At 32.7% G+C, this 57671-nt stretch carries 62 protein-coding genes and 1 tRNA gene (1 of these 63 only partly in view); 30 read left to right on the top strand and 33 right to left on the bottom strand.

The window, feature by feature from the left end; all coding sequences use genetic code 11:
* Positions 1-150 precede the first annotated feature (150 nt).
* The 4 genes from HHX25_RS16515 (at position 151) to HHX25_RS16500 (ending at position 2834) form a co-directional block, all read left to right on the top strand.
* Positions 151-894 carry a hypothetical protein gene (locus HHX25_RS16515; protein ID WP_169675783.1) on the top strand — a complete coding sequence of 248 codons (744 nt, stop codon included), beginning with the start codon at positions 151-153 and terminating at the stop codon, positions 892-894.
* Positions 895-1143: 249 nt separating this feature from the next.
* Positions 1144-1332: a sigma factor gene (locus HHX25_RS16510; protein ID WP_240964558.1), complete on the top strand. Its 189-nt coding sequence runs from the start codon at positions 1144-1146 to the stop codon at positions 1330-1332.
* Positions 1333-1423: 91 nt separating this feature from the next.
* Complete coding sequence (locus tag HHX25_RS16505) at positions 1424-2293, top strand: carboxypeptidase-like regulatory domain-containing protein (RefSeq protein WP_169675781.1); 870 nt, start codon at positions 1424-1426, stop codon at positions 2291-2293.
* 49 nt (positions 2294-2342) lie between these two features.
* The gene (locus tag HHX25_RS16500; RefSeq protein ID WP_169675779.1) at positions 2343-2834 is read left to right on the top strand and encodes a hypothetical protein; all 492 of its coding nucleotides are present in this window, start codon (positions 2343-2345) and stop codon (positions 2832-2834) included.
* 475 nt (positions 2835-3309) lie between these two features.
* Here the strand turns inward: HHX25_RS16500 and fbp are convergent, their stop codons facing one another.
* Positions 3310-4314, bottom strand: coding sequence for a class 1 fructose-bisphosphatase (gene fbp / locus HHX25_RS16495; RefSeq protein ID WP_169675777.1), 1005 nt, complete (start codon positions 4312-4314; stop codon positions 3310-3312).
* Between the two features lie 125 nt (positions 4315-4439).
* Here fbp and HHX25_RS16490 point away from each other — a divergent pair, with 125 nt between their 5' ends.
* Genes HHX25_RS16490 through HHX25_RS16480 form a run of 3 tightly spaced genes read left to right on the top strand, consistent with a single transcriptional unit; the run spans position 4440 to position 8026 of the window.
* Entirely contained in the window at positions 4440-4919 is a 480-nt protein-coding gene (locus HHX25_RS16490) for a GNAT family N-acetyltransferase (RefSeq protein ID WP_169675775.1), read from the top strand.
* 1 nt (position 4920) lies between these two features.
* Positions 4921-6171: an aspartate kinase gene (locus tag HHX25_RS16485; RefSeq protein WP_169675773.1), complete on the top strand. Its 1251-nt coding sequence runs from the start codon at positions 4921-4923 to the stop codon at positions 6169-6171.
* A 22-nt stretch (positions 6172-6193) separates the two neighbouring features.
* The gene (locus HHX25_RS16480; RefSeq protein WP_169675771.1) at positions 6194-8026 is read left to right on the top strand and encodes a GNAT family N-acyltransferase; all 1833 of its coding nucleotides are present in this window, start codon (positions 6194-6196) and stop codon (positions 8024-8026) included.
* Here HHX25_RS16480 and HHX25_RS16475 read toward each other — a convergent pair.
* From HHX25_RS16475 to HHX25_RS16460, 4 genes are all read right to left on the bottom strand, one after another.
* Positions 8023-8448, bottom strand: a complete 426-nt coding sequence (locus HHX25_RS16475) for an arsenate reductase ArsC (RefSeq protein ID WP_169675769.1) — start codon at positions 8446-8448, stop codon at positions 8023-8025. The two genes, HHX25_RS16480 and HHX25_RS16475, sit on opposite strands and share 4 nt — an antisense overlap.
* A 42-nt stretch (positions 8449-8490) precedes the next feature.
* Positions 8491-8982, bottom strand: a complete 492-nt coding sequence (locus HHX25_RS16470; RefSeq protein ID WP_169675767.1) for a GNAT family N-acetyltransferase — start codon at positions 8980-8982, stop codon at positions 8491-8493.
* On the bottom strand, positions 8966-9466 hold the full coding sequence (locus HHX25_RS16465; RefSeq protein WP_169675765.1) for a DUF6428 family protein: 501 nt from the start codon (positions 9464-9466) through the stop codon (positions 8966-8968). The genes HHX25_RS16470 and HHX25_RS16465 overlap by 17 nt, the downstream gene beginning before the upstream one ends.
* A gap of 104 nt (positions 9467-9570) precedes the next feature.
* Positions 9571-9894 carry an ArsR/SmtB family transcription factor gene (locus HHX25_RS16460; protein ID WP_169675763.1) on the bottom strand — a complete coding sequence of 108 codons (324 nt, stop codon included), beginning with the start codon at positions 9892-9894 and terminating at the stop codon, positions 9571-9573.
* Between the two features lie 90 nt (positions 9895-9984).
* On the opposite strand from HHX25_RS16460, the gene HHX25_RS16455 reads away from it, so the two are divergent.
* Positions 9985-10347, top strand: coding sequence for a DUF805 domain-containing protein (locus tag HHX25_RS16455; protein WP_169675761.1), 363 nt, complete (start codon positions 9985-9987; stop codon positions 10345-10347).
* A gap of 174 nt (positions 10348-10521) precedes the next feature.
* Here the strand turns inward: HHX25_RS16455 and HHX25_RS16450 are convergent, their stop codons facing one another.
* From HHX25_RS16450 to HHX25_RS16435, 4 genes are all read right to left on the bottom strand, one after another.
* Positions 10522-11511, bottom strand: a complete 990-nt coding sequence (locus tag HHX25_RS16450; protein ID WP_169675759.1) for an aspartate-semialdehyde dehydrogenase — start codon at positions 11509-11511, stop codon at positions 10522-10524.
* Positions 11512-11649: 138 nt separating this feature from the next.
* Positions 11650-12051: a large-conductance mechanosensitive channel protein MscL gene (gene mscL / locus HHX25_RS16445; RefSeq protein ID WP_169675757.1), complete on the bottom strand. Its 402-nt coding sequence runs from the start codon at positions 12049-12051 to the stop codon at positions 11650-11652.
* Positions 12052-12124: 73 nt separating this feature from the next.
* Positions 12125-13231: an alanine racemase gene (gene alr, locus HHX25_RS16440; protein WP_169675755.1), complete on the bottom strand. Its 1107-nt coding sequence runs from the start codon at positions 13229-13231 to the stop codon at positions 12125-12127.
* Positions 13224-13871 (bottom strand): thymidine kinase, encoded by a 648-nt coding sequence (locus tag HHX25_RS16435; protein ID WP_169675754.1) that lies wholly within the window; start codon positions 13869-13871, stop codon positions 13224-13226. Before HHX25_RS16435 ends, alr begins: the two co-directional genes overlap by 8 nt.
* A gap of 107 nt (positions 13872-13978) precedes the next feature.
* Here HHX25_RS16435 and HHX25_RS16430 point away from each other — a divergent pair, with 107 nt between their 5' ends.
* The 5 genes from HHX25_RS16430 to HHX25_RS16410 are packed head-to-tail and all read left to right on the top strand — an operon-like array spanning position 13979 to position 16705.
* A complete protein-coding gene (locus HHX25_RS16430) occupies positions 13979-14719 on the top strand; it encodes a hypothetical protein (RefSeq protein WP_169675752.1) in 741 nt (246 codons plus the stop codon).
* 21 nt (positions 14720-14740) lie between these two features.
* The gene (locus tag HHX25_RS16425; RefSeq protein ID WP_169675750.1) at positions 14741-15097 is read left to right on the top strand and encodes a DoxX family protein; all 357 of its coding nucleotides are present in this window, start codon (positions 14741-14743) and stop codon (positions 15095-15097) included.
* Entirely contained in the window at positions 15097-15774 is a 678-nt protein-coding gene (gene rsmI / locus HHX25_RS16420) for a 16S rRNA (cytidine(1402)-2'-O)-methyltransferase (protein ID WP_169675748.1), read from the top strand. Before HHX25_RS16425 ends, rsmI begins: the two co-directional genes overlap by 1 nt.
* A complete protein-coding gene (locus HHX25_RS16415; protein WP_169675746.1) occupies positions 15774-16118 on the top strand; it encodes a HopJ type III effector protein in 345 nt (114 codons plus the stop codon). The genes rsmI and HHX25_RS16415 overlap by 1 nt, the downstream gene beginning before the upstream one ends.
* A gap of 11 nt (positions 16119-16129) precedes the next feature.
* The gene (locus HHX25_RS16410; RefSeq protein WP_169675744.1) at positions 16130-16705 is read left to right on the top strand and encodes a uracil-DNA glycosylase family protein; all 576 of its coding nucleotides are present in this window, start codon (positions 16130-16132) and stop codon (positions 16703-16705) included.
* A 52-nt stretch (positions 16706-16757) separates the two neighbouring features.
* Here HHX25_RS16410 and HHX25_RS16405 read toward each other — a convergent pair whose 3' ends face one another.
* Positions 16758-17540 carry a toxin-antitoxin system YwqK family antitoxin gene (locus HHX25_RS16405; protein WP_169675743.1) on the bottom strand — a complete coding sequence of 261 codons (783 nt, stop codon included), beginning with the start codon at positions 17538-17540 and terminating at the stop codon, positions 16758-16760.
* Positions 17541-17693: 153 nt separating this feature from the next.
* Positions 17694-18284, bottom strand: coding sequence for a carboxymuconolactone decarboxylase family protein (locus HHX25_RS16400; protein WP_169675741.1), 591 nt, complete (start codon positions 18282-18284; stop codon positions 17694-17696).
* Positions 18285-18342: 58 nt separating this feature from the next.
* On the opposite strand from HHX25_RS16400, the gene HHX25_RS16395 reads away from it, so the two are divergent.
* From HHX25_RS16395 to HHX25_RS16385, 3 genes are all read left to right on the top strand, one after another.
* A complete protein-coding gene (locus HHX25_RS16395) occupies positions 18343-18765 on the top strand; it encodes an OsmC family protein (protein WP_169675739.1) in 423 nt (140 codons plus the stop codon).
* A gap of 51 nt (positions 18766-18816) precedes the next feature.
* Positions 18817-20508 (top strand): single-stranded-DNA-specific exonuclease RecJ, encoded by a 1692-nt coding sequence (recJ, locus tag HHX25_RS16390; RefSeq protein WP_169675737.1) that lies wholly within the window; start codon positions 18817-18819, stop codon positions 20506-20508.
* A 120-nt stretch (positions 20509-20628) separates the two neighbouring features.
* Positions 20629-21897, top strand: coding sequence for an MFS transporter (locus HHX25_RS16385; RefSeq protein WP_169675952.1), 1269 nt, complete (start codon positions 20629-20631; stop codon positions 21895-21897).
* On the opposite strand, the gene HHX25_RS16380 is transcribed toward HHX25_RS16385, so the two are convergent.
* Genes HHX25_RS16380 through HHX25_RS16370 form a run of 3 tightly spaced genes read right to left on the bottom strand, consistent with a single transcriptional unit; the run spans position 21894 to position 24374 of the window.
* Positions 21894-22691 (bottom strand): hypothetical protein, encoded by a 798-nt coding sequence (locus HHX25_RS16380; RefSeq protein ID WP_169675735.1) that lies wholly within the window; start codon positions 22689-22691, stop codon positions 21894-21896. The two genes, HHX25_RS16385 and HHX25_RS16380, sit on opposite strands and share 4 nt — an antisense overlap.
* A 28-nt stretch (positions 22692-22719) precedes the next feature.
* Positions 22720-23583 carry an alpha/beta hydrolase family esterase gene (locus tag HHX25_RS16375; RefSeq protein ID WP_169675733.1) on the bottom strand — a complete coding sequence of 288 codons (864 nt, stop codon included), beginning with the start codon at positions 23581-23583 and terminating at the stop codon, positions 22720-22722.
* Between the two features lie 38 nt (positions 23584-23621).
* On the bottom strand, positions 23622-24374 hold the full coding sequence (locus HHX25_RS16370) for a UDP-2,3-diacylglucosamine diphosphatase (RefSeq protein WP_169675950.1): 753 nt from the start codon (positions 24372-24374) through the stop codon (positions 23622-23624).
* A 156-nt stretch (positions 24375-24530) separates the two neighbouring features.
* Here HHX25_RS16370 and HHX25_RS16365 point away from each other — a divergent pair, with 156 nt between their 5' ends.
* Positions 24531-25469: a cyclase family protein gene (locus HHX25_RS16365; protein WP_169675731.1), complete on the top strand. Its 939-nt coding sequence runs from the start codon at positions 24531-24533 to the stop codon at positions 25467-25469.
* An 18-nt stretch (positions 25470-25487) separates the two neighbouring features.
* Complete coding sequence (locus HHX25_RS16360) at positions 25488-26369, top strand: alpha/beta hydrolase (protein ID WP_169675729.1); 882 nt, start codon at positions 25488-25490, stop codon at positions 26367-26369.
* A gap of 20 nt (positions 26370-26389) precedes the next feature.
* On the opposite strand, the gene HHX25_RS16355 is transcribed toward HHX25_RS16360, so the two are convergent.
* Positions 26390-26842: a 6-pyruvoyl trahydropterin synthase family protein gene (locus HHX25_RS16355; RefSeq protein ID WP_169675727.1), complete on the bottom strand. Its 453-nt coding sequence runs from the start codon at positions 26840-26842 to the stop codon at positions 26390-26392.
* Between the two features lie 304 nt (positions 26843-27146).
* Entirely contained in the window at positions 27147-28481 is a 1335-nt protein-coding gene (locus tag HHX25_RS16350; protein WP_169675725.1) for an MATE family efflux transporter, read from the bottom strand.
* Between the two features lie 174 nt (positions 28482-28655).
* Here HHX25_RS16350 and HHX25_RS16345 point away from each other — a divergent pair, with 174 nt between their 5' ends.
* The gene (locus tag HHX25_RS16345) at positions 28656-29450 is read left to right on the top strand and encodes a universal stress protein (RefSeq protein WP_169675723.1); all 795 of its coding nucleotides are present in this window, start codon (positions 28656-28658) and stop codon (positions 29448-29450) included.
* Between the two features lie 28 nt (positions 29451-29478).
* Here HHX25_RS16345 and HHX25_RS16340 read toward each other — a convergent pair whose 3' ends face one another.
* Both HHX25_RS16340 and HHX25_RS16335 read right to left on the bottom strand, forming a co-directional pair.
* Complete coding sequence (locus tag HHX25_RS16340) at positions 29479-30195, bottom strand: LytR/AlgR family response regulator transcription factor (RefSeq protein WP_169675721.1); 717 nt, start codon at positions 30193-30195, stop codon at positions 29479-29481.
* Complete coding sequence (locus HHX25_RS16335) at positions 30192-31274, bottom strand: sensor histidine kinase (protein ID WP_169675719.1); 1083 nt, start codon at positions 31272-31274, stop codon at positions 30192-30194. The genes HHX25_RS16340 and HHX25_RS16335 overlap by 4 nt, the downstream gene beginning before the upstream one ends.
* Positions 31275-31526: 252 nt before the next feature.
* Here HHX25_RS16335 and HHX25_RS16330 point away from each other — a divergent pair, with 252 nt between their 5' ends.
* Complete coding sequence (locus tag HHX25_RS16330) at positions 31527-32492, top strand: hypothetical protein (RefSeq protein WP_205958060.1); 966 nt, start codon at positions 31527-31529, stop codon at positions 32490-32492.
* 400 nt (positions 32493-32892) lie between these two features.
* Here the strand turns inward: HHX25_RS16330 and HHX25_RS16325 are convergent, their stop codons facing one another.
* Positions 32893-33255, bottom strand: coding sequence for a nuclear transport factor 2 family protein (locus HHX25_RS16325; protein WP_169675717.1), 363 nt, complete (start codon positions 33253-33255; stop codon positions 32893-32895).
* 107 nt (positions 33256-33362) lie between these two features.
* Here HHX25_RS16325 and HHX25_RS16320 point away from each other — a divergent pair, with 107 nt between their 5' ends.
* Complete coding sequence (locus HHX25_RS16320; RefSeq protein ID WP_169675715.1) at positions 33363-33776, top strand: winged helix-turn-helix transcriptional regulator; 414 nt, start codon at positions 33363-33365, stop codon at positions 33774-33776.
* Positions 33777-33873: 97 nt separating this feature from the next.
* Here the strand turns inward: HHX25_RS16320 and HHX25_RS21460 are convergent, their stop codons facing one another.
* The 9 genes from HHX25_RS21460 to rsgA all read right to left on the bottom strand — a co-directional run bounded on the left by HHX25_RS21460 (position 33874) and on the right by rsgA (position 43897).
* Positions 33874-36780: a M61 family metallopeptidase gene (locus HHX25_RS21460; RefSeq protein ID WP_169675713.1), complete on the bottom strand. Its 2907-nt coding sequence runs from the start codon at positions 36778-36780 to the stop codon at positions 33874-33876.
* A 99-nt stretch (positions 36781-36879) separates the two neighbouring features.
* Positions 36880-37992, bottom strand: a complete 1113-nt coding sequence (locus HHX25_RS16310; protein ID WP_169675712.1) for a helix-turn-helix domain-containing protein — start codon at positions 37990-37992, stop codon at positions 36880-36882.
* A gap of 158 nt (positions 37993-38150) precedes the next feature.
* Positions 38151-38984, bottom strand: coding sequence for an alpha/beta hydrolase family protein (locus HHX25_RS16305; protein WP_169675710.1), 834 nt, complete (start codon positions 38982-38984; stop codon positions 38151-38153).
* Between the two features lie 110 nt (positions 38985-39094).
* On the bottom strand, positions 39095-39451 hold the full coding sequence (locus HHX25_RS16300) for a YciI family protein (RefSeq protein WP_169675708.1): 357 nt from the start codon (positions 39449-39451) through the stop codon (positions 39095-39097).
* Between the two features lie 7 nt (positions 39452-39458).
* Positions 39459-39896, bottom strand: coding sequence for a YciI family protein (locus tag HHX25_RS16295; protein ID WP_169675706.1), 438 nt, complete (start codon positions 39894-39896; stop codon positions 39459-39461).
* Positions 39897-39942: 46 nt separating this feature from the next.
* Complete coding sequence (locus HHX25_RS16290) at positions 39943-41202, bottom strand: RNA polymerase sigma factor (protein ID WP_169675703.1); 1260 nt, start codon at positions 41200-41202, stop codon at positions 39943-39945.
* 38 nt (positions 41203-41240) lie between these two features.
* A complete protein-coding gene (locus HHX25_RS16285; RefSeq protein ID WP_169675701.1) occupies positions 41241-41747 on the bottom strand; it encodes an SRPBCC family protein in 507 nt (168 codons plus the stop codon).
* 52 nt (positions 41748-41799) lie between these two features.
* Entirely contained in the window at positions 41800-42627 is an 828-nt protein-coding gene (locus HHX25_RS16280; protein ID WP_169675699.1) for an RNA polymerase sigma factor, read from the bottom strand.
* A 202-nt stretch (positions 42628-42829) separates the two neighbouring features.
* Positions 42830-43897: a ribosome small subunit-dependent GTPase A gene (rsgA, locus tag HHX25_RS16275; RefSeq protein WP_169675697.1), complete on the bottom strand. Its 1068-nt coding sequence runs from the start codon at positions 43895-43897 to the stop codon at positions 42830-42832.
* 474 nt (positions 43898-44371) lie between these two features.
* On the opposite strand from rsgA, the gene HHX25_RS16270 reads away from it, so the two are divergent.
* On the top strand, positions 44372-44887 hold the full coding sequence (locus HHX25_RS16270) for an SRPBCC family protein (protein ID WP_169675695.1): 516 nt from the start codon (positions 44372-44374) through the stop codon (positions 44885-44887).
* A gap of 80 nt (positions 44888-44967) precedes the next feature.
* On the top strand, positions 44968-46053 hold the full coding sequence (locus tag HHX25_RS16265) for a helix-turn-helix domain-containing protein (protein ID WP_169675693.1): 1086 nt from the start codon (positions 44968-44970) through the stop codon (positions 46051-46053).
* Between the two features lie 151 nt (positions 46054-46204).
* Here HHX25_RS16265 and HHX25_RS16260 read toward each other — a convergent pair whose 3' ends face one another.
* A complete protein-coding gene (locus tag HHX25_RS16260) occupies positions 46205-46747 on the bottom strand; it encodes a DinB family protein (RefSeq protein ID WP_169675691.1) in 543 nt (180 codons plus the stop codon).
* Between the two features lie 102 nt (positions 46748-46849).
* The gene (locus HHX25_RS21455; protein ID WP_317169102.1) at positions 46850-47788 is read right to left on the bottom strand and encodes a response regulator transcription factor; all 939 of its coding nucleotides are present in this window, start codon (positions 47786-47788) and stop codon (positions 46850-46852) included.
* A 201-nt stretch (positions 47789-47989) separates the two neighbouring features.
* On the opposite strand from HHX25_RS21455, the gene HHX25_RS16250 reads away from it, so the two are divergent.
* Together HHX25_RS16250 and HHX25_RS16245 are read left to right on the top strand one after the other, a co-directional pair.
* Positions 47990-48063: transfer RNA gene (locus tag HHX25_RS16250), tRNA-Ala, on the top strand.
* A 264-nt stretch (positions 48064-48327) separates the two neighbouring features.
* Positions 48328-48756, top strand: coding sequence for a Fur family transcriptional regulator (locus tag HHX25_RS16245; RefSeq protein ID WP_169675689.1), 429 nt, complete (start codon positions 48328-48330; stop codon positions 48754-48756).
* Between the two features lie 7 nt (positions 48757-48763).
* On the opposite strand, the gene HHX25_RS16240 is transcribed toward HHX25_RS16245, so the two are convergent.
* From HHX25_RS16240 to HHX25_RS16230, 3 genes are all read right to left on the bottom strand, one after another.
* Positions 48764-49204 (bottom strand): hypothetical protein, encoded by a 441-nt coding sequence (locus tag HHX25_RS16240; protein ID WP_169675686.1) that lies wholly within the window; start codon positions 49202-49204, stop codon positions 48764-48766.
* 2 nt (positions 49205-49206) lie between these two features.
* Positions 49207-49704, bottom strand: a complete 498-nt coding sequence (locus HHX25_RS16235; RefSeq protein ID WP_169675684.1) for a hypothetical protein — start codon at positions 49702-49704, stop codon at positions 49207-49209.
* A 65-nt stretch (positions 49705-49769) separates the two neighbouring features.
* Positions 49770-50186 carry a glycine-rich domain-containing protein gene (locus HHX25_RS16230; protein WP_169675682.1) on the bottom strand — a complete coding sequence of 139 codons (417 nt, stop codon included), beginning with the start codon at positions 50184-50186 and terminating at the stop codon, positions 49770-49772.
* Positions 50187-50762: 576 nt separating this feature from the next.
* Here HHX25_RS16230 and HHX25_RS16225 point away from each other — a divergent pair.
* From HHX25_RS16225 to HHX25_RS16205, 5 genes are all read left to right on the top strand, one after another.
* Positions 50763-51248 carry a hypothetical protein gene (locus tag HHX25_RS16225; RefSeq protein ID WP_169675680.1) on the top strand — a complete coding sequence of 162 codons (486 nt, stop codon included), beginning with the start codon at positions 50763-50765 and terminating at the stop codon, positions 51246-51248.
* Positions 51249-51359: 111 nt separating this feature from the next.
* Entirely contained in the window at positions 51360-51971 is a 612-nt protein-coding gene (locus HHX25_RS16220) for an RNA polymerase sigma-70 factor (RefSeq protein ID WP_317169104.1), read from the top strand.
* 46 nt (positions 51972-52017) lie between these two features.
* Complete coding sequence (locus tag HHX25_RS16215) at positions 52018-53166, top strand: FecR family protein (RefSeq protein ID WP_169675678.1); 1149 nt, start codon at positions 52018-52020, stop codon at positions 53164-53166.
* Between the two features lie 232 nt (positions 53167-53398).
* Positions 53399-56764 carry a TonB-dependent receptor gene (locus HHX25_RS16210; protein ID WP_169675676.1) on the top strand — a complete coding sequence of 1122 codons (3366 nt, stop codon included), beginning with the start codon at positions 53399-53401 and terminating at the stop codon, positions 56762-56764.
* 25 nt (positions 56765-56789) lie between these two features.
* Positions 56790-57671, top strand: the 5' end (the start) of a protein-coding gene (locus tag HHX25_RS16205) for a RagB/SusD family nutrient uptake outer membrane protein (protein ID WP_169675674.1). Its footprint extends 966 nt past the window's final position; only the first 882 of its 1848 coding nucleotides appear in the window; its start codon is at positions 56790-56792; its stop codon lies beyond the right edge, outside the window.

Raw genomic sequence — 57671 nt, 5'->3', positions numbered from 1 at the left:
GCTGAGTGTATTTACTGTTATACATATACTTTGTAATTATGGATAGTAAAACGATTGAAAATAAATTGGCCATTTAAAATCGAAAGAGTAGAAAATCAATATTAATCGAGGGAACAAAAAATAAAGAGTTCTCCTTCAAAACCATGAACTATGCTTTTTTATAAAATTATAAAAAAAACTTATTTCTCATTATTCTTAGCAACACTATTACTGTTTACGTCTTGTACCCAATATGCTAATGACATAGATGAAAACATAACTATAACAAGTCAAATAACAGAACACTTAAGCTTAGAGGATTATGTGAATAACCATATTAATTTAACATCAAAACTATTTGATATAATCAATAATGAAAAAAATGTATCTCAAGACATATTACGAGAGTCAAAAAGGTATAGTACATCAAAAGAGAATATTAAAACACTAAAAGAAGCTGGTTTTAAAGAAACTGAAATTATCTCAGATTTATTAATTAAAATATCAAATAATACTTCTAAGTTCATTCAAAATAATCCAACCTTAACAAAATTTAGTGAAAATGAAATCGAAGATACTTTAACTATTGAAATTGACAAACAATTGAAGTTTAATAAATTGGCAAAACTAGCAGAAAGTAAATATTCCAAGTCAGATTGTCAATCTAGATTTGAAACAGCCAAAGGCAGATGTAAAACAAATTTTGCTATAGGCATTGCTGGGTTAGCAATTTCAGGATTTTTTTCTTTTGGATTAGGCACTGTGGTCGGTGCTGGTTTTGTATCTGGATTAGCTGTAAAATGTTCTAATGATGCTCTAGCTGACTACAATGCATGTTATCAACTTTTGCAAGATGAAGCTCCTATACCTATCGACCCTCCAAAAAATGATTCAATTTTAGATATTACCCCATAAAAGAATTACCATGAAAAAATACCTTGGATTTCTTCCACTATTAGTGATTATCACTATACAACTCTTTGATAAAGATGATGATTATTTTTATGTTCAAATAATAGCTTTAATCGTTGGGGTTTTATTTGTTATCATACACTTATATCAAAAATATAAAAGATAGTTATCGATTATATTAAGTGAGTGTATTTTATGCCTTCCGCATAAACGTTTCCGCCTTTTCAACCATATTTTTACTTCCACAAATAAATGGTTCGCGTTGGTTTAGCCCATCAAGAAGATCTTAAGGATTATTATCAGGAAGTCTGTCTGCAGATCTGGAGAAGTAAAGATAAGTTTCGCGGCGATTCCAAGTGGTCAACTTGGGTTTATAGATTATCGTTAAATATCTGTTTAACTCTTAAGAACATCCTTGAAAGCAACAAATTCATCATCTAAATCTTAAGATTTTCCCAATTATTAAATTCTTAACTAAAAGTTGTTTTTTGATTTTTTAGTATTGACAACTAAACAAAAACCAACAACTATAATGAAAAATTTCTTATCAATAATAATCGGACTTATAAGTGTAATAGCTTACTCCCAACAAGAAACATTATCTGGAAAGGTATTGAACTTAGAGAATAGTGAGCCTCTTGCCTATGTTAATATTGGAATTAAAAACAAAACCGTTGGAACCGTTTCTGATAAAAATGGTCTATTCAAACTTATATTAAATGACAAAGTGACCTCAAAGGACACCGTTGTTTTTTCATACGTTGGTTTTAAAACTAAAAAGTATTTAATTTCGGAATTAAATAAATTAATCGACGCGATTGTACTTCAACCTAAAAATATGGAATTAGATGAAGTTGTTTTGAGTACAAAAAAAATAAAACTTAAATCTAAAAAAATCGGAAGAACGTCAAAAGGACTTGGGCTGATGCACTCAAACTTTTACACATACAATGAAAAAGGTGTCGATGATAGATTGAGTAAGGAAAAAGGAATGAAATTCAAAATAAGACGGAATTGCCATATCAAAGATTTGAATTTTAATATAACTTCTAATGACTTCAAATCTTTAAAATTCAGGGTAAACTTTTATAAAATTAAAGATGGGCTTCCTACCGATTTAATAATTCAAGAGAATATTATATTCGAAATAAAAGATAATTTTTTAGGATGGTTTACTGTCAATTTAGAACCCTACGAAATTTATCTTGCAGAAAAAGTTGAAGAAATTGCGGTAACAATACAATGGCTTGAAAGTGTAAAATCAAATGAAAAGAGTAAATATTTTGCAATTTCAACAGCAAGTTCGCCAACACACACAGCCTTTTTTAGAGAAAAAGCAATGGATAGTTGGAATAAAGGTGGACAGAATTTGAGCTTTTATTTAAACGCAATGTGCGAATAACAACTACTTACAATACCGTTTAACCATAACTAAAAAATATTATCCAATTATGAAAAATTTATTTATTGCATTAGTTTTATTTTTTATCTACACAGAATGTTCAAGTCAAACTAAAGCGGAAAAGATGAAAGAGCTGAACGAAAAAATAGATATTTATAAGCTTAATGATGTCGAAAAAAATTATAACTATTTACTTGAGGAAGTTGATATTGAACATAACAAAACCATTAAATTTATACAATTCTGTACCGCTTTCAAGCTTTGTTCTACCGCCTATTATTTGGACGCAAATAAGTATTCAGAAATAGCAGTTAAGGAAAAAAATGAAAGCAAGTACATTGAAATATTTTTCCCTAATAATTCCATTGAAACTAAAAAGATTAATATAAAAACCGAAGAACATTTTAATGGGGAAAACGCATCTAGTATAAAAATTTTTCTAGAAAAGAATACACCACAGTCTGAAGTGAATAAAATAAAAAAAGGGTTTGTTGATCTATTAAAGATGTATGGTATTGAACAAAAAAACACTTTTAACTAAAATCAACGTGTTAATAATACCTATAAAAACTGTTGTTCTGGTGTGTCTCACACTCAGATGAAAAAAAAGAGGAATCAAGGCATACTTACTCGAATGTGTCGCTACGGTTCGCAACACCATGTATAATTAATTGCTACGGAATTTCCACTTTGGAAATTCATGCGAATTTATTGTCTTTCCGCTACGGCGGAAAGCACATCGCACTTTTAACCGCAGAAAATCATACGCACACCTTATAACATAAGGGTAAAACCTTAAAAATTTAACAAATGACATTCCATAAATTAGTAGAAATAGTTCTAAAGACTCCGAAATGCCACTTACCATTTCTGAAATATGGAAGATTGCAGTTGACAAAGGTTTAGATATAAAATTAAATAGTCAAGAAAAAAACCCTACGATTAGAGCAATTATTTGAACATAAAAATAATCATCATCTCTATCAAATAGTCTCAGTTATTTAGGTGATTATATTTTATGCCTTCCGCATAAACGCTTCAGCTTTTTCGACCATGTTCTTGCTACCACATATAAACGGTACACGCTGGTGCAATTCGGCAGGCTCAATGTCCATAATTCTGGTAAACCCATCACTAGCCTTACCATTAGCCTGTTCTGCCAAAAATGCCATGGGATTGCATTCATAGAGCAAACGTAACTTTCCATTTGGGTTTTTTGAACTCTGTGGGTATAGGTAAACACCGCCTTTAATCATATTTCTATGGAAATCGGAAACCAAGGATCCAATATATCTGGAAGTATACGGCCTATCCCCTTCCTCTTCTTGACAATACTTAATATAATTCTTAATGCCTTGAGGGAAATGAATATAGTTTCCTTCGTTCACAGAATAAATAGTACCATCTACAGGAAATTGCATCTCGGGGTGCGATAAATAAAAGGAGCCTATTGCTGGGTTTAATGTAAACCCATTAACACCATCACCTGTTGTATAAACCAACATGGTCGATGTGCCGTAAACGACATAACCAGCCGCAACTTGCTCACTTCCTTTTTGTAAAAAATCTTCTAACTTCACAGGAGTTCCTACTGGCGTAACCCGTCTGTAAATGGAAAAAATAGTCCCTACAGACACGTTCACATCTATATTTGAAGACCCATCTAAAGGATCGATTAAAACCACATATTTGTTTTGATGATTTTCATCTTGGCTATTAATCGAAATAAAATCATCTTCTTCTTCACTGGCAATGCCACAAACAATGTTTCTATTGGTTAAGGTTTGAATAAATTTATCATTCGCATATACATCCAATTTCTGCTGGTCTTCTCCCTGAATATTCATATCGCCAGCAGCCCCAATAATATCAACTAAACCTGCTTTATTAACTTCATGATTCACTACTTTTGCAGCCAGCCTAATGGAGTTTATAAGACTGGATAATTCCCCTGAAGAGTATTTAAAAGAAGATTGATTTTCAATAATAAATTCTCCTAGAGTTTGTTTTTTATGAGACATAAAAGCGTTGGTTTTGTTTGTGCAAATATCAATTATTTTTTAATGAACTACAACGTTTTCGTTAAAGATTAATAGCTTGTTAATAGTGAACTTTAAACTATATTTGAAATAATTATAAGATTCCTATGAATTATTCTATACGAAAAGCGATCAAGAGCGATATGCCTCAGGTACTCGACTTAATAAAAGAATTGGCCAGTTTTGAAAAAGAGCCTCATGCTGTTGAAGTGACTATTGAAGATTTACAAGCCGATGGCTTTGGCCCACACCCTATGTTTCAATGTTTTGTAGCAGAGGTAAACCACGCCATTGAAGGGATTGCACTGGTTTACAATCGGTACTCGACATGGAAGGGGAAATCACTACATTTAGAAGATTTAATTGTGAGTGAATCTATGAGAGGTTCTGGTTTGGGAACAGCACTTTTAGATGAAGTTATTAAATACGGACATGATTTAGGAGTAAAGCGTATTAATTGGGAAGTACTCGACTGGAACGAGCCTGCCATCGCCTTTTATGAAAAAAAGGGCGCGCAGGTAAAACGCGATTGGGATGTTGTACACTTAAGTGAACAAGGTATTAAAGACTATATAGCAAAATTATAGCATGCAAGTATTCAAGTTTGGTGGTGCATCTGTAAAAGACGCAGTAGGTGTAAAAAACATAGCTTCTGTGTTGCAAAAAGTGGGTTACACAAATACCCTCATTATTGTTTCTGCTATGGGAAAAACAACCAATGCCTTGGAAATTGTCATTAAAAGTTATTTCGAAAATAAGCCCCAACTACAAAGTACACTTCAAGATGTAAAAAAATATCACCAAGTCATTTTATTGGATTTATTTGAAAATGAAAATCATCCTGCCTTTAAAAAAGTAGCAGCACTCTTTGATGAGTTAAGCAACTTTTTTACAACAAATAAATCGCCCAATTATAACTTTGTTTACGATCAGGTTATAGGTTTTGGTGAATTAATTTCAACAACAATAATAAGCGAATATTTAAACATCATAAATATTAAAAATAACTGGATTGATGTAAGAACCCAAATAAAAACAGATAATTATTATAGGCGTGCTAATGTTAATTGGGAAGCGACACAAAGCTTGATAACTTCAACCTTTAACAAAGGTGTTTTAAATATTACGCAGGGTTTTTTGGGCAGCGATTCCAATAATTTTACAACAACGCTGGGTAGAGAAGGAAGTGATTATACAGCAGCCATTTATGGATACTGCTTAAATGCAGAAAGTGTTACCATTTGGAAAGACGTCCCTGGCGTTTTAAATGCAGATCCTCGTTATTTTGAAAATGCCCAATTGCTTAATAAAATTTCTTACAGAGAAGCCATAGAATTGGCTTTCTATGGGGCATCGGTTATTCATCCAAAAACATTACAGCCTTTACAAGGGAAAGAAATTCCATTATACGTAAAATCATTTTTAAACCCTGAAGCACCAGGAACCAAAATTGGTAAAAATGTTACTTTAGAACCTATGGTTCCTTGCTTTATAGTAAAGAAAAATCAGGTTTTAATTTCTATATCGTCTTTGGATTTCTCGTACATTGTCGAAGAAAATATTAGCGACATTTTCAATTTGTTGCATCAATATAAAATGAAAGTAGATGTTATTCAAAATTCAGCGATTAGTTTTTCTGTTTGTGTAGATAATATTTTTAATAATCTCGATACACTTTTACATCATTTAAAAGCAAAATTTAAAGTAACTTGTAACGAAAATGTATCACTTTATACCGTTCGACATTATAATAAAAATGCTATTAGTCAGATTGAAAAAGATAAAACCGTGTTACTAAAACAATTAACTCAAGAAACCGTTCAAGTAGTAACTAAATAAACAATTTAGTACATTTACACTCATGACCAAACAACAAAATACGGGATTGGTAACTGCCAAAGAAGTCGCTAAAGCGATACAACTAGATAGATATGGTTTTTTAGGTACTTTTATTGGTTGGGTATTGATGAAAGTACTTAAAATATCTACGCTAAATAAAATATATAAGCGTAACAAGCACCTTAGTGAGTTGGCCTTTCTAGATGGTATTTTAGATGATTTTCAAATTAAATTCGAAATCCCCGAAGAAGATTTGAAGCGTTTACCAAAAGACGGTGCCTATATTACCATTTCTAACCATCCACTTGGTGGTATAGATGGGATTCTGCTTTTAAAACTCATGCTTGAACAGCGAAAGGACTTCAAAATAATAGCTAATTTTTTATTGCACAGAATTGAGCCTTTAAAACCTTACATCATGCCTGTTAATCCTTTTGAAGACAGAAAAGATGTAAAATCCAGTATATCTGGATTTAAAAATTCTATTTTGCATTTAAGGAATGGACATCCGCTAGGTATTTTCCCGGCTGGAGAAGTATCTACGTATCGTGATGGGAAATTAGTGGTCGATAAACCCTGGGAAGAAGCTGCTATGAAACTTGTTAAAAAAGCAGAAGTCCCAGTCGTTCCCATTTATTTCCATGCTAAAAACAGTAAATTATTTTATAAGCTTTCTAAAATTAGCGATACGTTTAGAACGGCTAAATTACCCTCTGAATTATTAACTCAAAAACGGCGTGTCATAAAGGTTAGAATAGGGAAACCAATCTCGGTTGCCGACCAAAAGGAACATACAACCCTTGATAGCTTTTCTGGTTTTTTAAGACGAAAGACCTATATGTTATCGAATGCTTTTGAGGAGAAATCAAAGATTTTAGATAATCTTTCGTCAACATTAAAGACTCCCAAAATCCCTAAACGCATTGTCACTCCCGTTGATAATACGTTGATGACCAAAGAGGTTGAAGCCCTTGTTAAAAACAACTCCAGGTTGTTACAAAGTAAAAATTACGAAGTGTTTTTAGCTGAGCCCAACAGCATTCCTAATATTTTACGTGAAATTGGACGTTTACGTGAAATTACTTTTAGGGAAGTTGGCGAAGGAACCAACGAGGCTATCGATTTAGATACATTTGACACTTATTATCACCATATGTTCCTTTGGGACAATGAAAAGAAACTCATAGCAGGTGCCTACAGAATGGGCTTAGGAGCTAAAATATATGAGCGTTACGGTATTGATGGTTTCTACTTGCAGGACCTCTTTAGGTTTGAACCAGAGCTGCACAAAATGATGAGTCAGTCTATTGAAATGGGACGTGCTTTTATCATTAAAGAATACCAACAAAAACCAATGCCTTTGTTTTTACTCTGGAAAGGTATTGTACATACCACTTTACGTTTTCCAGAACATAAATTTTTAATAGGCGGGGTTAGTATTAGTAATCAGTTTTCCAACTTCTCAAAATCATTAATGATTGAGTTTATGAAATCGCATTACTACGACCCATATATAGCGCAATACGTACATCCTAAAAAGGAATTTAAAGTGATCCTTAAAGATGCTGATAAGGATTTTGTTTTTGATGCCACCGAAGCCGATTTAAATAAATTCGATAAAATTATAGACGAGGTAGAACCAGGCGCTTTACGTTTACCTGTACTATTAAAAAAGTACATAAAGCAAAACGCCCGATTGGTTGCCTTTAATGTCGACCCACTATTCAACAATGCTGTTGATGGTTTGATGTACATTAGGATTGCCGATTTGCCTGATAGCACAGTGCGTCCCGTTATGGAAGAATTTCAGGCTGAGTTGGAAAGCAAGTTTATGGATAATGGAGGAGATGCTTAAACTAAGTTATATTGCTCCACAAAGTCCTTAAAATAAGCTTTGATTTCTTCACGTGCCTTCAAAAATGCCGCATGTTTTTCTTCATCCGTTCCTTCTAACTTAGAAGGGTCGTAAAAATTATGATGTAAACGCAACGCATTCTTACTTGGAATAAACGGACAGTTTTCATTGGCATGATCGCATACTGTAATGATATAATCAAAATCAACATCTGCATATTCATCTACATGATTTGAGGTATGATGATCGATATTCAACCCATCTTCTTTCATAATAGCAGCAGCTCCTGGGTTTATTCCGTGAGTTTCTATGCCTGCACTATAAACATTTACTTTTCTATTATCTAAAAAGTGGTTTAAATAACCATGTGCCATTTGGCTTCTACAGGAATTCCCTGTACATAATACTAATATATTCTTCATTAATTATTAAGTTATAATTTTCGCTTTTGCGGAATTAAAATTCTATTTTATTTTTAAGCTTCGTCTTTCAAGCAATTGGTTATCGTGCCACCTGCCTTTTAGCATTCCTATCTTTTCTCTTACCCCAACAACTCTAAAGCCGCATTTTAAATGCATTTTAATACTCGCCTCATTTTCGGTAAAAATATTGGCCTGTAAGGTCCAAAAACCATGGTCTTCGCTCGCTTTAATTAAATGTCTCAACAAACTTTCTCCAACCTGCTTTCCTCTAAAATTTTTAGATACATACACACTCACTTCGGCAACACCTTTGTAAACATCTCGTTTTGAAACTTGCGACAATACAGCAAACCCCACAATTTGATGATCCTTAACTGCCACTAAACGGCATCTAGAAATATACTTCGCATCCCACGTTTTCCAATTTGGGCATGCAGTTTCGAATGTTGCTATTCCTGTTTCAAGCCCTTCTTTGTAAATTCTTGAAACCGCATGCCAATCTTCTTTTAGAAATGACCTAACAGCAGTTTCCACCAGGAGAACAGCAAGGTTCAGCACTACTTGTCGACACTGCTTCAAGCGATTCTGGTACGCCACAAAGATCCTTTGCTTTGCAATCCGTTTTTTCGACGGCTAATTTAATTATTAATTTGTCGTCTTTTGTTTCAAAATCGTTAACAAATAGTTGTGCTGTATGAAACGTTGCGTTACTGTATTCAAACTTTACCTCTGCACCCAAATCGTAAGCCTTCATTTTTCCAACCTTGTTTAAAATAGCTAAAGCTTTATAAACAGACATGTATTCTGTTTTTCCCAATTCGTTTGGACTTTCCCAAAGCTGAATAATGGTTTCTTTCCAAGCGTCTGCCTGAGACCCACAATCGATAGAATCAATAGCTAAATGCTTTACCTCCGTAATATGATAATTAGCCCCAACTAATAAATTTGGTGCATATTCAAATAATAATGATTTGTCTTGATTTTCTTCAAGCACTTTAAATAACTCTTGTGTTTTCATTTTTTTAAGGTTTTAAATTTCCGTTTTCACTCAAACTTTAGTTTCAGAACCGAAAGGTCCCACACAAGTCACATAGTAACCAAACGGGGTGTTATTATTTCCAATTAACAGCAATTTGATTTTGTTGTATTAAAAAATAAGTTTAATTCATTTTGAATGGCAGTCCAACGCTCAACATTAATACAATAGTTCATGCTTTTGCCTTCTATCTCACCATTTAACAACCCAATGCTTTTAAGTTCTTTTAAATGCTGAGAAATCGTAGCTTGTGCCAGTCCGATTTCTTCAACCAAATCATTGCAGATACATGCATTTTGGTTACTAATGTACTGTAAGATAGCGACTCTTGCAGGATGACCTAAAACTTTAAAAAACTGGGCGAGGTCATTTTGCCTTTCTGTAAATATTTGAGTTTTCGTGATTCCCATTACTTTAATTTATATATTGCAATATTACGATAATAAGTTTAAATAAAAAAACTATATTTGAACTTATTAACCCCAAAATCAACTATTATTATGAATTGGTACCTAAAAGTATTAAAACAGTATGCTGACTTTTCTGGACGAGCCAGAAGAAAAGAATACTGGATGTTTTTCTTAATTAGTATCATTATCTCTTATGGAATTATTTTTATTTCTATAGGGCTAGAGATGCCATCTTTAGCTATGGCCAGTACTATTTACTCTTTTGCAGTTTTAATTCCTTCACTTGCCGTTGGCGTAAGAAGAATGCATGATGTGGGTAAAAGTGGCTGGTATTTACTAATCCCTATTTACAGCTTAATTCTGGCATGTACAGATAGTGAAGCAGGTTCTAACAAATGGGGCCCCAACCCAAAGTCTGATGCAGAGGAAATAGACCTAATAGGTCAAGAATAATTATATTTAAAATGTGTCGGCTTTAATCCCGTTGACAGTTTTTAATAAAATCTAACCAGAGAAATTTTCATTTCTCTGGTTTTTTATTGTGTAGAAGTGATTCGTTTTATAAAACACTAAAACAAAAAGCCCCTGCAAAAACAGAGGCTCAAATGGTCTGTAAAAAATTAAGACCTACACTAAATTATTTTCAACTAAATACTCTGCTATTTGAATCGTATTGGTTGCTGCTCCTTTACGTAAGTTATCGGCAACTATCCACATGTTTAATGTGTTTGGTTGCGTTTCGTCTCTACGAATTCTACCAACAAAAACCTCATCTTTATCATGCGCATAAATAGGCATTGGATAGGTATTTGTATCTGTATTATCCTGTACAACAACACCAGACGTTTCATGAAGCATTTTACGAACATCGGCTAAATCAAAATCATTTTCAAACTCCACATTTACAGATTCCGAATGTCCACCAGCAGTTGGAATACGAACAGCAGTAGCTGTTACAGAAAATGTTTTGTCATTAAATATTTTTTGAGGCTCTCTAGCTAATTTCATTTCCTCTTTTGTATACCCGTTTTCTAAAAACACATCACAATGTGGTAATGCATTTCTTCCAATAGGATAAGGGTAAGCCATTTCGCCATCGATGCCCGCTATTTCATTTTCCAATTGTTTTACAGCTTTTACACCAGTTCCTGAAACCGATTGGTATGTAGAAACTATAACACGTTTCATTTTATATTTTTCATGTAAAGGTGCTAATGCCATAACCATTTGTATGGTAGAACAATTAGGGTTTGCAATAATTTTATCTTCTTTGGTTAGCTCACTCGCATTAATTTCAGGAACAACCAATTTTTTAGTAGGATCCATTCTCCAAGCTGAAGAATTATCGACTACTGTCGTACCTGCTTCTGCAAATTTAGGAGCCCACTCTACAGAAGTATCTCCTCCCGCAGAAAAAATAGCAATTTGAGGTTTTGCTGCCACAGCATCAGCTAAACCAATTACGGTATATTCTTTATCTTTAAAAGTTAATTTTTTTCCAACAGAACGTTCAGATGCTACAAGCAATAACTCTGTGACAGGAAAATTACGTTCTTCTAATACTTTAAGCATCACTTCGCCAACCATACCAGTGGCACCAACAACTGCTACTTTCATTTTTTTTAATTTTTAATAAATTCTTAGAGCGCAAAATTAAGTATTAATTCTATTTTAAAATCTAAAAAAAGACCTCATTATTAGAAAACGAGGTCTTTTTAACAACAAATAACACAGTGTTATTTATTTAACAATTAGTTATTTTTTCAATAAATCTCTTATTTCTGCTAGTAATTCTTCTTGTGATGGTCCTTTTGGAGCCTCAGGAGCTGGTTCTTCTTTTTTCTTCATTTTGTTTACACCTTTAACAATCATGAACATCACGAAAGCCACGATAATAAAATCAATAACATTGGTTAAGAAAGCGCCCCAAAGTACAGAAACCTCACCTTCAATAACCCCATCTGCATTCGCAACACCTTCTTGTATAACATATTTTAAATCCTTAAAATCAGCATTGAAAATTAATCCAATTAATGGTGATACTATACCTCCTGTAAATGAAGCCACTACTTTATTAAAAGCAGCACCCATTACAAAGCCGACAGCAATATCGACCAGGTTTCCTTTCATGGCAAAATCTTTAAACTCTTTAAGCATAATCTTTAAATTTTTAGTTAGCGATTACTAAAATAGATAAAAATAGTTAAAAAATTAACATTTGTTAAATATCTTATTTTACAAAAATGCGTTTAACTCTCTGAGATACAGATGTTACCAATTCGTAAGAAATCGTATTCGTAGTTTCTGCTAGTTGTTCTGCTGTAGTATCTTGCCCAAATACAATAACTTCATCCCCTTCTTTACAATCAATGTCTGTAACATTAACCATAATCATATCCATGCACACATTTCCAACAATAGGAGCCCGTTCCCCTTTTATAGTTACAAAGCCTTTTCCGTTTCCATATTGTCTACCAATGCCATCTGCATGTCCTATAGGAAGTGTTGCTGTTTTTAAAAAGGCGTTAGACTTAAAAGCTCTGTTATAACCAACAGATTCTCCTTTTTCAATGTTATGAATTTGAGAAATAATCGTTTTTAAAGTAGCAATAGGTACTAAGTTCTTGTTCTCCTTTTCAGAATTTCCAAAACCATAAAGCCCTATCCCAGTTCTAACCATATCAAAATGTGCCTCAGGATAGTTTAATATTCCTGATGTATTGCACATGTGAATTATAGGCTTGTAAGACAACCTATCTATAATCTTTTTGGAAATAGTATTAAAACTTGTAATTTGGTTTAAAGTAAATGTTTTTTCATTTAAATCTTCACTGGCAGCTAAATGAGAAAAGATTGATGTTAGTTTTACAGCATCTGTTTTTTTAATTTCCGAGACCACATGCTCTACATCATTTTCGCAAAAACCAAGTCGGTTTAAACCTGTATTGAATTTTATATGAATGGGATAATTATTTAATTCTTCTGATGAAGCTAGATCAATAAATTCCTTAAAGATTTTCGCATTATACAAGTTAGGTTCTAGAGAATATGCAATCAAAGTTTTTAAATTCACAGCTTGGGGATGCAAAACCAAAATAGGCACCTTAATACCTGCTTTGCGTAATGCTACACCTTCACCAACATATGCTACAGCAAAATAATCTGCTCCTAATTCTTGCAGATAACTCGCTACTTCACAAGAATCGCTTCCATAGCCAAAAGCCTTGACTACAGCTAAAAACTTGGTGTTGTTTTGGAGTTTCGATTTTAGATGCTCAAAATTATGTTTAAGTGCTTTTAAATCAATTTCAAGTACAGTTTCTTGCGCTTTAGGCATTGGAATCTTTAGGTTTAGGCGTCACTTCTTCGGCATCGTTTACTTTCATATTTCTAACTTTATCGCGCATCATAGCTTTGTAATAAGCAGCCCTACTTAAAGGTTCGTATTCATCGACTTCACCCAGAAGCACCAAACTATCACTTTTAGCTTTACGGTAACTGTATTGTGCTAAATTACCCGTTCTGGTACAAACGGCATGTACTTTTGTAACATAATCTGCGGTTGCCATAAGAAAAGGCATAGGGCCAAAAGGATTCCCTTTAAAATCCATATCAAGTCCTGCAACAATTACCCGAACTCCTTTATTAGCCAAATCGTTACAAACCCGCACAATTTCATCATCAAAAAACTGAGCTTCGTCAATCCCGATAACATCACAACCATCTGCTAAAATAGGGATATTGGCAGCAGCAGGCACAGGCGTTGAGCGAATTTCATTGTCATCATGAGACACAACCATTTCCTCATTGTAACGCACATCAACTGCTGGCTTAAAAATCTCAACTTTTTGTCTTGCAAATTGGGCACGTTTGAGTCTGCGGATTAATTCTTCTGTTTTTCCAGAAAACATGGAACCGCAGATAACTTCAATCCATCCAAATTGTTCTTTATGATTTACTGTATTTTCAAGAAACATTTCGTAATTTTAGCACTAAAACAAAGCGATTATTCGTTTGTATAAAGGTGGCGTAAATTTATTAAAAATCAAAAGTCTAAATAGCAATAATTTAAAAATTATAAATAATGAAAAAGAAGCTAGAGTCGGAACTCATTAGTATAGCTCATAGAATTCTCAAATTAAAAGGGAAAGAAGATGTTATAAAGATGCATGCTGAAGTATCAGCTCTTTACGAAAAGCTGTCGGTATTAAAGTTTGCGCATGAGAATTTTGAAGATGGTATACCAACTATTGGGAGCGACTCGTCCTTTTTTGGCATGCTAGATAAGGCATTTAATAACAAGGTTAGTGATAATATTGAGATTGAAGACAAAATTTATATTAATCTTGATGAAGTTGAAGATGATGATATTATGGAGCCTGTTATAGAAAAAATTAAAGACATGGTAGCACAAATGCCCCATGAAACCCAAGAAATTGATACCATTTTTGAAGAAGCCATTCCCAAACAATATCGCAAGGCAGATTTAGAAGATATTACAGCTGGATTTGAGAACACTCCCATTTTCGAACCTGTTTCTAAAGTACAGAATGGACAAGCAGATGAGAAAAAATCGTTGAATGACAAATTAAAAACAGGCGGATTTAATATTGGGCTTAATGACAAGATTGCTTTTATAAAACATCTATTTGATGGTAAAAGTGAAGACTATGATCGTGTTATTTCTCAGCTAAATACTTCTGCTAGCTTTAACGATGCAAAACGTTTAGTAGAAGACATTATAAAGCCAGATTATAATAACTGGGCTGATAAAGAAGAGTTTGAAACGCGATTTATGGAAATTATTGAAAGTAAGTTTCAATAATAGCTCTCGACTTTTAATTTAATGAAACTAAATAAAATTATATATTGGGCAAGCACGGTACTTTTATGTTTGCTAATGGCATATTCTGCTTCTATGTACTTTACAAATACGGAAACGGTTAAAGGGTTTTTTGAAAATCTTAATTATCCAACTTACATAGTGATCCCATTGGCCATATTAAAAGTATTAGGTATTGTTATGATTTTATGGCGAAAAAGCACTTGGTTAACAGAATGGGCCTATGCGGGGTTCTTCTTTGATTTGGTACTGGCTACAGCTGCACACTATTATGCCGGACATGGCATAGTAGGTTTTTCTCTTTATGGATTACTGTTAATTTTTCCATCTTATTTTTTAGGAAAACAAATTAGAGATTAATGAGCAAACTCTTTATTGTGCCAACACCCATTGGAAACTTAAAAGATATTACTTTTAGAGCTATTGAAGTTTTAAAAGAAGTCGATTTAATCCTTGCCGAAGACACACGTACTTCAGGAAAACTTTTAAAACATTTTGAAATAACAACACCTATGCAATCGCATCATATGCACAATGAGCATAAAACGATTAACCATCTTATTCAGAAATTAAAAAGTGGAACAACCATAGCATTGATTAGTGATGCAGGAACACCTGCCATTTCAGACCCAGGTTTTTTACTAACCCGTGCATGTATAGAAAACAGTATCGATGTGGATTGCCTTCCAGGCGCCACTGCTTTTGTTCCCGCTTTAGTCAACTCTGGATTACCTAATGACAAGTTTGTATTTGAAGGTTTTTTACCCGTTAAAAAAGGACGACAAACACGGTTATTGTTACTAGCCGAAGAAACCAGAACCATTGTTTTTTATGAAAGCCCTCATAAATTAGTAAAAACGCTTGGTCATTTCTGTGAGTATTTTGGAGAAGAAAGACTAGTATCTGTATCTCGGGAACTTACAAAACTGTACGAAGAGACTATTAGAGGAACAACAAAAGAAGTTTTAGAATATTATACTAACAAACCACCAAAAGGAGAAATTGTGATTGTTGTTGGTGGAAAAAACAAGAATTAATGACTATTGAACTATTTAAAGATAAGCTTAAAAACGCACCCGAATCTATCGCGTTTTCTGAAACGATGGATATTATAGAAACAAACTATCATTTCTCTCCAACTGCCTTTACAAATGGTACTTTACAAAACAAAAGCGGAGAGAACTCTGGTTCCTGTAAATTATTTGCTTTCGCAAAAGCGCAAGGCTTAACAAAAGAAGAAACTTTAGCATGTTTTGGCAAGTTTTATTTTGATGACGTATTGAATGACCCTAATGGTACGGGGCATCAAAACATCAGGAATTTTATAAAAACAGGCTTTAAGGGCCTTTCTTTTAATGAAGAACCTCTAAATAAAAAATAGGCACTTATTTAATGGATGATTTACTTTACAATATTAGGCAGTGTACAATATGTTCAGAACATTTGCCATTAGGCCCTCGCCCTATTGTAACAGCACATCCAAATGCAAAGATTGTTATTATAGGTCAGGCGCCAGGAACGAGTGTCCATAAAACAGGGATTCCTTGGGATGACCCAAGTGGTAGGCAATTACGAAAATGGTTAGGTGTTACAGATAAGCAGTTTTATGATGAAACTAAAATTGCTTTAATTCCTATGGGGTTTTGTTATCCTGGAAAAGGAAAAACAGGCGACTTACCGCCACGCCTTGAATGTGCCCCCCAATGGCACGAACCGTTATTGAACAAGTTACCAAATATTGAATTGGTTATTTTAATAGGTATGTATTCTCAAAAATACTATTTAAGAAGTGAGGCTAAGAAAACATTAACAGAGACGGTAGCGAATTATAAAGATTACTTACCAAAAAAATATTTACCCTTACCACATCCATCTCCCAGAAATCGGTTTTGGCTAACAAAAAATCCTTGGTTTGATATTGAGGTATTACCCGAATTACAAGTTAGAGTAAAACAATTAATTTTATAACAAATAACCCCACCTAAAAGTGAGGTTTAAAATTTATATAAAAGTTAGAATATTAAAGACTACTAATATATTTTCTATATTTTGAGATTTCTCTAGGGCTCGTAGCAAAATTAATTCGCTTTATCTCTTTACCTTCTTCATTAAGCTCTACTAAAAAAGTATCATCACCCTCGTCTATCATCTGCAAATAAACTTTCATAGTATTGTCATCGTTAAAAAATTTTACGCCTTGAAAGTCATCATAATTAGACGATATTTGTTCTTTAAATACCTGACCGTTTTTAATAGATTGTGTTATGCTTTTTCCATCTTCTATAAACATTTTAGATTCAATGTCTCCAGTATGATTATACGTTATAGAAGCTATACGTTGATCGTCTTTAAATTCAGATTCTGCTAGTATTTGACCATCCTCAAAATAAGAAATCGTTTTCCCATGAAGCAAACCATGCTTATAGTTACTAACTTTTTTCAATTTCCCAGAAAGAAAATATGTCTTTTCCTCCCCATGAAGTTTACCTTTATTATACATAGAATGCATAAATTTTTCTCCACTTTGATGATAGAAAATATAATCGCCATATAAAAGCCCCTCCTTTATATAAAACTCTTCCCATTTGATTGTTTTATCACCAACGATAAAATGACCATTCATAGGTTTTCTATAAATATTATCTCTGTAAACTTTTATCCCATCGTAAGAATCTACAAAGTATGAGTTTCTTGGAATATAAATAGGTTCATTGGTATTTTCACTATCTTTATTGTTGCAACTAAATAGACTTAAGAGCACACAAAAAAGCAGCACATAAGCATTTTTTGTAGGTAAATTCATTATTTTGGGGTTATAATAGTTGAGGCTAACATAGGCAATAATTACTTAATCGCCAACTATTTAGTCATAAAATATTTACATTTCTTACAATAAAGCCTTTTAGTAAATAATCACAAAGAACTAAAAATCAAATGCTTAATAAAAAATATAAAACTATTTGTGTTTTCCCTTTTCCCAACCGTGCTTCTCAAGATATTTTACCCCACTTTCAACGGCTCCTTTTTCAATAGAAGTACCCATAGAGTCGTTCCAACGGTTCAAATATCCAAATAGGGAAATAACACCTAACATTTCAACAATTTCACCTTCATTCCAATGTTCGTATAAACGTTTTTTAATATTTTCATCGACACCATTTGGTACCTGAGAGGCTTGTAAGGAGAAATCTAAAGCAGCACGTTCTGCCTCACTAAAAGCAGGATGGGTACGATAATCCCAAATATTGTCTAACTGTTCTTGCTCTGCACCATAGCGTTCGGCAGCCCGAATAGCATGTGCTTGGCAATATCGGCAACCTGTTGAATTACTACTTACCCAAGCGATCATTCTTTTTAAAGCAGAAGTTACTCGTCCTTCATTAGCCATAACTGCTTTATTCAGGTTTATAAATGCTTTACTTATTGCTGGTCGGTGCTGCATGGTAAGTACAGAGTTTGGACAAAAACCCAAAGTTTCATTAAAGAATTCGGCAAGTTTTTGAGTCTCTAAATCATGATTAGCAGATAATGGTGTAACTAAAGGCATATTTTTGTTTTTTAATAGTATTTTTGAAGCTACAAGTAACAAAAAATAATTCAGAGACATGACAAATCATATTACAACAACCTGGCTGGGAGATATGAAGTTTGAAAGTACAAATCCATCTGGGCATAATTTATTTATCGATGCTGGTGAGGAAAATGGTGGAAAAAGTGAAGGCTATCGCCCTAAAGCTTTAATGTTATCTAGTTTAGCGGGTTGTTCTGGTTTAGATGTGGCAGCCTTAATAAAAAAAATGAAGCTTAATGTTGACGATTTTAAAATTGACATTGAAGCTAACTTAACAGAAGAGCACCCAAAGTATTACGATAAAGTAGCTATGCATTTCCATTTTTACGGTGATGATTTACATGAAAAGAAATTACAACGTGCCGTGGATTTGTCCATTGAAAAGTATTGCGGTGTGATGGAAATGTTTCGTCAATTTTCAGAATTAACCATAGAAACTCATTTTCATAAGAAATAAAAGTTGAAAACAAATTTGTTTAGCTTTAAATCATATAATTTCAATTAATCCATGCGTTGGACATTAAAACCTAAGCCAGAAACATCGAAAATAGAAGCATTGCAAGAAGCACTTCAGATAGATTCTGTGTTGGCAACCTTGTTATTACAACGTGGTATTGAAACGTACGATCAGGCCAAAGCCTTTTTCAGGCCAAGCCTTAACGGTTTGCACGATCCTTATTTAATGAAGGATATGGATAAAGCTGTTGCCCGTATAGAAAAAGCAATAGCCAATAACGAAAATATTTTGGTTTATGGTGATTATGATGTAGACGGCACAACTTCGGTTGCTTTAATGGCCACATACTTAAAAACACGATATGGTTTAGTTCACACCTATATTCCAAATAGATATGATGAAGGCTATGGCATATCTTATAAAGGTATCAATTTTGCTTTAGAAAATGACTTTACACTTATTATCGCTTTAGATTGCGGTATTAAATCTGTCGAGAAAGTAGCATTTGCCAAAGAGAAAGGGATCGACTTCATTATTTGTGATCATCATAGACCTGGCGACAGTATTCCTGAAGCTTCTGCTGTTTTAGATCCCAAACGAGAAGATTGCAAATATCCATATAAAGAGCTATGCGGTTGTGGCGTAGGTTTTAAATTGATACAGGCATTAGCAGAAAAAGAAGGGAAAACTGTAAATGACCTAACAGTATATTTAGATTTAGTAGCAACAGCTATTGGTGCCGATATTGTTCCCATAACAGGAGAAAACAGAATACTGGCCTATTTTGGGTTATTGGTAATTAACAGCAATCCACGACCAGGTATTAAAGCTATTTTAAGTCAAGTAAAAAAAACAGAATTGACAATTACAGATGTGGTATTTATTGTCGCGCCAAGAATAAATGCAGCTGGTCGCATGAAGCATGGCAATTATGCAGTCGCATTATTAACCGAAACCGAAGAAGCGTTAGCCGCAAAATATGCTTCGGAAATTAACGATTATAATCTGGACAGACGTGAAACAGATAAACGAATTACAGAAGAAGCTCTTAAACAAATTGAAGAACAAAAAGAACAGGAACGCTTTACTACTGTTGTTTACGATGAAACTTGGCATAAAGGTGTTATTGGTATTGTGGCTTCTAGATTAACCGAAACCTATTATAGACCAACGCTCGTGTTTACAAAAAGTGGTGAAAAATTAGCCGCTTCGGCACGTTCGGTTAAAGATTTTGATGTTTATAATGCTTTAAGCGCTTGTAGTGAACATATTGAGCAATTTGGAGGCCATAAATATGCTGCTGGGTTAACTCTGAAAAAAGAAAACTACGAAGCTTTTAAACAAGCTTTTGAAGATGTTGTTGCCAGAACCATTGATAAAAACTTATTAATTCCCGAGATAAAAGCAGATGTTCAAATTGATTTAAACCATATTACTCCAAAGTTCTATAGGGTCTTAAAACAATTTGCACCTTTTGGTCCTAATAATATGACTCCTATTTTTATGACTGAAAATTTAACAGATACGGGGTATGGTAAATGTGTGGGAGAAGATAAAACGCATTTACGATTAACAGTTACGCAACCTGGGTCGAACAGTATAGTGTGCATTGGTTTTAGTATGGGAGACAAATACGATTTGATTTCTGAAAAAAAACCATTTAAAGCTGTCTACTCTATTGATGAAAATGAGTGGCAGGGAAACGTATCGTTGCAGCTTAAATTAAGGGATATTAAAGAATAGTTTATGGTTAGAAACTAAAATAAAACGATTAGCTATTTTATTTTTTAACAAAAAACTAAAATAAGGGCAGGTGCTATTTTAGCATTTATTTAGATTTACTAATAAAAATTAGATTTTTTGATACGAAAAAACGACCCCTATGCGGCATTAAGGATTAAGGAATTCAACATTTTTTTATTAATGCGTTTTTTACTTGTGTTTGGCTGGTCCATGCAATTTATTGTGATAGAATGGCAGGTATATTCATTGACCAAGGATCCTTTATCATTAGGAATTATAGGGCTTATGGAAATTATCCCTGCTTTTACAATGGCTTTATTTGCAGGCCATATTGTAGACCAAAGAGAGAAACGAAATTTACTAGCCGTTTGCATAGCAGCTTTTTCGCTAATAAGTTTAGGATTGTTTTTGTTGACCTCGGATAAATTTGTTGGAGATTGGTCTACAAAAGCTATTTTATATTCTATTTATGCCCTTGTGTTTTTTGGTGGATTTTTACGATCCTTTTTTGGCCCTACAATATTTTCTCTGGTAGCATTGATTGTCCCTAAAAAAATATATCCTAATGCTGCTACTTGGAGTACAAGTACCTGGAAGGCAGCTGCTGTTTTAGGTGCCCTTTTTGGCGGGTTTTCTATAAGTTGGATTGGTGTGGATAATACCTTATGTGTCGTTTTTCTTCTGGTGTTGCTATCGTTTTTACTAGTATTTCAAATAAAACAGAAACCTATTTTAAACAAGAAAATTGGTGAGCCAATAAAAGAAAGCTTAAAGGTTGGTATTCGTTTTGTCTTTCAAAACAAAGCTGTTTTAGGTGCATTGACCTTAGATATGATTGCAGTCTTATTTGGTGGTACGGTTGCCATTCTTTCTGTTTTCGCACAGGATGTATTAGAAGTTGGAAGTGAAGGGTTTGGTATCCTAAATGCTTCTATATCTTTGGGCAGTATCGTTACCATGTTTGCAACAACTTATTTGCCCATTAGTAAAAATACTGGTAAGAAGTTACTCGTTGCTGTGTTTATTTTTGGTTTAAGCATCATTGGTTTTGGCCTGTCGTCCATTTTTTGGGTAAGTGTTTTAATGCTTTTTATAAGTGGTGCCGCAGATGGTATATCAATGGTCATTCGTCAAACGATACTTCAATTAAAAACACCTGACGATATGCGCGGTCGTGTGTCATCTGTTAACTCTATGTTTGTTGGTTCATCTAACGAACTAGGTGCTTTCGAGAGTGGTTTGGCTGCTAAATTAATAGGACCTGTAGCTGCTGTGGTTTTTGGTGGTTCCATGACCTTGCTTACCGTATTTGCCATTGGTATAAAAAACCCTGTGCTAAGAGAATTAGATTTGACAGAAGATGTTGAGGCACACGAGATTGAAGACTAATTTTTCTTAGGCTTTTTAAGAAAAATTAAAACAGCTCCATTCTTACCTCTTTCTTTGTAAATTTTAGTAGCGGCTTCTCCTTTAAGAATGTTAACAGATTGAATTTTTAATGGATTTAAGCTTTTAGCTACATTAAAAGTTGAAGGAATGCCATCAATAACAAAAATCATTGATTTATTTTTCAATAGAAATTCATGATATTTCCTAAGAGAAGACTCTCTATCTATAGTCTTTACAAGTATAACACCATTTTTTGAAGCCTTCCCATATTTTTTTTTAACTTCTATTTCTTTACCTGTTCTAAATGCAATCGAAGCTACATTAGGCATGATAATAGAATCTAATATTGTTTTATCTCGTTGTTTATTATCTATTATAATAAGTGCTTTATTATAGTTCGGAATTTCTTCTTTAGAGCTAGTTTTTAGTAAAAAAGCTTTTAAAGTGTGTTTTTCTATTTCAGATACATGCTTATTTTCTATTAACCGTAACATTTTTTTACTATAAACTTCAACTACACCATTTCTCCCTTTCTCTCCATATTTTTCAAAAGCATTTTTAGGTCGAATAATACTAACAGAATCTATGCTTTCTTTTTGTATTAGCATAATCATTCTTTTAGAAACTATTTTATCATTAAGGATATATAAAGGAGATTTCTTTTGGAGTTTTAAGGTTTTATTTGCCTTTTCAATTATGTTATTTTGTTTTTCTTGAGATATAGCTTTTAAGTTGATAAGAGAGATGACTACTATTAGTACTAAGCCAAATTTATTTTTTTTGCTGTTTATCATTATTTAAAAATTATTTTTAATTAGAACATTACTCTAATTTAAATTGAGAGAAAAACTTCCAAATTATTGGTGTAGCCTCAAAACTTGTATTTCCTTCTCGGCCAGGCCATAAATGTGTACCTCCAACAACTTTGTAGTGCACTATCTTTGAATGGTTTTCGCCATTAAGGAATTCATGTTTTTCTACGGTTTGTTCATCGGCAGGATTTTGGTCTTCTACAGAAGTAATTACAGGTATTTTATCGCATTTATTATAATCAATCCAAAAGTTTAAGGATTCCTTTACTGATTTCCCAAACCGATTGCCATTATAAGGAACAGCATTATCATTATCACCATTAATTACTATAGCAGGTGTACTGTGCACTGGAGCACATTTAAATAAACTTGAAACAGGCATAGCACCAGATACGGGAGCAATTGCTGCAATTCTATTATTTAAGTGACAACCAGCTATAAAACTCATATACCCGCCTTGAGAAAAACCTGTGATATAAATTCTTTTTTTATCTATTGAATAGTCATTTATTAACTTATCCATAAATGAATTTATATAATCTACATCTTTAATTTCTCCCTTTTCATTGGTACTGGAAAAATCCCATGCAGGTACTTTTGCTCTATTAATTTTTCCCTCCGGGCACGCTATAATAAAACCGTATTTTTCGGCCAGAGGTTGAAACTTGGTGTATTCTAAAATCCACCCAGCAGGTTCACTGTAACCGTGAATAAGTAATAACAAAGGTGCTGGTTTCTCTATAGTATATGAGCTTGGAATATAGATTTTATGAATACGTTCCGTATCATCATGTAGCATAGTACCACTCACTGTTTCTTGAGCAGATACCAAAAATGTTATGAAACATAGAAGCGAGAAAACTGCTTTTTTCATGTGTTTATATTTATTCGGTTTTTAATTGAAGATATAAATTAATATTCTTTTAATTCAAAATGTTCACCATCAAAAACACCATAAGTATAATACTTTATCCAATCACCAAGGTTAATGTATTTTGATTTCTCATTAAGATCTATATTAAGAGGCAAGTGCCTGTGCCCGAATACAAAATAATCGCGGTGTTTATCTTCTAACTTTCGCTTGCAATATTGTACCAGCCATTCGTTATCCTCTCCCAAAAACTTAGCATCTTCTTCACCAGAAATGAGTTTATTTTTTACCGATAAATATTGCGCCATTTTTACGCCTAAGTCTGGATGCAACCACCTAAACAGCCATTTACAAAATGAATTTGTAAATACCTTTTTCATACGTTTATACCCCTTGTCCCCTGGTCCTAAACCATCCCCATGACCTATAAAGAATGTTTTATCATTAAACGCAAACTCTTTTGGCTTATGGTAAACGGGAATATTAAGCTCTTCTTCAAAATAACCATTCATCCATAAATCATGGTTCCCGACAAAGTAATAAATCGGAATTCCAGAATCTGAGATTTCCGCCAGTTTACCCAAAGTTCTTGTAAATCCTTTTGGAACTACTTTTTTATAGTCCATCCAAAAATCAAATAAATCACCTAAAAGAAAAATAGCCGCAGCATCTTGTTTTACTTCATCTAACCAGGCCACAAACTTTTTTTCACGAGGCAGGGACGCTTCTCTTGTTGGTGCTCCTAAATGATTATCGGAGGCAAAATATATTTTCTTTCCTTCTGGAATATTTATGTTTTTCATCTGGTTGTAAATATAAGGAAAGTCCTTTTTCTAGAATTCATAAAAATAGATGTAAATAAAAATTAAGTACTTTTAGTTTCTAATCTATAGGGTTAATTTATGGTTATCACAAAACATATAATATTTCTTTTGCTTATTTTTTCCTCAATGGGTACTATAGCCCAGGAACCAAATAAAGAAAACCCAATTACAAAAGAGGTGATTAGTGAATGGATGAACGAGCTTTCCAATTGGGGTAGATGGGGAAAAGACGATGAACTAGGAACTCTAAACTTAATAACCCCTAAAAAAAGAAAGGAAGCCGCAAGCCTTGTCACCGAAGGCATTTCGATATCACTGGCTCGCGATATTTCTAAAAAAGCCACACGTAATAACCCACACCCTCTTAAGCAAAGCATAACACTTGAAGCCTGGGCTGGACATAATTGGGCAAGTGATACTTATACAATGCGGTATCATGGTAATGACTATTCTCATATAGATGCTCTGTGCCATATTTTTTATAAAGGGAACATGTACAATGGTTTTTCGCAAAACTTGGTTAAAAAAAATGGGGCAGAAAAGTTAGATATTCAAAAAATGAATACAGGAATTTTTACAAGAGGGATTCTGGTAGATATGCCTCTGCTTAAAAATGTAACTTATCTAAAAAAGGAAGATATCATTAAACCAGAACATATGGTGGCTTGGGAAAAAAAGACAGGGATTAAAATAAAGCGCGGGGACGTACTTTTAATTAGAACAGGTAGATGGTCTAGAAGTAAAGAAGAAGGTGTTTGGAATTTTGGAGAAGACGCAGTTGGTCTACATCCTACCATGGTAAAGTGGCTAAAAGAACGTGATGTTGCGGTCATTGGATCAGACGGCGTTAGTGATAAATATCCGTCGGGAATAGAAGGACTTGGCGCACCCATTCATCAATTATTATTGGTAGCTCTTGGAATGCCACTTTTAGATAATTTACAATTGGAAGCATTAGCAGCCAAGGCGGCAAGTTTAAATAGATGGGAATTTCTTTTTGTAGCTGCACCTTTACGTATTCCTGGAGGAACGGGTTCTCCTATTAACCCCATTGCAACATTTTAAATTTAATAATATATTATTATGAAGAAAAGAATACTATTAATTATTACTTTTTTAGGAGCACAAATTATTTTTTCACAACAAATTATTGAACTTCCTCATGAGAAACCCGAAAAAACCAAATGGGAAAATCCTGAAAAAGAATATTTTTCTAAACGAGCAAATTCTGAAATCATAGCAAATATTTCATCACCTTCATTGATTGTTTATGAACCAGACCCCAAAAAGAAAAATGGCACTTCGGTTATTGTATCTCCCGGAGGTGGGATGTACCTTTTAAGTATAAAGAGCGAGGGTTATAACGTAGCTAAATGGTTAGCAGAAAAAGGAATTACTGCTTTTATCTTAAAATATAGATTGGTGCCTACCGGTGATGATGCTGCTCAGGATTTATATGATATTATAGAGCAAAGTAACGAAGAAAGAATTCGTATTACCAAAGAAGTATTACCCTATTCTGTGAATGATGGCTTAAATGCTATTTCTTATGTTCGCGAAAATGCCAAAACTTTGGGTGTTGATCCAGAAAAAATTGGCTTTATGGGCTTTTCTGCTGGGGGAGTTGTTGCCTTTGGAGTGGTGAACGAATGCAAAGAGGCAAACAAACCTAACTTTTTAGTCCCCGTTTATCCAGGAACAGATTTAATTATCCCCAAACCAAACAAAGACACCCCTCCTACATTGTTTATTGCCGCTGCTAATGACCAATTAATTGATGCGACTGTTTTTACAGATTTATATAACAAATGGCATAAAGCGGGTGTAAAAACAGGCATGCATATGTATACCAAAGGCGGACACGGTTTTGGCACTTGGAAACGAGGTTTTCCCAGCGACAATTGGTTAGATCGGTTTTATGAATGGGGTGAAAGCGAAGGGTTTATTAAAACGAAACCTCAATAAGTGTTCATTCGTCTAATAAATTAATTATCACTAGCATACCACTCTGCAAAAGAGGTATCTGTTTCTTGAAGTTTTAAAGAATGTAACGAAATATGACTTGGTAAACGCTTTTTTATTTTTTTTGAAAAATCGATAACCATCATCTCACTAGTGGGCTGATAATCTACCAATAGTACATTATGTCCTCTATCTTCTAATTCTTTGGCAAGTTCTACATGTGGCGTATTTTTATTAAATACGGTAGCATGATCGAATACATTAACAATTTCTTCTTTGACTATTTTTTTTAAATCTCCAAAATCGATGACCATTCCAAATTTTACATTGGTATTATCTGTAATGGGTTTTCCTATAACTGTGACCGAAAGTTTATAGCTGTGACCATGCACATTTTTACACTTGCCATCGTACCCGTAAAGTGCATGCCCCGTTTCAAAAGAAAACTGTTTCGTGATGCGAATTTTATGATCCATTATCTTCTTTTTCTTCTATTTACAAGGTATACAATGATTAAAACTAAAGCTAATAGCAGAAATAATCCGTTTCCACTTAAAAATGACATGATGTCCATAAACTATTTTTTATTGATTTTTCTTTTTATTATAAATATAAATTGAATATGCAATCAGCACAAGGGCAACAAACGGTAACATGGAGCCAATAAAAACACCTATTTCGTAACCCTTATCTGGTGCATTTTGTATTTTCTCTTCTATATTTATCTGTTGAAGAAAAGACGTTAGCAATAGCATATCTATTTTATACTTTAGGGCAAAGTTAATTGTTTTGGGAAAGCGGAATAAATATTTTTCTAAATTTTACAATTAAAGGAATGCCTCTGGCCAAAATCCAAAATGTAAGCGCAACAAATATGCCATGAAGTTTATAACCTAAACTGTCTAACCAAAAGAGCATTGGTATAAAAATAACAAAAGTTGAAAACAGTAATACATTTCTTAAAGATCTCATTTTTCCTAGGCCTTTAAACATCCCATCGAAAATAAATGCCAATGAACATAGTGGCTGCATGATTAGTATAATCCAAAAAGAATTGTAGAAAAGCGCCAATACTTCTGGGTCTTTAGAAAAAAGTTTTCCTATGGGATAATAAAATATAGCACCTATTAAAGCCAATACAATACCAATAATTATGGCATATTTAATTAATTTATTGCTTAGTTTAAGAAGTAAATCATATGCCTTGCCGCCAAACAATTTCCCTGATAAAATGTTACCTGCACTTGCATAACCATCTATAAAAAAGGCTGCAAAAAACCATAAATTTATGGCTATGGTATAAGTTGCAATATAGGCCGCACCATAACCTGTAGCAAAACGGGTCGCAAAATAAAGTGTTGTATTTAATGCCAGTGTTCTAACAAACAAGTTAAGAATCATGATAATAAACTTATTGATTTCTTTGTTAAAAGGAAAGCTTATTTTTAATGGAATTGGTGTTTTTTTAAGTAGATAATATGTTGAAAAAGCAGCCATTATTAATTGTGCAATAACACTGGCATAGGCGGCCCCTTTTATATTCATGGCAGGAATAATATCTGAAACACCATAAACCAAAATAACATCCAATACGATATTAGCAAAAGCACCTATAATTGCAATAATCATAGGATAATAGGTGTTTTGTAGCCCCCGAAAAGCACCAAAAACGGCTATGGTGAATAATGTAAAAGGAAACCCAAAAACACGAATTTTATAATAATCGACACTGTAGTCCAAAATAAGACCAGAGGCATTATACAGTTTAAAAATGTTTTGAGCAAAAGGATATGTGCCAATTATAATCAACACACTTAGGGAGGTAATAATGAAAATAGCTTGAGCTGGCAGGTTTTTTACTTTATCCAGTTGATTAGCTCCAACATATTGAGACACGATAGACGATATAGCACTTCGTGTTTGACCCAATACCCAAATTAGCATAGATAAAAAGGTCGTAACAATACCAACGGCAGCTAAAGATTCGGTCGCATTTAAATCTATGTTCCCTACTATGGCTGCATCGGTTAACGATAAGATAGGCTCTGATATACCAGAGATTAAGGCTGGTATGGCTAATTTGTTTATATGTTTTAGGCTAATATCTGTGCTCACAGTATCAATTCTAACAAAAGGAAGTGTATTTTTATCTTATAGAAATACAATTGTTTTTTACAACTAGAGATTTAATAAGTTTATAATATCCGAATACGTCCTTTACGAATCATTTTAAATGTTATATTTTTGCATAAATATCGTTAAAATTTAGTCTAGTAAACTATAATTATCATGAAGAATATTTTAGTACCTGTCGGTTCGTCCAAAAATGCTTTAAGCCATTTGCAATATGCTGTAGATTTTGCAGAAGCTTTTGGAGCGAAACTTTTTATTGTACAGATCTACAATGTCTATACCAAGGCAGGTACTATGATTAAAATAGATCCTATAATCGAACGGGAAAGCAAGGCCTTTTTGGATGATTTGGTCTCTAAAATTGATACTAAAAGTGTCGAGGTTGTTGTAAAAACTTTAAAAGGAAAGTTGGTCAATACTCTTGAGTTAGCAAGTAAGGCAGCCGACATTGATTTAATTTTAATTGAACCCAGAACCAATTCCATTAGAGAAGAGGTGTTTTTGGGAAAAACTTCAGGAAAAATCATAAAGCAAACCCAAATACCAGCATTGATTGTTCCCGAAGGCTATAAGTTTAAACCATTTAGCAATATTTTACTCGCTATAAAATCTGCAATAATAAAAAAGAATGATGCCTTAACCCCCTTGTTAAGCATTAAAAACAATTTTAAAGCTTCGGTAAATCTATTATTAGTAAAAACGCCTTACTATAATGAAGGTGATTTTGATGTAGATCAGAAATTATCAGATACTGCAAACAATATAACCCAAACAGAGAATGCCACTACTTTCCATGGTGTTTTACAACATTTACAATCTTATAATCCGGATATGCTTTGTGTTGTTAGACGCAAAAGAGGTTTTTTTACTAAAAAATGGGAGAAGAATGTTATTTTGAAAAAAGACTTTTCAAGTGCAATACCTGTTTTAGTTTTAAGAGGGTTGAAATAGTTAATGGCGCATTATCTCTAATACGTGTTCATATCTTTTTTAAAATTTCAAACACCTGCTGTTTATAGCTAATACCTATGGGAATCTCCCTATCTCCCAATTCTACATCTTGACTTGTAAATGCTGTTATTTTTTTAGCATTTACGATATACGAACGATGTGTACGAATAAAAAAAGCGGGGAGCTTATTTTCAAAATCACTTATCTTTTCTTTTGTTGTTATACTTGTATTTTGTGTATGAACCCTAACATAATCCTTTAAACTTTCTGCATAAATGATATCCTCAAACAAAACCCTGTGATGTTTTTTATTCATGTTTATTTGTATATAGTCGGGAAACGTTTCAACTAATACTGATTTGGAAGGGAATACTTGAGCATCTATAGAGCAAACTGATTTAAAATATTTATCAACAGCTTTAAAAAAACGCTCAAAAGGGATAGGTTTTAATAAATAGTCCAGAACTTCCAGTTCATAGCTCTCAATAGCATATTCTCTATAAGCAGTTGTAAAAATAACTTTTGGCGGATTACTTAATGACTTTAAAAAATCGATACCTGTAAGTGTTGGCATTTGAATATCCAAAAACAATAAATCTACCTGTTTGTTTTTTAAAGTCTCAAAAGCTTCAAGTGCATTATGACATATTGCCAAAACTTCTAATTGAGGAATTTTAGAAATATAATCGGCTATTAAAGTACATGCCAAAGGCTCATCATCTATAATAAGGCATTGTGTTTTCATGAGCTCAAATCTATTTTAAGTTTTACATGATACGACATATCTTTTTCATCAATTTGAAATTGATATTTATTTGGATAAATTAATTTCAACTGTTTCTCAATATTTTTTTGGCCAATACCTTCTCTATACTGTGTCTTATCTTTTTGCAATAATTTTGCTTTTGTATTAAATACACTGAAATCCAGTACACTTTTCTCCTCCTTAATATCAATTTTAATTTCTGCTTTGTTGATGGTCTCTCCAATACCGTGTTTAAAAGCATTTTCTATAATCGATATTAAAATAAGTGGCGCTATTTTGGTTTGAAGATTACCAATATTACTTTCCAATTTTATTTCTAATCTATTACCATAGCGCAATTGCTCTAAATGAATATAATTTTCTATAAGTTCTAATTCTTTTTCAATATTGACATGTTTATCGTTGCATTGATATAACATATAATCTAAAATTTGGGAAAGTTTCAAAACAGTTTCGGGAGCTTTATTTGATTTTTGAAGAGATAATATATATAAATTGTTTAAAGTATTAAATAAAAAATGAGGATGTATTTGAGCTTTTAAAAAGCTTAACTCTGCTAATGACTTTTCTTTTTTTAGTGTTTCTATTTGGCTTATTTCAACAAACTTCTCCTTTACTAATTTTAAAACAAAAAACATCAAGGTAGGGAAGTATAAACTAAGAAGATATGTTGAATGGAGCTTTTCAATATCGGTTAATATTTCAAAGATAGATTCCTGCTCAAAACTTCCTTTTCTCAATAAAGGCTCAATAACATGAACCACCAATAATCTTTCGAGAACGCAAAAAATATAACTAAAAATTATAACCGAGATTATAAATAAGAGGTACTTTTTCTTATATAATAATTTAGGTACTTGATAGTAAACAAACAGATAAGCAGCTACAATTTTAGTACTCATTTTAATGAACTGATGCAAAAGTTTTTCTGTAGAATGCTCGTAATCAGAATCAAAACCTAGGACAAGTAATGTATAAATACTTATCCAAAATAGAACATGTACTAACCATCTTCTTTTTTGGATAAAATCTATTATGCGTAAGAAGTAATCTTTCATTTATTTATTCTCATGATTAAGGTGAACTTAATTGATCGAGGCATTTTTTGGTTCTAAAAATACTCAGAATTGAAACCTTATCTTATAAATATAGCCCAATTCGAATTAAAACATTACGAATTTGAGTTTTAACAAGATGAATTAAAATTAGCCCACAATAGACATTACTGATATGGAACAATTTTATTTTGGTCTATAATTTTAAAAGTGTCATGGTTTTAACATGAATTTTGAAGTCTAAAAAACATAAAAATGGATAAAATATCATTACTACTTACTGCACTAATAAGTATCACTTTTAATTTAATAACAGCACAAAACAAATCATTTAAAACAATTAAAATTAATGAAGGTTCTGGCTATTTTCATATACAAGGAGGTATTGGTCATGAAAATAATACTATCACCGTTTATTACCACAAGCCAAAAAACTTCACTCCAAAATCTAAGGTATTAATGGTTATTCCTGGATCTGGAAGAAATGGAGATAGCTATAGAGACTCTTGGGTAGAAACCTCTGAAAAACATAGTGTTTTAATTCTATCGCCTTCTTACCCTAAAAAAGATTATTCATATTTAGGATACCAGTTAGGAGGTGTTGTTAAAGAACGAGACATTAGACATGCTTTTACTTTTGTAAAAAACTCAAATCGAGTTATCATGGATGAAAAAAAAGCGATTTTTGAATATAACACTGATAAAGAACAATGGATTTATTCTGATTTTGATCGCCTTTTTAAACTTGCAAAAAACCTAGTTCAATCGAAACAAAAAAAATATGATGTTTTTGGACATTCGGCTGGTGGGCAAATACTGCATCGCTTTGTTTTAATGTTTCCAGATTCTAAAGCAGACCGTATTTTAGCATCTAATGCTGGTTCGTATACCCTGCCAAATACAGAACTTAATTATCCTTACGGCATTAAAAATGTAAAGCCAATAGATTTAAAAAAATCATTTAAAAAGCGCTTAGTATTATTTTTAGGCGCATTGGATAATGCCAATGGAAATGGCGGGTTACTTCTTAGGTCTAAAACAACCGATAAGCAAGGGACACATCGGCTAGCACGTGGAAAGTACTTTTACCATTTTGGTCTAAAGGTGGCAAAAAACAGCAAACACAAATTCAATTGGAAATTAAAAGTTATTCCTAGTATAGGTCATAATCAAAGAAAAATGGCTCAAGCTGCTGCCATATATCTTTATAGCAATAATTGATGAATTTATTTCTTATAAAAACACTTAAACAATCCACAATACTTAAAGAGTTTTAACACTAAATCGTCAATAAGCTAAAATTGCAATAGCGTTTTATTTTTTTGACAATACTTAAAAAAGCGATTTGGAATTTAGTCCAAATCGCTTCGCTAACATTAACTTGTAAATATTAGAAAATTTCACAAATTAAAAAGATTTGTTTTCAGCATATGATTTAAATCCGCTTAAAAAAGCTAACCCCTTTTTAGACTGCCTTTTTATCATTAGAATATCTAAGATTTCACCTAAAAACCCGAATTTAACCGTATAATTCATCACCTATTTCACCTTTACTTTATCCCATTGGTTTTCAAAGGATTTCATTGTTTAATATCGCCATAATTACAAGTACTTTTAATGATTAGTTTAGTTCTTTCCTGAACTCCTCTGCATCGTAGTAAATTTTTATATCCTGAATTTTTCCATCCACAATTTCATACCATTCGTTCATGTCTAATTCAATTGTTTTCCCAGATGGCATGGCTACTTTTATAATGACTTGGGTAATTACAAAGTTTCCAGACTCTACTGCTTTTTGCATTTCCATACCGCGCATCATGGGCATAAACCCTTCATTTAGTTTTGCAAAAGCCTCAAGACCGTTAACTTGGTCTACAGGACCAGTAAATGTAACATCTTGAGATACGACATCTTTCCATACATCTGTCCCAGACATTAAACCTTGCCCGAAGGCTTGAAATACTTCCATTGGTGTTTTTTCCATTGTTTTTTGTTTTAATATTATAAAATTAACTTGCTTTTTCAAAGCTAAAATACAAATTAACTTTTAAATTGCAAGTTAAAAAATATCCGTTTTTTTATCTTTGTAATATGAAAATACGCTCACATTGCCCTATCAACTTTACTTTAGAACATATTGGAGACAAGTGGTCTCTGCTTATTTTAAGGGATCTTATGTTCAAAGAAAAACGACATTACAACGAATTTTTAGAATCTGATGAGAAAGTTTCCACCAGTGTTCTTGGTGACAGATTAAAAATGCTTGAAGAAAACGGTATGGTCTCTAAGGGACGAGACAACGTGAAAAAATCACGTATAAAATACAGTCTCACAAAAAAAAGCTTGGAGATGCTGCCTATACTTATTGAAATGATTACATGGGGCGGATTTAATGATGATAAGACCGAGGCGGGTAAAGATTTTTTAGAGCAGGCCACTAAAAATAGAGATCAACTTATTTCGTCAATTAGGAGGAAAATTGAAAGAGAACATTTTATAAAATAAAGGACGTTAGGTTTTTGATTCGACACAACAACCACTCAAAATATTTAAAAAATAACCACTAATGGGTTATTTTTTATGCTTCAAAATTTACTTTGAACTATCGTTTTATAGCATTGTAACTAGCTACTTCTTCTAACATTTCGTCTAATTGCACCCTATCAAGCCAAGTCCCTTTAAGCATAACGCCTTCAATAGTTTGTGTGTTTTTAATATTTTCTAAAGGATTTTTGTTTAACAACACCAGGTTAGCATTTTTGCCTTCAGATATTGTACCTTCCATAGAAATAACACCTAAGTATCTAGAGGCGTTTACAGTACTCGCTTTCAATATTTCGTAAGGTGTTAAACCTGATTCTTGTAAAAACTCGAATTCTTTATGAATTGAAAAGCCAGGAACAACCATACCAAATGTATCACTTCCCGTAAGCAGTGGCACTTGATGTTCATTTAATATTTTAGTGAATTTTTTCATCCACACAAAAAAGTTTTCAAAAAATTCATCAGAATCTATACCAACTATCTTTTTACCTAAAAGCTCTGCTCGATAATGATTCTTTTCAGTTAAATATTTTTCATATTCACCACGTGTCAAATAATTAGATTCCAGATGCTTTTGTAATTCTGCAAATTTTGCCTCATCAAAATACTGTAAAATCATTTCAAAAATGACTAAGGTAGGAGCCACATATAAACCACTTTCTTTTATTTCTTTAGCAGCATTGTTCAGATATTCTATATCATTAATCAGAATTTTAGAGTCTTCAAAATTATCTACTTTTTCATATACATTACCTTCTTGAAAAATGTAGATGAACTCTTCAACATGTTCAATAGATTTCATTCTTAGCGAATACTCTAACGGCAAGTTGTGTTGCCCATGACCAATCACTATAACATTATGTTTATATGCCTCATCAAGCAGTTTCAAGTAGTTTTCTTTTGGAATATCTACTCCATCACCAATTTTTAAAAAGTCGTACTTTTTCTCTTCATGTTCTTTTACTATACGCTCTATATCTTCAAATGTCTTTAATTGGTCATAACCCAAATACGGCCCTGTGGTAAAATAGTTTGGACCTAAAATACCTCCTTTTTTTGTTTTTTCTCTTATGGCTATATGGTCTTGTCCGTCATACTCAGCCATATTTCTAGCGGTTGTAATGCCATTAGCTATAAGTAATTTGAATTCATTTTCTATAGGACTTTTATTGTCTCGCCAATGGTAGTGCATTTCAGATAAACCAGGAATTAGATATTTTCCAGTTCCGTCTATTACAGTATCCGCATCATATTTTGGTGACGATTTGGTTGAGGTTATACTGATAATTTTTCCATCTACTATTACAACCGTTTGGTCTCTTAATACGATATGTTTAGTCATTGGTATGACATTAACGTGTTCAAATATCACCATATGCGTTTGCTTGTTCAACCAGTGTTTTTTAGTTTTTAGTTGACTATCTGTACTGTTTCCTTTCACTAAGAGTTTGCCGTCGACTAAATTCAGCCCAACCATATCAAGATAGGTTTGGTAATTTATAGGCGCGTTTCCTTCAACATGATTTTTAAAAAATGTTCCTACCGACGGATAAGTTAGCTTAGTAATTTCTTCTAATAAATCATCATCTTTAAAAGGTGTGTTTTTACCGTATATTTCAGAAAGTGTTTTCATTAAAGTCAACAGGCTTTTTTTACCGTTACTTTCTTTTCTGATTAAAATATCTAAACACATGCCTATTAAAGCCCCTTTTTGATATACATTAGGATAGTTTTTACTGTAAGGCTCATTGAGAATATTTTCACTCATTACAGTAGAACTCATAGCATCATCATACCTTTTAGAGCGTTTAATTTTATTGGATATTATATTATAAAACTCTTGGTCTGTGATGAGCCCTTGATCTATTTGAAACAGCTTAGAAAAATATTCTGTCACACCTTCATATAACCATAAATGTTTTGAAAAACTGGGGTTATGATAATCAAAGTCATGGATGTCTTCTGAATGAATACTAAGCGGCGTTATAGTATGAAAAAATTCATGAGAGATAAAGTATTTTAAATCGGCATATAACTCTTTTTTGGGAGTGTTTTCAGGCATTACCATTACTGTAGAAGAATGATGTTCTAAGGCACCATAATCTTTTGGATTGATTTTTTCCCCATCAAAAAAGTAAATTTGAATATCGTACCTGGATGTTGTAGTACCATAGTTTTTCAAATAGTTTACTTGAGATTTCATGGTATTCTGCACCACGCCTTTTATCTCTTTCGCAGTATAAATTTTGTTTGGTGAATAGGTGCTTATTACAATTTCAATATCATCAATATTGAATGTTTCAATATCAATATGACCATATATAATAGGATTATCTATTACATCAAAATATCGTGATGCATAGAAATTATTAATTATTGCTTGCTTTTCAAGGTTCTTTGAACTGGACTTTAATGACAATGCAGTAGCATATTTATAGCTTTCTGGCGCACTAATTGTTATATTATAGTTACTATTTTCTAAACCGTTAAAGTAGCCTATAAAACCATGAAGATTTAAAATGTAATTGTCGGGGTCTATGTTTGTTCCTGCAGGAAACTGTGGAATATTATTGATTTCTCCTTCTTTTAGGTCGTAAGTATCCTGAATAAAATAGGTGATTTTAGACAGTTTTTTTGCTTTGTTTATTTCCCAGGAGTTCGTGTCAGTTTGAGAAACCTTAAGTTCTTTCCCTTTTTTATCAAATGCTTTAAAATTATGAACAAATCTTCCAAAATCACTAATAGCATAAGTGCCCTGGACCACTTTTGGGAACCTGTATGTAATAGAGTTACCCTTAATATCATTGACGTTTATAGTTACAGGAACCATATCATCAACCACCTGAGTTAAATCGATAGTACATGAAATGTCAAGATTACTCTCTAGATTCTGGTTTAAATGCTTAGTAGCACTAAAACTTTTAAAGATTGTTATGAAGAGAACTATTTGGAAAAGATGTTTCACTGTAATTTTAGTTTAATGTTGTCTTATTGATTACAAAAATTGGATTTTATTACAAATTCAGCGGTATTAGTAATGAATTAATGAGTCCCAATACGTGCATTAAGACACTTTATCAATACTATTCTTATATTGGGTTGGGGTCATGCCAGTTTCTTTTTTAAAAATTCTATAAAAACTACTTTTAGAGTTGAAGCCACATATTTCAGCAATTCCAGTAATAGAATACTTATCGTAGTCGCTTGACGCCAATTTTTTTTTTGCCTCTTCAATTCGGTATTTATTTATCAAATCATAGAAGGACGTTTTCATTATATCATTAATAACCATGGAAAGTTTTCTGTCCGATATGCCTAAATGCTCTGCCAATACACTTAATGTTAAACCTGGTTGCAAATATGGTTTATCTGTATTTAAACTATACTCTAATTTTTCTTGGAAACCACTTAATTCTGAAATATTTATCTCTCTAGGTTTTGCGCGTTTATCGACAAGAAAATCAGGAAGGAATATGGTTGATTGCGTTAAACCATAGTACCCCAAATAAATCATTGAAGCAACCAAAAAAACAATGGTTATGTATCCAAGTTCGGCTGGATTTAGGTTAAACCACAGGGCTAAGAATACCAGAATTAAATCTAGAATAATGATGATAATAAAACAAAATAGAAAATTTCTAATCCATAGAAAATCTTTTGCATTAATGTTTGAATACTGATGTTTTAAATGTTGCTTTGAGACCAAAAACAGGCGAGCCGACAATATCAAGTAAACAAGGCTAATTAAATCTAGAACCAGTCCTTGGTTCATGGTTGCATCAATTAATTTTACATGCTGAAATACTTCTTTCTCTGCCAAATGATTTACCACTGATGGCAGTATATAAATGATTAGATAAATTAAAAACGGGGTGAAATGAACTAGGTTTTTTTTGATTAGCGATTTATAAGGTTGAAAAATAGATTTTATATAAACAAAAATTAGAGGCGCCAAAAATATCCTTACACCATTAGCAAATATGAAAGTCATAATGTAAAGTAAATCCATGCCATGTAATTTTGCATAAAAATGAATCAAGGATAGAAAAATAAAGCCCCACATAATGATAAGAATTTTATGTGGGGCTTGTTTTCCTTTAATTTTTAATAGCCCTAATAAAACAAATATATTTAAAACGAGTCCCGTTATTATTATAAAGTCTATTATAAGTTTCATGCTATTGATACGTGGTTTAAAGCAAACCTACAAAAGATATTTATAACTTAACTCAAAGTTATTTCTCTAAAATCTAAAAACACAACAGCTCTTGTGAAAAATAAGACAAGAGCTGTTTTAAGATTAATATGGTGTTTTATTATTTCAGGGCATAAAACCTATTGAAGTTTGCTGCTGAAAAAACCTACCATATGACTAAAGTGATTTTCCCAGCCAGGCCCATAAGAGCCATGCCCACCATTTTTTGCAATAAACAATTCCACATCTTTATCTTGTTTTAGCATATCTAGATACATCAACACCGAATGATCGATGATGGTGTTTTTATCCTTATCACCATGCATGAATAAAACAGAAGCGGTAATTTTATTGGTCATAAATCTAGGTGATCGATCCATTGGGGACCCTTCTTGCGCGCATTGGTTATATATATAGTCGTCTAGGTCTAAATTTGTTGTTTCTCCCCACAGTTTAAAATCAGTTACTGGAAAGTAAGCTGCCACAGCCTTTACTTTGTTGGTTTTTGCTGCTGTTGTTAAAGCAACCTGCCCACCCAAAGATTGTCCTAATATACCAATGTTATTGGCATCTACATCGGGATGTTTTGACAACCAATCTATAACATTTAAAATATCTGTTGTTTGTTTATAACCACAATCGTCGCTTCCACCTGTATCTTGCCATCCTCTAAGGGTAACACCTAGCGTAATAAATCCTTTTTTTGATATGTCTTTAGCAAAATAGGTATGCCCTTCACCACCTCTTAGGTGATAGGGAGCCCACCCATGAATAACAATAATGGCTGGTGTTTTTTCCAATTTTGGCATTGAATCTGGCTTGTAAAGCACCCCATGTATTTTAACATCAAGTGATTTTATTTTTACAACTTCACCTCCCGGGGCATCTTCTCCAGGTTTCCCAGGGTGCTGGCCATTACAAAAGTTTGAAATAAAAATTAAAGATACTATTAGCTTTAATTGAATGTGTCTCATTTTAAGTTTTTCTATTAATTAATGAATATACTTAAACCTAAAGACGACATTTGGTTTTGAATGTTGCAAAGCGATTTGATTTTAGTTCAAATCGCTTTAAAAATTCAATATTAATTGATCTCATCAACCTTCATGATGGGACGAATTTCTATACGCCATTGGCCATCTTCAAATCTTGGGTCAGATTTCGCAATAGTTATGGCTTCATCCAAGTCTTTTGCAAATATGTGATAATAACCTGAAATTACCTCTTTGGTTTCGTTAAACGGTCCATCGGTAAAACTGCCACTTTCAAAAGATACTATACGACCCTCCATTTCCAAAGGTTGTGCGGATTTCATTTTTCCATCTTCAACCATTTTCTTTATAAAACCACCTACTTTTTGCACATGTTCTTGCAATTGCTCGGGAGATAATTTTACTACTGGATTCCCTTCATTTCTAATAAATAACATAAACTCTTTCATAGTATATTTAATTAATTCCTGTAATTTTTTTAATAGGTCGAACAACAATTTGCCAACCATCTTCTTCAAACCTTGGGTCTTTTTTTGCTATAGTTATTGCTTCGTGCATATCTTTTGCCAAAATATGATAATATCCTGCTATAATCTTCCCTTTTTTATTCAAGTTTTCGGTTTTGAAGGATCCTTTTTTGCCTTCAATAAGGAGGCCTTCCATTTCTAATGGCTGCGCACCCTTAAGTTTTCCCGATTGTGCCAGGTTATGGATGTATGCTCCAATTTTTTCAATGTGTATTTGTTGTTTTTCAGACGGTAGATCGGCCACCCTATTGCCATCTGAATACACAAAAAACATAAATTCATTTTCGTTATTCTTCTGTTTGTCTGTTTGAGAAAAAGCATTTAAAGCAAACAGTAGGCTTAAAACGCATAGCATTAAATTTTTCATAAAATTTGTGTTTTTAAATTAATAACTATGCTTATAACAATTGAGTTTAAGAAATAGGGACAAGTCCTTTAAGTTTTTTTTCCAAAAGAGCAGTATCTCGCTTATTTTTTGAAAGCTTAATGGCTTCTCTTAAACTAATTATAGCTTTTTGTATTAAGTTTTCTTTTTTGTAAAACTCTGAAAGTGTGGCATGAAACAAATGGTTTTTGGCAATATCTGTTTGGCTTGCAAGTTTTTCCAATTCTAAAATAGCACTATTGCTTCCTTTTACTTTAGATAGCGCGATACTTCGGTTAAGCAATGCAACCGGGGTTTTATTGAGTTCTATTAAGGCATTATATAACGATAAAATCTCTTTCCAATTGGTTTTGTCAAAGCTAGGGGCTATACAATGATTAGCAGAAATAGTGGCCAAAATAAGATACTCTGAAAGTTGCTTTTTTTCTGTTGCTTTATTTAAATAGTAAATACCAGAGTTAATAAGTTCTTGATCCCAACGACTTCGATCTTGCATGTCCATTTCAACAATCTCATTGGCAGAATTCATACGTGAATTAAAACGAGAGGCATTTAAATACATCAAAGCTAAAAGTGCATAACAGTCAAATTTATTATCAATTATTGAGCTGCTTACCAAAATTTTGCACAGACGAATAGATTCCAGACAGAGATCATAACGTATAAGTTCATTTTTTTGAGTAGGACTATATCCTTCATTAAAAATTAAATAGATGATTTTTAAAACTACTGGTAAATTATCATTGATATGTTGAGGAGAATAAAAATCTATATAATTTTCTCGAAGTTGCCTTCTCCCCCTTACAAGCCGTTTGTTAATGGTTTCGTTCGAAGTAAAAAAAGCACTGGCTATTTCTGAAATACTAAAGCCACACAAAATTTTTAAGATTAATGTAATCTGCGATTTTTTTGAAATTGATGGATGGCAGCAAACAAACATCATTTTTAACTGTTCATCAGAAATCAACGATTCCGAAATTTCTAAATTCTCAATCTGTATTTTATTTTGCTGAATGGTTTTAAATTTCCAATGCTGCTTTCTTCGTTTTAAAATATTTATTGTCAAATTTTTAGCTGTAGTATACAGCCAGGCTTTTGGGTGATCTGGAATACCATGATGCTGCCAATAATCTACAGCTTTTAAAAGTGTTTCCTGTACAATATCTTCGGCCGTTTCAATGTTTTCGGTTCCAAGGTATTTGGTTATCACAGAAACCATTTTCCCATATTCTGTTCTGAAAAAATGTTCGGTAAGCGTTTTACTGTCCTCTTGATTTTTTTTGTTCATTTACTCTATAGACATCGTAAGGCAAGCTATATAAATAGTTATTGATTTATCGGATTTAGTTTATTAACGGCTCCTTTTTCAATATAATTTTTAAGACCGATAAGCATAATATCAACTTCCTTACCCATTTTCTTTTTAATAAAACCATTCATCAAATTAAGTAAAAAGTTTTTTGGTTTGTAATGGGATTTCATAACAAACTTCGTTTTATTGCTATCAAGACTATGAAATTCGGCAGCAAAGGACATGTTTTGAAGCATTTTAGTCATCCCAAAAGTATCTTTTTCCACAATAAATTCTGCTCTTTCTTGCCCCGTCATAGAAACACATCTGGTTTCTATGGTTCCCTTTTTTCCGTTTACTATACATTCATTTTTTCTAAGCTGACCGGGAGCAGCCATTTTTTGTTCAAATTGGGAATACTGAACATCCTGTGTCCATTTTGTAAGCAACGATTGGTCGTTAAATACCGTCCATACTTTTTCTGGGGTTGCATTGATAATAATCTGTTGATCTAATTGTAATGGTGCTGTTAATTTTGTCATAACTATAAATGTTGTTTACGTAGTGATTTAAACTCATATAGCTTTAGACAAATTAGCTTTTTGTTTCGGACGGATTTTCCAGTACTTTTTTTTGTTTTCCTTCTTTTACCCACTTTTCTGAGTTTTCTAAAAAGTAAGTCGTTACCAACGAATTCTTAGAGTTTAAAGGATCTATAACACTTACCAGCTCCAATCTTAAATCGAGAAGGCGCTCCTTGTTCTCTTTATTTTTAGCTTTTGATAGTTTTAGTGCTTTAGCTTTCATGTGTACATCTTGCTTTGGGTTTAACATACCAGTAAGCTCACTACATTGGTGACACGTTCCTTTTTGGTTCACAAATGCACAACGATGTTCAAAAATGTTTATCAAAACCTTACGTGCATTGGCTATAGCATGTTTGACTTTTCCTTCTGTTAATCCTGTAATTTCTATAATTTCCGAAACCTTAAAACTATAAACTTCTTTTAAAAGCAAACAGACTTGTTGTTCAATTTCCAAGGTTTTGTTCATACAATTAAAGCAATAATTGAGATGCTCTTTTATTTCGTATAACTGGTCGGGCGTGGCGCTAAATACATTTTGAAAAGCATCCCAATGTTCTTTAGATTTCACATGCAACATCGCCCCATAATCCTGAGCATTTTCAACCCATTTGTTTTGACGTTTTAGAATGTTTTTCGAATGATTGGTTGCTATGGTAAAAACCCAGGTTTTAAATGATGATCGCTCTCCAAAAGATTCCATTTTATCAATGACCTTCAAATAGGTATCATGGACAATATCTTCGGTAAGTTCTTTGCTTGTTACTAGCCTAAAGACATAAGAGGATAGCTCATTTTTAAAGCTATTGAACTGTTCATCTAGATAGTTTCGGTTCATTTATTTCAATTTAATTTAAGATCTTAGTAGGGATGTTTTGTTTTTTAATACTCCCTTAAAAGAACGTTTATCGAAATGAGACACATACAATTTGTTTAACAAGGATTAAAAATAAACCCTATAAATTAATTTTCATAATGAATTCTTAGAGGTATTAAATGAAACATTGAAATGCTCATAAATCTTTATTTGACAATTTTGTTTAGTATTTATTTCTGTTTTTCATTTTTTTATGAATTTTTATCATTTTACCAAACGCTTTATCTGCTTTGCGTTTCTTTGCAACGGCTGATTCGAAATGCGTTTGTTCTCTTTGCAGTTTTAGGTAATTTTCATAGGATTTTATTTCTAGTCTACCTTCCTCTAAGGCCTTAAGAACTGAACAACCGATTTCAGTTGTATGCGTGCAATCTCTAAATTTACATTTTTCAGAAAGACTCATAATCTCATCGAATGTCGTTTCTATTCCCGCTACTGCATCCGTAATTCCAATTTCCCGCATTCCTGGGGTATCAATCAATATGCCGCCATTTTTAAGAACGATCAATTCTCGATGACTCGAAACATGTTTTCCTCTATTTGAACTTTGACTAATTGAGCCAGTTTCCATGATATTCCTTCCCGAAAGATTATTTAGCAGGGTAGACTTTCCAACTCCTGAAGATCCTAGCATACAATATGTTTTACCTTTTTTAATTGTACTTATCAGCGTTTCATATCCGTATTTGGTTTCGTTACTTAGGGCAAGCACCAAAACTTTTTTTATACTAAGTCTAGGATTATTCTTTATTTCAGAAATATGTTTTTCATCTACTAAATCGGTTTTTGTCAATACTATTATTGGGGTAACATGAGATGAGTTACAAATTGTTAAGTACCTTTCAAGTCTGTTTATGTTAAAATCTCTATCGACAGATTGGATTAAGAATGCATAATCAATATTTGTAGCGATTATTTGGACTTCTCCAACATGGCCTACAGCTTGTCTTTTAATAACTGAGAACCTTGGCAATACTTTATGAATTATTCCAAGATTAGAACCGTAAGTTGCTAATGCAACCCAATCTCCTACTGCAGGGAAATCTTCCCTACTCTTCGCTGTATATTGCATATTTCCCGTAATTTCTGCTTCAAAATCGCCTTTCTGGGTCATTACAATGTATCTTTCTTTATGTTCAGATCTTATTCTTCCAATTTCAAAATCATCTAGTTTTTGCTTCACTCTCAATGTTTCAAAATTATTATTATATCCTAAGTCTTCTAATTTCATTTTCTTTGTATTTATTGGTATTGTTAATCACAAACCGTACACGTAAAGAAAGCTTATATTCATGTTATTGTAATGAATACATCTATATGCTTTAATTACAAAGTCTGCGTATTTATTAAAATTGGGTAATAAAAGTGTGTCTCGAAAGATTATTCGAGTTGAAGATGATAGCCAATAAATTATTGACTATCTATTTAACAATATCCAATAAGAATATATAAAGTGTTTTTTGCATAAATTTAATAACTGTACAAAATTATGAAATTAAAGTAACACCATATTTTAAACTTGTTAGAAATAAAAATAACAGGGACTTAAATATAAAAAATATTGTGTTTTTAGGTCTAAACCTGTTCGATTTCAGAATTCGAACCTGTATAGACTCTGATTTCTTGCTAGCATCAATCTTCATGTATAGGTTTGTTTCGAAGTTAATTCTTCGATAATCTTTTATAAATTTAAAATTGAAAAACAATGAAAACAAAAAGTATCAATTTAGTAATAATGACTTTATTTTTAGTTTTATTTACTAATGCATTAAGTGCACAAGACTCAGACTCTAAAATATCGGTGAGTAAGGTTGTAAGTGTCTCAGCCGATAAAATGTGGAAAGTTTTAAGACAAATGGACAATGTTGACAAGTTCTCACCTCAAATAGATAAAGTTGTTTGGACTGGCGAGCACGGCGTAGGTGGTGAGCGTGTATGCTATGGAAATGAAAATAGATTTTATGTTAAGGAAAAAATAGTGAAATTTGATGATGTAAAACGCACATATAGTTATGCAGTTGTTGAAGGTGCTCCAGCAAAGGATATGGTTAACACATTTAAAGTGGTTGATTTAGGAGACAATAAATCTAAGGTGGTTTGGTCTACATCATACACATCTTTTATTCAAAACCCACGGTTTACCGAAGAGCAGTTTCGTGGAGCCACCGAATATGGTTTTAACGATTTCATTGGCCAAGTCGCTATGACTGCCAATAAGTAGTAATTTATCTGTTGAGGCTAGTAAAAAAATATGCTAGCCTCAATTATTATTCTTTTATTTGAAAAAAATCAACTAAAATCATGGCTAAAGTCTTTGAGTGGTTAATAATTTTCGGAATTCTTCAAGGTGTATTTTTACTACTTATAATACTTAGTAATCATAAACTTCGACATAGAAAAAATCGATATTTAATATGGATGATTCTCTTCTTAACTATTGGGCAAACGGGTCGATTTAGTTATGTTGAGTTTTTAAATGGTGGTAATCCTACTTGGATGGGAATTGCAGATATTGTTATTTATACACTTCCTGTAACTTATTTTTTATACCTAAAAGATCAATTTAATAATAAACTTAAGCTTATTAATCTGCTTCATTTTATTCCTGCATTGGTTCAAGGTGGGTTTATTGTTCTTGGTCTTTTAAATCCTAACGAGAATATTAGGGCATCTTTTCAAACTGAAGATGCTCAGCGTCTTTTTAGGATTTTTATGGCCATAGGTATTTTATATCATTTGGTATACTATGTTAGTTCTATAATTTTAACCAAAAAGTTCTTTGGAAAAATCACCAATAGGTTAAGTTTTCAAGTAGAGAATAAATATTATGTCAGGTTTTTAACTCTTTTGGGTTTAGGATATCTATTTTGGATTTATTATTACATAAGAGGTGTTTTCTTCAACTATGCCTCTATATTGGACTATGGTATGTTTTGGGGAGCTCTTTCATTAACAATTTGTTTTATTGCCTACAGCTTATTACAAAATCCGAATCAATTTTATCTAGAGGAAACGCTAGAAAAATATAGCTCTTCAAAACTTAAAAAGGCTGATATCTCTAGACTTAAAAAGCAACTTGAGCTTTTAATGCTAGAACAAAGACCTTATTTAAATACCAAGCTAACACGTAAAGACATTGCCAAAATGACTCAAATTTCGGAACCCGATGTATCACGAATTGTCAACGAAGGGTTTGGATACAATTTTTTTGAGTGGGTAAACTATTATCGTGTAAAGGATTTTATGGAACGGGTTGAAAGTAAACTCAATTCAAACCTTACACTTTATGGTGTTGCCCAGGAATCGGGGTTTGGTTCTAAATCAACATTTTACAAAGCCTTTCGGGACATAACGGGTAAAACACCTACCGAATATTTTGGTAAATAATTATACTATTTAGCTAAATATTGCATAAATAAGTTTTTTTAACTCTGTCCATTTTTGTTTGTTGTATTCTTCGAATAGTTTTTGTTCAACGATCTAGATCTCAAACATTTTAAATAATGTATTCCTAAATCTAAAATTCAATCTACTTGAGCTATTGAAACTTAGTATAATCAGGCGGAACAAGCCCATTTAATCTCAAATAAACTAGCATTTGACCTCTATGATGAGTTATATGGTCTGCAAGCAATAATAGTATTTGTCGCTTTGACCTATTCAATCCGAAATAATCCAGCTTGTCATCAAGTTGAGAGGTATCAAATTGTTTAATCCACTCTGTAGTGTCATCAAATGTTTTATTAATAATTGCAATCATTTCTTCTTTGGATTTATTTTCAATATGGAACGTAGTATCGGTGCTAAAATCTCTGGGGTTTCTTCCTCCTAATAATGACTGACAGTGCCAGTCCATCGCAGCTCCAATATGCATTAAATTTTCTGCAAAGGTTTTTGATTCTAAGGATGCCTTAAAATCATATTTGTCCTCTGGCACAATTTCAGCCACTTTAATTAAATACTTTCGAGAATTTTCCAATCGTTCTAAATAGTCCTTAATAAAATTACCTTCTTGCGCAGACAGTGAAGATATCATGGAGTTAACCATTATAGCAATTGCTATTACAAATGTTCTTTTCATAATGATGTTGTTTCTTTTTAAGTAGTAAACTTCTACAAAAGAATATAAATCATTAGAGAAGTATGGCCTTAACAGGGTAGGATTAAGGTGCTAGTACCCGTATTAATTTTTGAATTTAGAGATTAATTCAGTCCTGTTTGAAACATTGAGTTTGCTATAAATATTGGTAATATGAGTTTTAACGGTACTTAAGCTAATAAATAAGTTGTCAGCAATATCTTTATTACTTTTTCCCTCAAGTATAAGCTTTTTAACATTTAATTCCTGTTTGCTTAATTCGTAAGTTCCTTTTTTCTTATGCGTAACTTTAAATGAAAAAATATAGATTGTTAATATTAATAATAGGAATACCAAAATGGTATTCATTAACTTACTGAAAGAATATTTACTTTCTATAGTTTTCAAATTATAAAATGCCAAATCTTTTTCAAGAAATGCATATTCGCTGACATTAATATCACTTCGTTTCAATTCCTCAAGCAGACTTGAGTAGTATTCTGGGTTAAGAGAAATATCTTTTTTAAGCAAGTTCTTATTTTTGAGTTCTTTAATACTTAATAATTTTATTGCTAAAATTTTAAGAGAATCCTTTGTGTAATTGCGAACTTCGTTTAAATAAATAGTTTGGTTATTTGATCTGGAATCTTGTTTTTCTATGAATTTTTTAAACTTTTGAAACTCCTTGTCTATATGGTTAGTGTTTGTAAATACAGTAAAAGGAGTACCGCTTTTCTGAAAAATTAAGGAATCATTATTTGATAAAATAAAGCTCTTAGAAGCCTTATTCTTATTTATAAAAAGAGTGTATAATTTTTCTTCATTTGAAAGTTTACAATCAATATTAAAAAACCCGTTGTTGTTTACTTGAACACTGGCAATAATATTTGACTCCTTAAAAGGGCTGGTGTTTTTTATGGATAAAAAAACCTGTTGCTTTTCTGTTGAACCCTTATCTAGTGGTGTATATCCTGATATATTTGTTTGAGCATTAAACTCAATACTTATTATAGCCAAGAATATAAAGAGAAGTATTTTATTCATTATTTAATTTGAATGCATGCAAACAAAGTAACTCATATTTGTTAAGCTAAAAGTAGTGATTTTAATATATTATTATTTAAAGCCCTATAATTTATTTACTATTAAAGTTTGAAATACGTGATATTAAAATTAAAACGGCCATAGAATTTAATGATGGGTTTTACATTAAAATGTATACATTTGTATCTCTATTAAAAAAATGGGGATGTAGCTCAGTTGGCTAGAGTGCTTGACTGGCAGTCAAGAGGTCACGGGTTCGAATCCCGTCTTCTCCACTAGCAATAAGGCAGTTACAATTTTTATAACTGCCTTATTTATTTAATAAGCTTTTTTTTGTAATTATCCTTTCATATCATTAAGATTGGTGTTTCATGAAATAACTGTAAACGTCGAAAGATAGCATAATAATTAAAGCTTTAACATTACATTTTTTATAAAATAAGTATCTTTGAAATACGGATAAACCAAACGAAACTACTAAAAATCAAAGAAAATTGTACCCTTTATCTTTTTTTAAGTTTTTCAAATTCTAATAATTCATGAACATACAAAAACATATAGAAGAACTACTTGAGTCTCATGGGTTAAAAAAAACTTCTGCGCGTATAGAAATGCTTAAAATATTTATGGATTATGATTATGCATTATCGGCAAAAGAAGTCATCTCTCATATGAAAATAACCCATGACCGAGTAACAATATACAGAACTTTAAGTTCTTTTGAAGAGCATGGTATATTGCATAAAGCTTCTGAGGATAGTCATGGCATAAGGTATGCCTTATGCAGCCACGAGTGCCCAGAAGAAACACATACAGATGAACACGTTCATATTATCTGTGATAAATGCTCACAAACTTACTGTTTGGACGATGTTAAAATCCCAAAAATTCAAGTTTTAGAAAAGTTTTTGGTACAAAAAATAAGCTATACCATCAACGGTATTTGTCACGCCTGTCTTTCCAGTTAAAAACTAATTAATGAATAATTCCTGGAACACCCATTATCATTTCTTTGATCAGCTCTTCAGAAGTCATTTCTTCAAAAATATCCATTTCACTTCCTGATATTTGATCTTTTTGAAAAAGCCCATCCGATTTATTCCACAGCGTTTTTGTTTCTGCTGTTAATTGATAAGCTTCAGCTTTATCCTTTTTTAATAAAAAAGTAGGGCCATTCTTTTTATCTATTTCCAGTATTTGTTGATTTCGGAGCAAATAAGACGATGATAAGCTTGTCAGAGAGACAACTTCCCTTTCTTCATTATATAATAAAAACTCCTTATCTGAAGTAAGTTCTATTTCGGTTTTTTGTTGGGGTTCAATCTCAAAAACGCAAGCTTTAGTTTTAAGCTCTTTTTTCTCATTTTGATGACATGCAACAATTTTTATAGGTGTCTTTTCTGGTGAATAGTTCATAATCACAGCCTTTCTTTTTTCTCCTTCCTCAATCTTATCCAGTGTTTTTTTTCAACAAAAAAGAAGTCGTCGGCTGCTGTTTTAGAATATTTTATTTCTCCAGAACTATGTACTTCAGAAACCAACGTATATTTCCCTAAGGGAGCGTCATTGGGAAGTGTATATGTGAAATAATAATGCCTTCCTGATTGAATGTTCTTAAGTCTTTCTATTAACTGTTCTCTCTTAGAAATTCCGTCAAAATAATCTGCCAGCAATAGTAGCGGAACATTTTTCTTCAGGTATTTAAATGTTCGTTCCTTCTGTGGCGTTATCTCATCTTCCGAATTAGGCAAGCCCAAAACGTATTCTTCAAAAAGCATTGTAACATTTCCGTTAGGATCTTTAACCCCAATTCGAACCCGAGGAAATATGTGCACATTTTTTAATGAGGAGATATTAAAATTCCAATGAATTGTTACAGTTTTACCAGGAATAGCTCTTTTTGGAAAAATACTCATGATTATTTTCTTAATGCTTTAAGTTGTTCTTTGCTGTTTTTTTTGCATAAACCTTGAACCATTTTTCAACGGTTTCTGCTCCTAAATAATCGTAGGTTACGGATAATTAGGAACTCTAATTTTTGTAAATAATCTTCCTTGGCTTTTTTAGAATCCTTTTTTGCACTAATCATTCGATCTTCTTTTTCCTTTTTTGAGGCTGGAACATGATGAAAATATGGGGTATTAAAATATGCTTTACTAAAAGCGTGATATTCTGGGGTAAAAAGAATCATATTGTGCCACATTTTATCTATAATTAAAAGATCATCGGGTATAAAAACTCCTGGAACCTGGCTTATATATAAGAACTTGAGTGTTTCGGTGAAAATATCATTAATCTCTTCAGCTTCTATCTTGTACATATCTGTAAATCTCGAAATAATATCTTCGTTTTTAAATTGAAGAAGATTTGTCAACTGATTTTTATCTAATCTTTGCATCTTGAAATATCTACATAAAAAATGGTAGTACGATAAATCGTACTACCATAACACATATTTAAAATGAAGCAGAACAATGTCCACAATTACTACAGTGTACGCTTCCTGCCACATTCGATTTTTCGGCTAAAATTTGTGAGATTGATACTTCTTTTTGATTTTTCATAATTACATAAATTAAATATTATACCTACTCTATTTTAAGGCTTTCAGCTTGCTCTTTTTGTTGCAATAGTATTGCAATATAAAAAGTCTCCTACTCAAACACAACTTTGTTGCATTTAATAAAAAACAGTTATAGGTGACTTGGTTGGCTGTCAAGAGATCACAAATTATAATCCCATCTTCTCTACTAGCAATAAGGTTTCTCTTAAATATGCATTTTTAAGTCAGAATTTTCTATGTTTTTATTTATATTTGGAATTTGTTTTTAGTGCTTAAATGGAATTTATTTATGAGAAAAAGCCCCGATAATAAGTTCGGCTACCAAAAGCGATATCAACAAAAAAGTTCAATTAAAAAACATGACAAGAATCAAGAGACTTAACTTTTAATTTATAAAACCTAAATCATGCTATGAAAACACTTTTATTTAACTACAGATTTCTATTTCTGTTCCTAATATCATTTACTTTGGCCTTTTGTTCAAGTGATGATAAAGAAAAAGCCTTTGAGCCTGTTACAATTAACCTTGATGGGTTAAATATTGATACCGATGACACTTCCTTTACTGCCAATGGTTACCAATTTAAAGCAACACGAAGTAAATCTGAGGCAAACGGGATTGCTTTAGCTTATCCTAATACAAATAACGATTTCAGTTTTTTAGAGTTGGATTTAAGAAATTCGACCGGTATTTCCAAAATTTCAATTTCGTTATTCAATAACTGTAGATCATGCTTAGATATCCAAACACTAAATGGAGACCAGATTGTTACAGAAATTAAAGGAAAAGATTTGGACTCTGGAATAAACTTGGTAGAAATAGATATAAGTTCTGGAATAAGTGCCTTAAAAATAGGATCTTTAGAGACTATTGTTTATTCAATCAAGCTAGAATAAAATTACAGCTAAAACCATTTGTTGTATTTTTTTAAACATTCAAGGTATGGACTAAGATTAAAAATGAGATAGTTTTAACCTCTAAACATTTAATAATCATCACACTTAGACATACGTTCTCTGAAAAAATATAGCAAAAATATTGAATCCAATTCTTTTATTTCTCTTTTACAAAAAGGCGACATGACTGCTCACGAAGCATTATTTCGCCTCTATTATGACAAACTTTTACACATAGCAAAAGGGTATTTAGGAATCATTGAAGATGCTGAAGGTGTTGTTCAAAATGTTTTTCTAAAAATTTGGGAAAAGAAAAAAAACTTAGAAAAAGTAAATAACCTAGGCAGCTACCTTCACACCATGACAAAAAATGCCTGTCTGGATTTATTAAAACACCAAAGGGTTAAAACTAATTTCTCTAACAATTACTATGAAGAAAGAATCGCTATTAGAAACCAGTTTATAAAAGATGAAGCTGCTTCTTTAGTCATAGAAACCGAATTAGAAGAAAGAATCACAAGGGCTATTGATACCCTGCCAGAAAAATGCAAACGCGTATTTTTAAAAAGTAGATTTGAAGGGCTTAAGCACTCAGAAATAGCAGATATCATGCATATTTCCAAAAGAACCGTTGACAATCATATTTCTAATGCTCTGCAGCATATGAAGCTTCATTTAAAAGAATATCTGACCCTTTTTATAATTTTTTTAAAAAATTTTTAGGTATCATTTAGATTTGAATCGTCTATATATAGTTAGCTAGCTAAATATGGAGGTCAAAAAAATCTTAAAATACATTAATGAGACTGCTTCTAAGGAAGAAGCAAGGGAAGTAGAAGCATGGATAAACGCTTCACAAGACCATGCTAAAAAATTCAATCTTTTAAAAGCTAAGCATATAGCATCTACTTTCGATGACACTATAAATTCGGCAGATACAAACCAAGGGCTTTTTAGATATAAAACCAATATTGAAAAAAGCTCAAAAAACAAATCAAAAAACTTAAAACAATCTATATTAAAATATGCAGCTATATTTATAATCGCTATAGGAACCTCCTATTTATTCTTCACAGAAAACAAGCTTGAGATACCAGAAGACACGATTACTTTAGAATTAGAAAATGGTGATATTAAAATAATACAGGACGATGGAAATGCTCAATTTGTAGATTCTAAAGGTAACACAATAACAACACAAAAAGGAAATAAGCTTAATTATAACAATAGTAATATTTCCAACGAAGAGAAGCTCGTCTATAATACATTAACCGTTCCTTATGGAAAACGGTTTAATATTGTATTATCAGACAACACTCAAGTAACTCTAAATGCAGGAACATCTATGAAATATCCTGTAAAATTTATAAAAGGCCACAACCGAGAAGTATTTATTAACGGTGAGGCTTTCTTTGATGTTACAAAGGATAAAGCACATCCATTTGTCGTAAAATCTTCAGACTTAAATATCAGGGTATTGGGAACAAAATTTAATGTATCCTCTTATCCAGAAGACCTCAACACGAAAACGGTGTTAGTTGAAGGTTCTGTAAGCCTCTATCAAGAAGAGACATATAAGCCTAAAAAAGCAACACTATTAACCCCTGGACATCTGGCATATTTAAATAAATCGAATAATGCAATAAGCTTAGAGAAGGTCGATGTCTCTTTGCATACTTCTTGGATAAACGGTTCTATTAGCTTTAAGCATGAGCCTTTCAAGAATATTTTGAAGAAATTGGAAAGACAATACAACGTAGTTATAAAATGTGAAAGTAAAGACCTAAATGAAACATCTTTTACCGCTAGGTTCGATAACGCTTCATTGGAATATATTCTTAAAACTTTCAGGAATAATTACGACATAAAATATACCATTGAAAATAAACCAAATAAAACTATAACTATCAAACCTTAAAATCAAACTAAATATGACATAAGAACCTCTCTCAGTACACAACACATCTATTATTCTACTTGATTACGTTTTTGTTTGCAATTGTAAATAAAAAAAACCGGAAAATGCTGGAACATTTTACCGGTTTAAAGCGTGATTAAATTAATAACCAACGTAAAGAACTATAAAAGTAATGAAAAACCTTGTTATTCAAAGGGAATCTATTCTCTTTCTTTTGCAATGCAATTTAAAAATGAAACTTACCACAATCTTTTTAATTGTTGCCTTGTTTCAAACTCATGCTAATCCATCATCCAATAGCAAAAACATTAAGGTTACTATAAACCTTGAAAATGTAAGTTTGGAAAAGGTATTGAATCGGATAGAATCACTAACCGAATTTAATTTTGTCTATAGAGATGATGATGTAGACTTCCAAAAGCGGGTCACTGTTAAAGCAAATAAAAAACCCCTTAAAAAAATATTAGATCACCTATTTTTAGATACAGATATAAACTATCGTGTATCAGATAATCAAATCGTACTAAAACCCAGGCTAACAACAAAACCTATAAAATTATCTGTACCAGATCCAACGGGACAAACAAAATTTCAGATAAGCGGCAACGTAGTCGATGAAGCGGGTCAACCTCTACCTGGAGCCAATGTTATTGAAAAAGGTACTACAAATGGTGCCACTGTAGATTTTGACGGTAAATTTTCTCTAAAGGTAAATGATGAAAACGCTATACTCGAAGTATCTTTTCTGGGGTTTGCATCCAAGGAAATACCAGTTAACGGGCAATCACAGATTACAATCGTATTAAAAGAAAATCTATCTGAGTTAGATGAAGTCGTCGTCGTCGGTTATGGTAGCCAAAAGAAAGAAACCGTAGTAGGTTCTATTACCCAGGCAAAAGGAGAAGAGCTTCTTAGAACAGGTAGTGTAGCAACCGTTTCAGAAGCACTTACAGGAATTATGCCTGGTGTGTCTACCATGCAAGCAGCGGGTCAACCTGGTTCTACTGCTTCTAATATTTTGATACGTGGACAATCAACTTGGACAAGTAATAATCCCCTATATGTCGTGGATGGTGTAGAGCGTGATTTTAATGATTTAGATCCCAACGAAATTGAATCTATCTCTGTATTAAAAGATGCATCTGCTACAGCAGTATTTGGTGTTAAAGCGGCAAACGGCGTTGTTGTTGTTACTACAAAACGAGGCAAACAAGGAGAAACTAAAATAAATTTCACAACTAGTTGGGGCATAAAAGAACCAACTATGAACACCAATTATTATGCCGATTATGCTACAACTTTAGAGCATTATAATATTGCTTTAATGAACGATCGATTATATAATGACCTTATTCCTCAAAGTGAAATAGATATATGGAGAGATCCAAACCGAGACAGACGGTTCTATTCTTATACCACATGGATCAATGAGCTTTTAACTACTGGAACAGCCTCACAATACAACCTAAATATTTCAGGAGGCAATAATTTTGTTACATATTTCACGTCCTTAGGCTATCAGCATGATGGAGATATATTTGATATAGATAAACAAAAAGATTTCGACCCCCGGACCTACCAAAAAAAATACATTTGGCGAACCAATCTTGATTTTAACTTTAGTCAAACAACAAAATTTAAAGTTGGTCTGGCCGGAAACTTTAAAAACTGGAATGGGAATTCTATAACGCAAAATACCAATGGTGGTATTGCCAAAGGAAATGGAGATAGTTTTACTAGAATATGGCAGACACCCCTTATTGGTCCTATACCAGTTCTTGAAGATGGCAGGTTAACAACAGAAGATGGTGCTGTAGTAAATCCTAATTTTTATAGGATGGAAAAGGAAGGACAATGGAAAAGGCGCACAAACACCATGTATACAGATTTCACACTAGTCCAGGACATTACAAAAAACTTTAAAGCTAGTGTTAAGCTTTCCTATAATTTCAGCCAAGGATATAGCAGTGATATAAGAAGAAATTTGCTTTATTATTTTCCTAACCAAGAACTAACTGGTTTTGAACAAGAAGGAAATCCCGATGCCGTACAAGAACCTTTAAGAGTGAACGGCGAAAAAATTTCTGGTTCAAGCAGTAGTTTATATTATGAATTACGCTTAAACTACAATAAGACCTTTGCAGAAAATCATGACGTAGGGCTGATGGGGCTTTTTAATCGTAGAAAGGCACAAAGCGGAACATCATTCCCTAGATATGAAGAAAGTTGGATAGGAAGAGCTACGTATGCATACAAGTCAAAATATTTGGCAGAATTTAACGGTGCCTACAACGGCAACGAAAACTGGGCTCCAGGACTTCGTTTTGGTTTTTTCCCTTCTGCCGCTGTTGGCTGGGTTGTATCAAAAGAAAACTTCTTTAAAGACAACGTAGGTTTTTTAGATTTCCTGAAGTTTAGATATTCTTATGGAGAAATTGGTTCTGATGGTGGAATAGGCAACAACCGTTTCCTTTATTTATCCCAGTATGAATCAAGAACGGGAGGCAATAATGCCTTTTACTATGGAGATCCATTAATTAATTATGGAGGAGGTGATAATGCCATATATAGAGAAGGCACTCCAGCTGTACCAGATAATACTTGGGAAACAGCCATAAAACAAGACTTAGCAATGGAGTTTGCTACGTTTAATAACCAATTAAGAGGAACCGTTGAATTGTTTGATGAAAAAAGAACAGGAATTATCATGCAACGTCGTACGGTAGCTCCTTGGTATGGTAATGAATCTCCTAGAGCAAATATTGGTAAAACAAAAAACCATGGTATTGACATTGAGCTTAAATGGAATTCTAAAATAGGGAATGACTTTGATTACTTTGTAAGGGTTAATATGTCATTAAGTGAGAGTCGCGTTTTAGAGCGAGACGATCCCCCATCTACAGAGCCTTACCGTCGTGATGCCGGAAAACCCATAGGATGGCAAAATGGATTACTACACAATGGTTTGCTGCAATCATGGGATGATGTTTATAATACAACAGTTTCTGCATGGGATTCCAGCTTAATACCAGGCATGTTATACTTTGTAGATTATAATGGCGATGGTATTGTTAATGAATTTGATAGAGTACCAATCAACAACCCTAGCTTTGCATCTAAAACTTATGCCTTTAGTTTAGGCATGACTTATAAAAACTTCTCGGTACATGCCATGTTTAATGGTATGTTCGATATTTCTAAAAACTTATCTGAGCTTTATTTATTTGAATATGCATCTGCCGCAACTTCTAGCTGGCAGCTTTTAAATAATGAGCAATTAAATTTTTGGTCGCCAGACAATCCGAATGGTGTTCATCCTGCATTGCGAGCGGCATCAAACAATCATGATAGGCAAAGAAGCACGTACACCAACAGATCCAGTAATTTCTTAAGATTTAGAACGATGGAAGTTAAATACAGATTTGGTAAAAAACTTAAAGAAGCCATCAAGATATTTGATTCATTTGAGGTTTATGTAAACGGGAACAATCTGGCTACTTGGTCTGACCTTCCAGACGAGTTTGATCCTGAACAGCGTCAACTAAATGTATACCCTATTACCAAGCGTTACAACTTTGGAGTGAGAGCCTCATTCTAGATTAATAACTAAAATATAAATGATTATGAAAAGATATTATAAAACAATGCTACTAACTTTTTTAGCAGCAACGGCCTTTATTTCATGTGAAGATTATTTAGATGTTAACCCTGAGTTAGGCATTAGTTCTGAAGAAGTTTTTACAGATTATTTTTCAACACGTGGTGTGGTGGATAGAGCAAACTTTTTAATCCACAATTATGTTTACTCCGATACCGATTGGTCAAGTGAGATAGGCGTTATGTCCGACGAATGCCAAGTAACTCACACAAAATTCCCACCTCACTGGATTTATAATACCGGGGTTTGGATGAATTCCAATGCTCGAGAACTAGGAGGCATGACCAATGAAAGCGCGGGAGCCGAATATCATGGTAACGACCATCAAGCAGAGCCAGTTTCAAAGGCATTTTTAGCTATAAGATCTGTGAATTCTGTACTAGAAAATATCGACCAATTAATCGAATACCCAACAGAATTAGGATACTCACAAAAAGAACTAAAAGACCAATTAGTGGGCCAAAGTTATTTTTTAAGAGGGTTTCATTATTTTCAAATAATTAGACGATATGGTGGTTTTCCCATAATGAATAAAACATATTCTACTACGCACGATTTTGATGAGATTAGGCCTACTTACATACAATCTTCAGACTCTTTGGTAAAAGATTTAGATAGAGCCATTCAAATGCTTCCTGAAAAATGGAATGACCAAAACTTAGGCAGGGCGACCAAAACTTCCGCCAGAGCCCTAAAAGCCATGGTATTGTTATATGCAGCCAGTCCATTAATGAACCCAGATATAAACCCTTACGGATCCAGTTCTAGAACCTATAATACCACTTATGCAGAAAAAGCAGCACAAGCAGCAGCCGAAGCTATAAATGGATATCCAGCAGGCGGGTAC

This window comes from Flavivirga algicola (assembly GCF_012910715.1).
Classification (GTDB): Bacteria; Bacteroidota; Bacteroidia; order Flavobacteriales; family Flavobacteriaceae; genus Flavivirga; species Flavivirga algicola.
Note: the sequence above shows the minus strand (reverse complement) of the source record. Positions and strands in the feature narration are given on the sequence as shown.

Excerpts from the sequence above, each read along its gene's own strand:
- HHX25_RS16515 (WP_169675783.1), top strand. The coding sequence starts at position 151 with ATGCTTTTTTATAAAATTATAAAAAAAACTTATTTCTCATTATTCTTA.
- HHX25_RS16510 (WP_240964558.1), top strand. The coding sequence starts at position 1,144 with ATGGTTCGCGTTGGTTTAGCCCATCAAGAAGATCTTAAGGATTATTAT.
- HHX25_RS16505 (WP_169675781.1), top strand. The coding sequence starts at position 1,424 with ATGAAAAATTTCTTATCAATAATAATCGGACTTATAAGTGTAATAGCT.
- HHX25_RS16500 (WP_169675779.1), top strand. The coding sequence starts at position 2,343 with ATGAAAAATTTATTTATTGCATTAGTTTTATTTTTTATCTACACAGAA.
- fbp (WP_169675777.1), bottom strand. The coding sequence starts at position 4,314 with ATGTCTCATAAAAAACAAACTCTAGGAGAATTTATTATTGAAAATCAA.
- HHX25_RS16490 (WP_169675775.1), top strand. The coding sequence starts at position 4,440 with ATGAATTATTCTATACGAAAAGCGATCAAGAGCGATATGCCTCAGGTA.
- HHX25_RS16485 (WP_169675773.1), top strand. The coding sequence starts at position 4,921 with ATGCAAGTATTCAAGTTTGGTGGTGCATCTGTAAAAGACGCAGTAGGT.
- HHX25_RS16480 (WP_169675771.1), top strand. The coding sequence starts at position 6,194 with ATGACCAAACAACAAAATACGGGATTGGTAACTGCCAAAGAAGTCGCT.
- HHX25_RS16475 (WP_169675769.1), bottom strand. The coding sequence starts at position 8,448 with ATGAAGAATATATTAGTATTATGTACAGGGAATTCCTGTAGAAGCCAA.
- HHX25_RS16465 (WP_169675765.1), bottom strand. The coding sequence starts at position 9,466 with ATGAAAACACAAGAGTTATTTAAAGTGCTTGAAGAAAATCAAGACAAA.
- HHX25_RS16460 (WP_169675763.1), bottom strand. The coding sequence starts at position 9,894 with ATGGGAATCACGAAAACTCAAATATTTACAGAAAGGCAAAATGACCTC.
- HHX25_RS16455 (WP_169675761.1), top strand. The coding sequence starts at position 9,985 with ATGAATTGGTACCTAAAAGTATTAAAACAGTATGCTGACTTTTCTGGA.
- HHX25_RS16450 (WP_169675759.1), bottom strand. The coding sequence starts at position 11,511 with ATGAAAGTAGCAGTTGTTGGTGCCACTGGTATGGTTGGCGAAGTGATG.
- mscL (WP_169675757.1), bottom strand. The coding sequence starts at position 12,051 with ATGCTTAAAGAGTTTAAAGATTTTGCCATGAAAGGAAACCTGGTCGAT.
- alr (WP_169675755.1), bottom strand. The coding sequence starts at position 13,231 with ATGCCTAAAGCGCAAGAAACTGTACTTGAAATTGATTTAAAAGCACTT.
- HHX25_RS16435 (WP_169675754.1), bottom strand. The coding sequence starts at position 13,871 with ATGTTTCTTGAAAATACAGTAAATCATAAAGAACAATTTGGATGGATT.
- HHX25_RS16430 (WP_169675752.1), top strand. The coding sequence starts at position 13,979 with ATGAAAAAGAAGCTAGAGTCGGAACTCATTAGTATAGCTCATAGAATT.
- HHX25_RS16425 (WP_169675750.1), top strand. The coding sequence starts at position 14,741 with ATGAAACTAAATAAAATTATATATTGGGCAAGCACGGTACTTTTATGT.
- rsmI (WP_169675748.1), top strand. The coding sequence starts at position 15,097 with ATGAGCAAACTCTTTATTGTGCCAACACCCATTGGAAACTTAAAAGAT.
- HHX25_RS16415 (WP_169675746.1), top strand. The coding sequence starts at position 15,774 with ATGACTATTGAACTATTTAAAGATAAGCTTAAAAACGCACCCGAATCT.
- HHX25_RS16410 (WP_169675744.1), top strand. The coding sequence starts at position 16,130 with ATGGATGATTTACTTTACAATATTAGGCAGTGTACAATATGTTCAGAA.
- HHX25_RS16405 (WP_169675743.1), bottom strand. The coding sequence starts at position 17,540 with ATGAATTTACCTACAAAAAATGCTTATGTGCTGCTTTTTTGTGTGCTC.
- HHX25_RS16400 (WP_169675741.1), bottom strand. The coding sequence starts at position 18,284 with ATGCCTTTAGTTACACCATTATCTGCTAATCATGATTTAGAGACTCAA.
- HHX25_RS16395 (WP_169675739.1), top strand. The coding sequence starts at position 18,343 with ATGACAAATCATATTACAACAACCTGGCTGGGAGATATGAAGTTTGAA.
- recJ (WP_169675737.1), top strand. The coding sequence starts at position 18,817 with ATGCGTTGGACATTAAAACCTAAGCCAGAAACATCGAAAATAGAAGCA.
- HHX25_RS16380 (WP_169675735.1), bottom strand. The coding sequence starts at position 22,691 with ATGATAAACAGCAAAAAAAATAAATTTGGCTTAGTACTAATAGTAGTC.
- HHX25_RS16375 (WP_169675733.1), bottom strand. The coding sequence starts at position 23,583 with ATGAAAAAAGCAGTTTTCTCGCTTCTATGTTTCATAACATTTTTGGTA.
- HHX25_RS16365 (WP_169675731.1), top strand. The coding sequence starts at position 24,531 with ATGGGTACTATAGCCCAGGAACCAAATAAAGAAAACCCAATTACAAAA.
- HHX25_RS16360 (WP_169675729.1), top strand. The coding sequence starts at position 25,488 with ATGAAGAAAAGAATACTATTAATTATTACTTTTTTAGGAGCACAAATT.
- HHX25_RS16355 (WP_169675727.1), bottom strand. The coding sequence starts at position 26,842 with ATGGATCATAAAATTCGCATCACGAAACAGTTTTCTTTTGAAACGGGG.
- HHX25_RS16345 (WP_169675723.1), top strand. The coding sequence starts at position 28,656 with ATGAAGAATATTTTAGTACCTGTCGGTTCGTCCAAAAATGCTTTAAGC.
- HHX25_RS16340 (WP_169675721.1), bottom strand. The coding sequence starts at position 30,195 with ATGAAAACACAATGCCTTATTATAGATGATGAGCCTTTGGCATGTACT.
- HHX25_RS16335 (WP_169675719.1), bottom strand. The coding sequence starts at position 31,274 with ATGAAAGATTACTTCTTACGCATAATAGATTTTATCCAAAAAAGAAGA.
- HHX25_RS16330 (WP_205958060.1), top strand. The coding sequence starts at position 31,527 with ATGGATAAAATATCATTACTACTTACTGCACTAATAAGTATCACTTTT.
- HHX25_RS16325 (WP_169675717.1), bottom strand. The coding sequence starts at position 33,255 with ATGGAAAAAACACCAATGGAAGTATTTCAAGCCTTCGGGCAAGGTTTA.
- HHX25_RS16320 (WP_169675715.1), top strand. The coding sequence starts at position 33,363 with ATGAAAATACGCTCACATTGCCCTATCAACTTTACTTTAGAACATATT.
- HHX25_RS16310 (WP_169675712.1), bottom strand. The coding sequence starts at position 37,992 with ATGAAACTTATAATAGACTTTATAATAATAACGGGACTCGTTTTAAAT.
- HHX25_RS16305 (WP_169675710.1), bottom strand. The coding sequence starts at position 38,984 with ATGAGACACATTCAATTAAAGCTAATAGTATCTTTAATTTTTATTTCA.
- HHX25_RS16300 (WP_169675708.1), bottom strand. The coding sequence starts at position 39,451 with ATGAAAGAGTTTATGTTATTTATTAGAAATGAAGGGAATCCAGTAGTA.
- HHX25_RS16295 (WP_169675706.1), bottom strand. The coding sequence starts at position 39,896 with ATGAAAAATTTAATGCTATGCGTTTTAAGCCTACTGTTTGCTTTAAAT.
- HHX25_RS16290 (WP_169675703.1), bottom strand. The coding sequence starts at position 41,202 with ATGAACAAAAAAAATCAAGAGGACAGTAAAACGCTTACCGAACATTTT.
- HHX25_RS16285 (WP_169675701.1), bottom strand. The coding sequence starts at position 41,747 with ATGACAAAATTAACAGCACCATTACAATTAGATCAACAGATTATTATC.
- HHX25_RS16280 (WP_169675699.1), bottom strand. The coding sequence starts at position 42,627 with ATGAACCGAAACTATCTAGATGAACAGTTCAATAGCTTTAAAAATGAG.
- rsgA (WP_169675697.1), bottom strand. The coding sequence starts at position 43,897 with ATGAAATTAGAAGACTTAGGATATAATAATAATTTTGAAACATTGAGA.
- HHX25_RS16270 (WP_169675695.1), top strand. The coding sequence starts at position 44,372 with ATGAAAACAAAAAGTATCAATTTAGTAATAATGACTTTATTTTTAGTT.
- HHX25_RS16265 (WP_169675693.1), top strand. The coding sequence starts at position 44,968 with ATGGCTAAAGTCTTTGAGTGGTTAATAATTTTCGGAATTCTTCAAGGT.
- HHX25_RS16260 (WP_169675691.1), bottom strand. The coding sequence starts at position 46,747 with ATGAAAAGAACATTTGTAATAGCAATTGCTATAATGGTTAACTCCATG.
- HHX25_RS21455 (WP_317169102.1), bottom strand. The coding sequence starts at position 47,788 with ATGAATAAAATACTTCTCTTTATATTCTTGGCTATAATAAGTATTGAG.
- HHX25_RS16245 (WP_169675689.1), top strand. The coding sequence starts at position 48,328 with ATGAACATACAAAAACATATAGAAGAACTACTTGAGTCTCATGGGTTA.
- HHX25_RS16240 (WP_169675686.1), bottom strand. The coding sequence starts at position 49,204 with ATGAACTATTCACCAGAAAAGACACCTATAAAAATTGTTGCATGTCAT.
- HHX25_RS16235 (WP_169675684.1), bottom strand. The coding sequence starts at position 49,704 with ATGAGTATTTTTCCAAAAAGAGCTATTCCTGGTAAAACTGTAACAATT.
- HHX25_RS16230 (WP_169675682.1), bottom strand. The coding sequence starts at position 50,186 with ATGCAAAGATTAGATAAAAATCAGTTGACAAATCTTCTTCAATTTAAA.
- HHX25_RS16225 (WP_169675680.1), top strand. The coding sequence starts at position 50,763 with ATGAAAACACTTTTATTTAACTACAGATTTCTATTTCTGTTCCTAATA.
- HHX25_RS16215 (WP_169675678.1), top strand. The coding sequence starts at position 52,018 with ATGGAGGTCAAAAAAATCTTAAAATACATTAATGAGACTGCTTCTAAG.
- HHX25_RS16210 (WP_169675676.1), top strand. The coding sequence starts at position 53,399 with ATGAAACTTACCACAATCTTTTTAATTGTTGCCTTGTTTCAAACTCAT.